The organism is Zhongshania sp., from assembly GCF_041584495.1.
In the GTDB taxonomy this organism is placed as follows: domain Bacteria; phylum Pseudomonadota; class Gammaproteobacteria; order Pseudomonadales; family Spongiibacteraceae; genus Spongiibacter.
Genome location: NZ_JBFHDY010000013.1, coordinates 1 through 51,793, shown reverse-complemented (window position 1 = coordinate 51,793; position 51,793 = coordinate 1). Strand labels below are relative to the sequence as shown.

Below are 51,793 nucleotides of genomic sequence, written 5' to 3'. Positions count from 1 at the left end.
ATTGAATCTTGAGGATGAGCAAAAACGTCTAGCCATGTATGAGAAATGGCGCAAGGCGCAACGCATAAACTATCCAGAGTTGTTGCAGCAGCGCAAACTCGTCACCGCCCTAGAGCAGCTAGAGCAGGCGCGGGAGGCTTTGCGCAAAACGCACAACCAGTATGCAGCGCTTACCGACTATATACGCAAGCGGCAAGGCGCACACCTTGGCAACAAGCAGGGTGATGTTTACCACGAAATGCAGGCAGCGGCATCGCGGTTTGGGTTGAAGTCAAAACATACTAGCGAGGTTCTTGTGGCGTTAGGTGAGCAAGCCCTCAAACAGCAGAAGGTGGGGTGATGAGTGATATTGAACAACAGCTTAAGTGGCTTGACGACATACGCGATAGTGATGAATACAAAGAGGCCGCCTTAGAGAATCGGGTAGAACTTTTGGAAGAACAAATCACCCGCCTGCGCGCTGAGCTGGCGGAGGCTGAGGGGCAGGATGTGCTATACGTAGTTCTCGACACAAACACAGGAAGGCCTGAATCGGAGTTCGTCGAGATTGAAAACGCAGAAGGTTTTTCTGTGGAAGTTTTCAGCGTAATAGACAGCGGCGGATTTAGAAGAATTGGGCCACTCTACACCCACCCAGCACCCGCCAAGGTGCCGGAAGTTAACTTTGATGATGTGCCGGTGAGCGTTAAAGAGCTTACACCTGAAGCGGCTTGGATTTGTGGCTACTACGCCTGCCGCGAAGCCGGGCTCGAAGCACAGGGCGGGGAGTGAGGTATGCTACCACAAGAAGAGGAGATTAAGTTATCCGCGCTATCTCTACCCGAGGGTGTGTGGCATAACGTATTCTGCCCGTTCTGCCGAGCTTCTCACGAAGATAAGCTATCCATCCTGAAGGATGGGACTACCATAGTCTATCGTTGCTTACGGGCCTCCTGCGGAGCTTCTGGTAAGATTGGTTCTGGTGGGGTTTCGAGTACTCCGAAGAAGAAACCGGAGTTCATTCCCAAACGATACACCAAAGCCCTCACATCCCTCCCAGACGCAGTAGCTGAAGAGGTGTATGAGAAGTACGGACTCACCCTGGACGACATGGTAGCCCAAGGCTTCAAGTGGGCAGTAGAGGACGGTGCGTTGTATATGCCTGTGTACAATGCTGCTGGCATCCACGTAGCTGATTGTGTCAAGAAGTTGAAGCTGTCGTATCCCAAGGAACGTAAGGTCATAACCTTGTACCACAAGCAGGATATGAACCTACATTTCCCTATAGGCAGCAGTCGGGATTCTACGTGTGTGTTGGTGGAGGGTGTTCTAGATGCGGTGAAGGTGAATAAGCTCCTATCATCAGTTGCACTACTAGGTACGCACCTCAGTAACGAACAGGCTGTTGCCTTACGTAAGAAATACTCCAAGCTGATCTTTGCACTCGACCCCGATGCTCAGGATAAGGCAGTGAAGTTGGCTAAACAGTGGAGGTGTTTGTTTAGTACGTCTGTAGTTATGCTACGAGATGATCCTAAGGATTTACCACTAGAAGAATTGAAGGAGGTGTTTCTATGAGGAATGTATTATTTCTACTGGCTGCGGCAGTGATCGGCTATTACATGGGACTGGCTGAACATGAATTCGACAAGCGGATGCTTAAGCAGCAGTATGAGGTTTCTCTGGGCAAGTTAGCTGTTGAATGTGGGTTTCTCGGAGAGAATATTTGATAATTCGGAGGAGGTGTGGAGAGTAAAATACTAAATGCAGCGTGTTGTGATCGAGCTGCTTACGAGAAGGTAGTCGCCTTCCGATCAAAAGACTCCCTTTCCGATAAGGGAAATATCGTCCTCAAGGAGATTGGTAAATTCTATGAAGCAGACCCTACCGCAACCTCCGTAGACCGCGAGGTACTACGTGACCGCCTAGCTAGAGAGTTCCCAAAACATGCTGAAGTCTTTCAGGTCATGGTCGATGCCTTCGAGGATGTGTCCGTTCCCAATATCATTGCGGAAGTGCTGGCACTCAAGAAGCAAGCCCTGAAGGAGAAGTTAGCCGCAGCCTGCGGAGCTACTAACAACGACGATGAGATCGAGAAGATTTATCGTGAGTTGGAAAGCATCCGAGTCAAGGAGAATCATTCAGGTGCTGCAGACTTGTATCAAGGTATATCCGCCGCTGAGGTTGTTGAGAAGACCACAGGCGGGAACCTCATCAAGTTGTGGCCCAAGGAAGTCAATGATGCAATCGGTGGCGGAGTTCTACGAAAGCACCATATCGTGCTATTCGCCCGACCCGATATAGGCAAGACTACGTTCTGCTTGAATCTGGCTTACGGCTTTCTGAAGCAGGGACTCAAGGTTCTGTATCTCGGTAACGAAGACCCGGCCCACCACATTATCAAACGCATGATGTGCTTGCTGGCTGGTGTGCCAACCAAGATACTAGATGCTCAACCAGAGAAGGTTGATGCTATCCTAGCTAAGCGCAATTGGGACAAGTTCTACTTTGCTGAGCTGATGCCTGGAACTCCGGGTCAAATCAGAGAGCTTGTGGAAGAGATAGCTCCCGATGTTTTGATCGTTGACCAAGCCCGCAACTTGGATATGAAGGAATCCAACAAAGTGTTGCAGATGGAGAAGGGTTGTAAGTTTGTTCGTGACATCTCCAAACAGCACGATATGGTTGGTGTGTCTGTGGTGCAGGCTGGCGATAGTGCCGAAGGTAAGTTGGTATTAGGTATGGGTGATGTAGACTTCTCCAATACTGGGGTTGCTGCTACAGCCGATTTGATGTTGGGATTTGGAGCTAACGACGAGTACGAACGCCAAGGGCAACGTATGATCTCGTACCCCAAGAACAAAATCAACGGTAATAAGGAACCTACCCGAGTACCGATTGAATTCAACACATTTAGGATGGGGTGAGGTTATGGTATTACCGAGCTTTGAGGGGGTAGGAGCCGTAGCTCCCACCTACAGAACCTTTGAGGAGTGGTCTTCCGCAGGATTTCGTATTTACAAAGGTGCTCTTTCACATAAACGAGATGCTGAGGGTACTCCCTTGTTTCACGAAACTCAGGTATATAGTCCAGATGATTTAGACCCCGACTATTTCGATGAGGCTACGTATGGTGACACATTTTAAGGAGAAAAATTATGGCTAAGAAAGTAACTAAGAAAGAACGTAAGCGCATTCGACGTAATGCCTTTACCCAACGTATGTTGGATACAGGAACGACGACTGTATTTGCAGATCGCAGGTACGTTGTGGCCTTGCCGGTTCCTGGGTATGCCACCAGGATCGTAGTACGGGAGAGTTTCTAATGAGATTCTGCATCGGACAGGAATGTTACAATGAGGCAATCTTAGAGGAACCACTACTTTATGTGGGAACTTTTCTCGTATTTTGCGGTCTAAGCCTGTTCTTCAGGAGACATAAAAATGTCTGATTCGGAAGTTACTGGTCGTATCGAGAACTGGTGGATTGGGTGGTCTTATAAGAAAGAGTACCAGATCGCAGGTAATTTGTATGACGACGTGCATGGACGTTGGGAGGATGGGGTGCTTTTCCACACTTCAGGGATTCAATCAAAAGATTTCCCCATACACAAACTACAGCCCGGAGATGTTGTACAAACTCGTAACTCCCGCTACTTGTTAGGGGAGAAGTTGGTGATGCCATGAGTAAGGTTTGGTTTTGCTCCGATTTGCACCTTGGGCACGGTAACGCAATAAAATGGAGAACCCAGTTCGAGACTCCAGAAGACCACGACTCCTATATGTTTGGCAACATAGCCACCATGTTAGGTAAGCGGGACTCTTTGTATGTTCTTGGAGACGCAGCAATTAACGATGTCGGCCTAGCCTTATTAGCACAACTGCCACCCTGTGCGAAGAAAGTTCTGGTTATTGGAAATCACGATACGGAGAGAGGTCTAAAGATTAGGGACTTCCTAGAAGTATTTGATGATGTGCAGGGCTTTATGAAGTACAAGAAGTGTTGGTTGAGTCATGCGCCGATACATCCAGCAGAGTTGCGAGATAAGCCTAACATACATGGACACGTCCATGATGGAACTTTGCCGGATAAGCGTTATTTTAATGTCTGCCCAGAAAACCTAGACAAATTGGTTGGTCGCCCACTAATCACATTTCAAGAGATTCAACATTTCATGGGGAGGTGACTGTGTGGATTTGTAAAAACTGTGGAGATATAGAAGTATGCGAAGTAGTTACTGTTGACGGGAGGGATCGGTGTGACAACTGCGGAAGCATCGTCAAGTGGGAAGATGTCCCAACTGGTGGCGAAGTTACCAAGTTTTCTTACAGACCCCCAGCCAAAGCTATACTACGAAGACAACTATGTAGTACTTGACTTTGAGACCACCAACTTAGATCACGGCTCGCCATACAATGAAGACAACAAACTCGTACTAGCTTGTTGGTCGGTCATTAAAGATGGTAAGTTGCAACGTAAGCGGCAGTTCGGAACAGAGTTTGACATGGCTGAGCTTGTCCAAGACTGCGAAGCTGCTGAGTTCTTAGTTGCACATAACGCTAAGTTTGAGTTGGGTTGGTTACATCGCTGTGGTTACGATGTAGGCTCACGTCCTGTATGGTGTACACAGGTTGTCGAGCACGTAATCAGTGGCAATCGCCAATGGCGTACTGCACTAGACGAGTGTTGTATTCGTCGGGGGTGGAGTAAGAAAGACGATTTAGTATCACGACTAATCAAAGGAGGTGTATGTTGTTCTGAGATACCACGCAAGTGGCTGTCTCGATACTGTGACATAGATGTTGATTTGTGTCACAAGTTGTTTCTAGACCAACGAAAGTACGTATTCAAGTATGGTTTGGAAAACGTAGCGTACTGCAGACTGTTGGTTACGCCAGTATTGGCGGACATAGAACGTCACGGTATGCAAATGGATCACGAACGAGTTAACTTTCTGTACGAGCGGACATCGGAAAAGCTCCGGGAGTTGGATAACCGTTTCGCTGAGCTAACTGGGGGTATCAACCCCAACTCAGGGCCACAGATGGCAGAGTACCTGTATGAGACATTGAGGTTCCCGATACCGAAAGACTATCGTGGTGAGCCTATGATGACTGCAACAGGCCGTCCCAAGACCAATGCGGACGCCATAAATTCCCTGAAACCAAAGAGTAAGAAGCAATTGCAATTCCTGGAGTTGTATAAGGAGATTGCCAAAACCTCTGACCTACTCAGTAAGTATCTGCGTAAGATGCACGACTGCTGTGAGGAGAAGGGTGGGCTACTTCGAGCTTCTTTGAATCAAACTAGAACCCAAACCCACCGCCTAAGTTCAACTGGACAGAACTACAAAATCCAGTTCCAGAACGTACAGCGGGAGTTAAAGGGTGTGTTCAAGTCCCGCCATGAGGGTTGGGACATTGGTGAGGTAGACTACTCCCAGCTAGAGTATCGTACTGCGGTAGACATGGCTGGTGATGTAGCTGGATTGGAGGACATTAAAAATGGTGTCGATGCACACGCATTCACCGCCAGCATCATGTTCGACGAGTGGGCTAATCAAAGCCTTGATAAGCGCGAACGCAAAAATCTCCGCACAGCCGCGAAGTCGGATACTTTCAAACCGCTTTATGGCGGCTCGTCCGGCACTCCGAGGCAGCAGAAATACTACCGGGCCTTTAAAGATAAACACCGGGAGATTACGAACTGGCAGCAACGCAACTTGCAAACAGTTCTTTCTACCAAAAGGTTACGCATACCTAGCGGACTAACATTCTATTGGCCAGATACAAAGATCACTCAATCGGGATACATCGTTAACACGGCTCCCATATGTAACTACCCAGTGCAATCCTTTGCTACTGCGGACATAGTTCCTTTGGGGCTGGTGTGGTTTTGGCACCTGCTACGTGCAGCGGAAGCTAAGACCTACATAGTTAACACTGTTCACGACTCCATCATCACGGAGACTCATCCAGATGAGCGTGAGTTGTACGAACAGCTAGCATCCTACGCAATGATTGATGGTGTGTTGAAATCTCTAGTTGATCTATACGACTACAGATTTACTACACCACTTGACGTAGAATTTGAAGTCTACAAGCATTGGGTGGATTCAGGAGACTGGTATGACAATTTTAAGTGAGGACACAGTGGCACAAACAGTTGCTAAGGAAGTGGCTAAATATACGAAGAAGAAAGAACGCTTGCGTAAGCAGTTCATGCTAAATCTAGCGAAGCTACGCAATCGCTGTCGTATCCAACTGAAGGATACACAGAATGCAATTCTTGACCTCCAGGGTGAGGCTAAAGAGTTGGAACAAACTATTTCAGCAGTTAACGAAGCGGAGAAATTAGCTTAATGGCACAGCAAGCACAGGGCGTTGTCGAGAAGATTAACAGCAAACCAGTGGGTAAGAAAGGTAGTCTTATCTATAGCTTTGTTATCCAAGGTACTTGGTATCGGACGGGCTTCGATGCTCCCCCATTCTCCGAAGGGGATGAGGTACGCTTCCAGTATGAGGAGACTCAATACGGTAAGGAAGTTGTTATGACTACCATCCAATCCCGTAAGGGTAGTGGTAAACCTCCTGCACAGTCCGGAGGGTCTGCTAAGTCTTACGGAGGTGGTAAGAAATCCTACGGTGGTGGTGGCGGCGGTTCCAAGGACGCCTATTGGGAAGAGAAGGATCGTTACGATAAGGAAGTTCGGCAGCCAATCATAATGTATCAAGCAGCTACACAGGTTGCTAAAGATTTGGTGATTGCAGCGTTGAACAACAACATCCTACCAACAGCAGGTTCCAAGAAGGATGACAAGTACGCCTCCTTCATGGGTATTGTGGGCGAAGTACGGGACGAACTATTCCTTGACTACCTCGGAGCACTCAAACGAGCAGAAGCAGGCGAAGCCATTGTGGTTTCAGATGTCCCACAAGAGACGGAAGCGCCGATTGAGAAAGCTGAGACGCCGCCAGTAGAGGAGTCTGCACCAGAACCCTCAACTGACGATTGGGGTGGCATGGAAGATGGAGATGACTGGAATTAATATGACTGACGTAACTAATAATAATATCGAAGTAAGCGGAGAGCCTCTTTACGAGGCTTCCCCATACCAAGTCTTTACCAAAGCAGACCTCTCAGGATATGTCGTGCTAAATAAGGATACCGGCGTTTACGAGGTCGAAGACAAAGTGTTGGGCAAGTGTATAACTTTTGCGGAGCACAGTGCAGCCTTCCTAGAAGATGCGCTAGCTGCCCCAGAGGAGGATAATAAGCCTGACATCTCAATCTACCCGGCATCCGCTATGCCGAAAGGTAAACTAAACTGAGGTAGTTGTATGCTAGCACTAGTAGACGGTGACGTTTACAAGTGGCGGTACGCAGCAGCAGGTGAGTATGACTCTTACTTGGTTGTCAAAGACGATGAAGAATTCTACGTCCGAGGAATCAAGAAAGCTAAGGAGGCCACTAAGGAAGGTGGCTCCTACGAGCTTGTTGAGCATGTCATTGATCCTGTTGAGAACGTACTCCATTCGGTGAAAATATCCCTTGAGCAGATCAAGAAGGTTTGTGGTTGCAAGACACCTAGAATCTTCTATGGCAGCAAGGATAACTTTCGTGAGAAAATTTACCCACAGTATAAAGCTAGTCGGGCTGATCGACCAAAACCTCACCACTACGAGGCCGTAATTGATTACCTCGTAAGTACTTGGGGCGCAGAGGAGGTGGTTGGTTATGAAGCTGACGACGCGATGGCTATACACCAAACTAAGGATACAGTTATATGTTCTCCAGATAAAGATTTACTACAGGTGCCAGGTCGCCACTATAACTTCGTATCTGACGAACGAATTACAGTCAGTCTTCGACAAGCTGACTTTAACCTATACGAGCAAATCATCACAGGAGACTCCACAGACGACATTCCCGGAATCAAAGGACTGGGGCCAGTCAAAGCACGCAGAATTCTGGAAGGTTCCGCCAACAGCAGAGAACTGCTTGCGCGAACAGTTAAAGCGTGGGAAGACAAAGTAGATGATATGTTATTGACCGCCAAACTCATATACCTCAAGCGAAGTGAGGACGATTGCTTCACACACCGACCGGAGGTTAAAGAGCGCCTATACGAGCTGTATGGGTGGACAGAATGAATGTTCTGGTGGCATGTGAGTTCAGTGGCACAGTTAGGGATGCTTTTCGAGCCAAAGGACATGACGCCTGGAGTTGTGATCTGCGGGACGATCCCTCTGACAGCTACTACCACATACAGGACGATGTGTTCAGGCTTCTAGAGGAGGGTATGGATGGAACTCCATCACATTGGGACTTAATCATAGCCCACCCACCATGCACACACCTTTGCGTCACAGGTAATCGCCACTACGCTGGAACCCAGCTTCGAATAGATGCTGCAGAGTTCGTGCGTAAGATTTGGGAGTATCCCTGTGAGAAGCTGTGTATCGAGAATCCTGTAGGGGTAATTAACAGCCTCCTACCAGAGATGCCGAAACCACAGTACGTACAACCTTGGATGTTTGGACATCCCACCACAAAGAAGACTGGGTTATGGAAACGAGGATTACCTGACCTAGTGCCGACTGATGAAGTTTACGATCAGATAGAGTGGGTAGAATTCCCTAACGGGAAACGACAAACGAAGTGGTACTATGAGACAAGCTGCCTCCCACATGCGGAGCGCGAGTATGTACGTAGCATCACATTTCAGGGGTTAGCGAACGCAATGGCAGAGCAGTGGGGATAACATGGCTAGAGGCCGACTATATAAGTTTGAAAAGTGGACTCTTCATTCCAAATATGAAGTAGGTATCGCGGAGGATTTGCGTGAGAAAGGGATTGAGTTTGATTACGAGGCTAAGACGTTCAAGTACACGGTTCAAGTTCCTCACACTCATTGTACTGAGTGCGGCGCTAAGCCTGCCTCCAAAACCGCCAAATACACACCCGATTTCTTTTTGCCCAATGGAATCATCGTTGAGGCTAAGGGTCGTTGGACATCCAGCGACAGGAAGAAAATGGCGGCGATGGCAGAACAGTATCCGGAGCTAGATATCAGGATGTTGTTCAAATCAGATAACTGGTTAACAAAGGCTCACCGCGATAGCTACAGTACATGGTGTGAGAAGAGAGGTATACCTTATCATGTTGGTGATGTTATTCCTGAGGAGTGGCTAAATGGCTAATATAATCGTAGTAGATTTGGATGGCACATTATGTGACCACCCCAAGGCAAGGGAGTTTACTGACGAGACTTGGAGTTGGGCTGAGTTCTCTAAGCTCATTCCGGAAATGGTTATAAATGATACTCTCGATGATTTAATCGCGGGCTATACTCACCTGGGTAACGTTGTTAATTTCGTAACTGCCCGTCCGTGGTTCTTAGCAGACGCCACCATTGATTGGTTGTGGAAAGTGAGGATGTGGGAGGGTGATGGTGTGGATAAGTTGTACTGTGCCCAACCAACGGACGATGCCCACTTCGAGATTGCTCGTAAACGTGGTGGCTACGCTGCCTTAAAGAAAGCCCATGCCCGATACAAGCTGGAGACTATTCGACGTATCGAGGGCGAAGGCAATAAGGTGCGGGCTGTGTTTGAGGATAACCCTGAAGCAATTAAACTCCTCCGCGAAGAGGGGTATCAAGTATTTGGAGTAGACTTTAAATGTTAAATCAGATTCTAACTATCGCTGCACTGGCATTTGTGCAGAATGTAGCATTCAGCTTGGTGTCTCGTGCTCGGAATAGAGATAACCACTATTACCACGCCACAGCCGCCGTTCTAAGTAACGGTTTATGGTTTGCCACTATGCACCATTTGGTTGCTACAGAGTTATCCGCAATCATGGCTATACCTTATATCCTTGGTACGGTCGCAGGATCGTTGTTCGGTGCGGGATTGTCAATGAAAATAGAGAAAGCTATAGGAGCAAATACATGACACTTAACAAGCTAGCTAAAGAGATTCACAAAGATAACGTAGATGCAGGTTGGTGGCAGGGTGATGTAACCTTGGAGAAGTTAGCTACTAAGTTGTGTCTGATTCATTCTGAGATCAGCGAGTGTATGGAGGGTCTGCGTAAAGGTATTCCTGACGACAAACTACCACACCGTTCTATGGAGGAGGTTGAGATGGCTGACACAGTGATTCGTATTATGGACTACTGTGGTGCCCGCAACATTGACCTAGATGGAGCTATTGCTGAGAAGCGAGCCTTTAATGCTCAACGGGCTGACCACAAGGTTGAGAATCGTAAACAAGCTGGAGGTAAAGCATTTTGAATATCGGCGAGTGGTGTTTAATCGCAGCCTTTTATTCCATATGCCTTATCGCAGGTAATGCTTTGGGATTAGGCATAGCTTATTTGTTGGGGTGGTTATGAGCAAGCTAATACTTCTAAATGGCCCTATAGGGTGCGGCAAGACAGCCGCTGTACAGACGTTAGTAGACCGCTTTAGTAACACAGCGTCTGCTGAGTGCAAGGAGCACCTACATCTACTGACACAAATATTCTTTAACGTGGAGCCGAGCGTCTACTGGACGATTTATGAGGATCGTTCTCAGAAGGAGTTGCCCCAAGCAGAGTTCCAGATACAACTAGAGGAGTACAATAAGTTAGCTAAGTTGCTTGGTAAACCTCACCGAGTTTCACCTGATAAGGTTCCAATCTCCATCCGGGAGGCTATGATCTATGTGTCGGAACTCGTGTGTAAGCCAGCATTCGGAGAGGACTACTTTGGACGAGTTCGTGCTAGTAAGCTTAATCTTTCTGGTGACGATACCCTCTACATCGACGATTCTGCAGGCTTTGAAGACGAAGTTCCTCCAGCTATACAAGCGTTGGGACAAGAAAACATCCTCCTAATCCGAGTGCGTGGTAGGGGTACATTCGACGGAGATAGCCGAAACTATCTACCAGATGGTTTGTGTGACCACACGGTTGATGTGTACAACACCGCCTCGCTGCAGGAGTTCGTGAATCGAGTGTGTTCTTATGTGCAGGGTTTTATTAATCGTCCACCACGATTGAATCCTTGTAATGCTCATGCGGTCGAGGACTTCAAGCATCACATTCAATAAGGAGAACTGCGTGAAGAAACGTGGCAAATCAATACTGGTTATTCCAGATAGCCATGCTCGACCCAATAACGATATGCGCCGCTTTGCGGCGTTGGGTAACTTCATTACTGAGAAGAAGCCCGATGTTGTTATCAGTATTGGGGATTGGGCAGACGTAGGTTCCTTGTGTTCCTACGATAAGGGAACGCTACATGCCGAAGGTCGTAGATATGCTGACGATGTAGCCGCTTCGAGAGAGGCGCTTGCACTGACGATGGGGCCGGTTCAGCAGGAAGTGGATCGCATCATCCGAAACAAGAAACGACGGTGGCATCCTGAGTTCCATATCACCATAGGCAATCACGAGCAGCGTATCATTCGTGCTCAAACTGAAGCTCCTGAGTACTATGGTGCCTTCTCCATTGATGATCTTGGATTCAAGGACTACGGCTGGAATGTCGTAGATTACATGAAGCCCTTGGTTATCGACGGCATTGCCTTCCAGCACTACTTCACTAGCGGTGTTATGGGAAGACCTATCGGAGGTGTTAACCATGCTCGAACTCTTGTACTCAAGAACTATATGTCCTCCGTCTGTGGACACTCCCACATGCGAGACTATTGGGAAGACACGAGAACGGACGGCCAACGAATCTTCGGATTGGTGGTGGGATGCTATGACGAAGGAGACCACCATTACACTGAAGAACAAAAACGATGGTGGAGTGGGCTCGTTATGCTTCATGAAGTCGAGGATGGATCAGCGGAGCCGGCATTCTTTTCCACAGACTATGTGCTGAGACGATATCTATGAACATCTGTCCCCTAAATCTAGACGGTAAACCGATTTGGGAGTACATCAGGACATACTGCAATCTGCGACAACGATCCCCAGAAGCAGCATATGCTTGGATCAACAGCTCCCAAAACGTACCAGACCAACTAAAAAAACAAATATACGAAACAGGAGAATCCTTAATCAATGCCAATATTACACCCTGAATACGAGTTTCGAACCGATCTTGGGAAGAATGTGTTCTATGCTCGTTACGCTTTAACTCAGGCTGAGACGTGGCGGCAGCGGGCCAAGACCATAGTGGATGAGGTATGTGGTACGGTGGGTGGTACTAAACACCCCCTACTATCTCAGGAGGAGTTGGATTTGTTGGTGGAAGCAATCTCCACTTTCAAGTTCCTCCCCGGAGGGCGGTACATCTACTACGCAGGACGGACTGCTAACTTCTACAACAACTGCTACCTCTTCAAGAGCGAGGAGGATACCCGCGAAGCGTGGGCTGAGCTGTGTGAGAAGGCTGCATCTGCCCTGATGACTGGTGGTGGCATAGGAAATGACTACTCAGTCTTCCGTCCACGAGGAAGCCTCCTAAACCGCACAGGGGGACAAGCCAGTGGCCCTATACCCTTGATGCAGATGATTAACGAAATCGGTAGGAACGTCATGCAGGGCGGTTCTCGTAGGTCTGCGATCTATGCCTCCCTAAACTGGGCACATGAGGACTCTGCTGAGTTCCTCCAGATCAAGGATTGGGACTCCCAGAAGATTCCAGGCACCGACCTTACCTACGGCGATGCTAAGAAGGCTGACTTCAACTTCCCCTGCCCTCTGGATATGACCAACATCTCGTTGAACTATGACGACGCTTGGTTGAATCTTGATGATCGAGCAACACATTCGACATTCCTAACGAATGTTCGATTTGCTATGATGAACGGGGAACCTGGCTTCAGCTTCAACTTTGGAGACAAGGAAGATGAAACTGCACGTAACGCCTGCACTGAGGTTACTTCTAGAGATGACAGCGATGTGTGCAATCTTGGCTCTCTTAACATGGGGGCTATTGAGTCTTTAGAAGAGTTTGAGGCAATCGTAGCTGTAGCCTCTAAGTTCCTAGTGTGTGGTACTTTGCGAGGTGATCTGCCCAACGACAAGATTCGAGAGGTTCGAGAGAAGAATCGACGCTTAGGTCTGGGTCTGATGGGGGTTCACGAGTGGTTGTTGAAACGAGGATACCGCTATGAAGCAAACCCAGAACTTACCAAGTGGTTGGAAGCTTATGAAAGGCTATCTGAAAGCGCTGCGAACGAGCAGTGCGACCGCTTTTATATCAGCCGTCCAGTCGCCTATCGTGCTATCGCTCCTACTGGCACTATTGGTATTCTTGCCGGGACTACTGGTGGGATTGAGCCTCTGTATGCTGTGGCTTATAAGCGCCGATACTTGATTGGCGGCACTAAGTATAAGTACGAGTACGTGGTTGACCATACAGCTCAAACCTTGATTGACCAGCATGGAGTCGATCCTAACAGCATCGAGACTGCTGCTGATCTGGCTAAAGACCCGGAACGTCGAATTGCTTTCCAAGCTTATGTGCAGGACTACGTAGACATGGCAATCTCATCTACGCTGAATCTGCCGGAGTGGGGAAGTAAGTGGAATAACGAGAAGAAGGTCGAGGAGATGGCACACATCATTTCCAAGTACGCCCCGCGACTGCGAGGTTTGACTTTCTATCCTGATGGTGCTCGTGGAGGCCAACCCATTACGCAGATTCCTTACGAGGAAGCAATTAAGCATAAGGGTTTGGTGTTCGAAGAGAACGTCGATTGTGGAGGTAGTGGTGTCTGTGGAATCTAATAAGATGTGGGAAACATTCCAGCAAAGCCTTCCAGCATTTCTTCGGGGGGAGGACGTAGCAGTCCTCTCTCAGGAGGATGTTAAGGGATGGTTGGTGCGGTGGTTACAGATACACCGGTCAGCGGCTAAACCCTCTGAGGAGGCAAAGGTGTGTTTACTCAAGGTAGCCGACGAGGTTATCAATGTAATATCACCAAACGAGCGGGATGCTTTAGATAAGTTTATGAAGATACCGGCCAAGGACAAACTGCACAGCTTGTGTCGTGAGCTTCTTCTGGTATTGGACGACTTCCAAATCTATCGCAAGTTCAAGTTCTCTGCCAAGGAGTTCTGATGCGTAAGCCGATTCACTTCAGAGTAGAGGAGTTTGTACCTCCCGAGGCATTCAAAAAGAGAGGTCAGAAGGCCATCGAGTTGATGGACGACCGAATAATTATAACAGCAGATCAACTAAAGAAGGCGTTTCCTGATGGAACAATCACCATCAACAACTGGGTATGGGGTGGCAGTCGAGTTTCTTCTGGACTGCGTATCCCAAGCTCCCCTCATTATAGCAGTACTAGCCAACATAGCTTTGGGCGTGCTATAGATGCGGTGTTTAGCTCCTATCATATCGACGAGGTGCGAGGCCACATCTTAGCCAACCCCGACAAGTTCCCGCACATAAACTTCATGGAAGTAGACATCTCGTGGTTACACGTTGACTGTCGCAACTGTGAACGTATCACACAATGGAGTCCCACTAGGGGTTTCATCCGCGCATAAAAAAGCCCCCGTTAGGGGGCTATTCTTACCAATCTCCATTCTGGAGAGCTTCCCACTCTTCCCGCTCAATCCTTTCCTGATACTCCTCATTACCACCAAGAGCACGGTTATAGACGAGCTTACCGAGAATAGGTACATGCTTGACAACCTTTGGATCAAAGCCTGCATCACCGAAGGCAGCATCTTCATCTGGCAGTACCGACAGGGCTGATTGTGCCAAATCCGTTAGCGCACCAAGAGGTGGCATTATGGTGTCGGTTACAGCTTCTTCGATCTGTCCCTTCTTGATCTTGTCGGCCACGTAGGAACTAGTTCCCAACAGTGCCCAAAAAGACTGAATGGAGGCATCGGAAGGGTCTGCTTCCCTACCAAGCATAATAGACTTAACCTGATCTGTGGTCATGCCTGCAAGCTGCATGGCGGTGGCATAGGTCATAGCATTACGAAACGCTCGTTTCTTACTACCTCGCTTGAACTCCTGCACTACTGAACGCCGCATCAAGTCCATCTGCTTCAGTGTAAATGTTCGTAGCATGTACAACAGTCTGCCATTGGGATGTCTCAGATACTTTTCAGGCATTTCCGAGAGAGCAATTGGCTGCACATCTGCTAACTCATTCCACAATAACAGCTTAACCTGCTCCGACATCCTACCTTCCCTAAGATCATTAACAAGCTTAGGATAATCCTTACCAAAAACGTCACGCCATTTGCGACCCAACTCCTGTAGTTGTTTAGGATCACCCTTAGCCAACTTAGCATTCTTCCTCAGTGCGCCGTTGAGTAGGGTGTTCTTACCAAAGCGGTCAACCGCCTTGAATGCAGACGCCTTCATTAGGCCGTCGAGAGCACGAGCAGTTGCACGTAGGTCAGAGGTAAGCTCCTGTGCTACATCATCCAGACCCAAATCCCTCATATCAATGCGCTTCTGGCCGAACAGTGCCTCGAATGTATTTCGGAGGCCATTGGCTTGTGCTGCTATGAATACATCCCCCAACTGCGTAGCTGCCGATATAGGGTTAGCTAGGGTGGTGGAGTATAGGATGTTCTTGGTGTTCTGAATAAAACCGGATGGGCTGCGCTCTGCCATAACCAGACGGTCATGTAAAAGCTGCCGCAAGATTCTATCTTGGTCTGTGTCGAGCTTTTTAGCATCAACAAGGGAACCGATGCTGTTGTTTATAATGTCTTCAACATCTCCAGCAGCTGCGCCTCCAGCCTTGTGAGTAACTCCCATCTTACCAAAGAATGCCCGCTTCTCTAAATCATTGGTCATCTGACGAATGTAGGAGTGCATGGCCTTGGTAGGGTCTTCATAATACTTAACAAACTTTTCAGGAATTTTGGAGATTTTACGACCCTTAACAAATCCAGGCTTGGCACCCTCCTTGGGCAAATAACCTCGCATGAACTTATTGATTATCATACTCTCTTCGTGCTGAGTAAGGCGTTTGTTTGGCTTTTTGGCCGCTGCCTTCTTCAACTCAGCTTGCAAATCCTTTCCAGCTTCCCTCCCCAACTCTTTAAATAAACCATCCTTATCCTTAATTAGTCGTGGGAAGTAATTCTCTATATCCCCAACGTCGTACCCAGACTTGACTAGTTTATCCCGGTAGTCGTTTAGAGTTTTAACTGTACTATCAAACTCATCCAGTGCTGCCTTACCATAGGTGGTCTCCATCACGTCACGAACAAGATCAAACTCCCCATTCATAAGAGCTTTAGCTACTATGGGTCTGTACTGTTGGGGAAGTTTCTCAACTCGTCGTAAGAAGGGTGCAGTCCGTTCTAGAGCTTCATGTGTTTGTCGAGACACGTTGTAGTCCAGCTCCCGCAGGCGATGGGCTACTTCGGGTGCAATGTTCTTAATTCGTGTATACACGCCACCCATGATGCTGTCTACGGCTTCGCCACCATGTGTGTACAGCCATGAACCGATAGCACTCTTATTGCCCTGAGCAAGCTCCGCACGCTCCAATGCCTGTGCTCGGCTATGTATGCGTGGCTTGTTTTCCTTACCAACAACCTTCAATAGATTGCCGTACTGGTCGGGGGTAACATCGACCTGCTCCAGAGCACGCTCAAATGCTGTGGGTATATCCAAGCCTTTAGCTATACCAATATCCAACTCATCCTGAATAGCCGCCACCTTGTTTACAGCATTCTTGCGGACGATGGGCGCAGCAACCTTCTTTGCGGCCTTAGCACCGTACTCAGCACCAGTACTTAGGGCAGGCGGGGCGATGGCTCCAATAGTAATACCCAAGCCTACGTTTTTGGCAGTGAGTTCACCATTCTGAGCTAGGTCGTGGAGTCCCGCATCCACACCACCAATAATCGAACCTGCAGCAGCCTGGCCCAATTTGGTTTGGCCACCAAAGGGTAGTAGGACTGTTGGCGTTGCTAGAGTTCCTAACACAGTTCCCAGAGTACGATCCACGTCACCACTAGCCAGCACATCTTGATATTCCTGATCTATGACATCCTGCTTGGCTTTTAGGATCATTTTGCGGCGCTCCTCTGGGGTAGCCGCCATGAAACCCTCCCCGTAAAGATCATCCCCTGATCGGAAATCCAACCCCCAATCATCGCCCTCCTCGTTAGTAAACCCCCAAGCAAACGCACGTGGGAATCTAGATTGCAAGAAAGTCTCTAGGTTTTCCACATCTGTAGGAGCAGATTCGAAGGCGTACATCTGCTTACGCCACTCGGATGCTTCGGGAGACCCCGGCCCAGCCACCTCGGCATCAAGGCGCATAAGCTCCCCTTCGAAGGAAAGCGGCTCCGGTTCAACATCTTCAACCCCAGCATCAATGGCATCCAACTCCGCGAGGAAGCTATTCTCTTGGTCTATTTCATCCAAGGCTGCTTCGAAGTCTACGATGTCACCAACGTCCTCGGACTCTGCGCGACTGGTGGTTTCCTTAACTGTGTCAAATTCAGCACCGACAGGTACGTTAAAAGGAACAGTCTCGGGTTCGCGAATATCGAACTGGCCTTTAGTTACAGCATCAACATCTTCTAGAGATGCTCCCGCCTCCACAGCTTCAGACACCTTTTGTAAAACTTTATCAGCCACGCGCTAATCCTCTATTAATCCCAGCCTTCTTTCTTGGCTATCTTGAGCAGAGTTTCCCGGTCTACCTTCTTAGCTTTGTAGGCTGCCAGAGCTTCCTGCTTACTAGTATATGGGTGATTATCTACCGTTATTTGTTGCTGAGTTTCGGTTGCTGCAGAACCGAATGGAACATACTCATACTTAGCACCCCACCACGAGGCATCCTTCTTGGGAACAATTCCAGCCAACAGTTGTTGTGTTGCCATTGCTGCAGCCTGAGTAAAGGAGAGACCCCCCTCATACGCCTTATCCTCTTGGATTTTCTTAGCTAACGAGATGGCATTAGTTCTAAACGCCTTCTTGTCGTCAGTGCTCAATCCCTCAAGTTCGGGCGTTTGTTCTGCAACCTTCCGTAGAACTGAGTCCATATCCTGCTGCTCAATCTTGGTGGCAGATGAGGGTTTAACCTTGGTTGGAGAACTCGAACCCTTGTTATACATCTCATCAATTCGGGCATTTATGTAATCCTGAACCACCTTACGTTGGGCGGCAACGTCATCAGGGAAAGCAAATGCGGCCTCTTGGGCTATCTTTGGCAGCTTGGTTCGCATTGCTTCAAGCTCAAGTTGGACATTTTGAATATCCATCTTCCTACGATGTTCGAGGTTTGACATCCCAGTTTCGATTAGCCGCTCTCGTATGGGGGCATCTTTCTCGAAGTCACCCGTGAAGCCGTACCCTCCACGATCATTGAGTTTTTTGGCAGTCTCTGCCCAAGTTTCGGGGGTACTGCCTACAGCAGCTAGTTCCGCATCCGCTACACGAGCATCAGTTTCAGCACCAATCTCAGCAGCCGCAGCTTCACGCTCATTAGTGGCTTTGGTCTTTGCGGTCTCAGACGGGAGTAACTCCTTACCTGCCTCTGCAGTAGCACCCTCAAGCTCCATAGTAGATTTGCGAGTCTTCTGACCTAGAGCACTAGTGAACTCACGAGACTTCATTAAAGCTTCTTCCAGGGCAGCTAGTTTGGAATCACGGTACTGTGGCGAGGTGCTGATGTCAGTCTCTACTTGCTCACGAGGCATGGTTATGTCGTGCAGTTCCTGTGCCCGAGAGTCCTGCCTACGGGCTAAGGTCATGGCTTGTAGCTGCCGCTGTACCCGAGTAGCGGGATTATCTTGAATAATTGGTATAGCCATGTATCACCTTTATGAGAAAAATCCACTTATATCCGTACCGCCGGTGATGGCTTGGGATGCGGAGTCTCCAACCGACCCAATACCAGACCACAAGGCTCCGGACTTCATACCACTAGCTACGCTACGACCAATAGCTGCCTGAGCTTGTCCACCTATACGCTGGGATTCCAGATTACCGTAGAGCTGAGCTCCTTGTGCAGCATTTCCAGGGGTAGCTGCTGACAGATTCATCAAGCGATCAATGATTGTGCCATACTGTTGTGCAGCAAGGCCACTAGCACGCTGTTGGAGGGCCGCTAAGACGTTTCCTGACTCACCCATACCCTGAGCTGACATTTGCCGCCTAGTGGCTCTCATGGACTCATCCTGAGCGAATTGGTAGCCGGGGTCTGCACTGATGTCTGCTCGCCCCATAACCAAATCGGAGAGGTATTGTGCTATCTCCGGACGATAGGTTCGAAAAGGATCAGCGGACGCCTGTGCGTGTTCTGCAGTATCTCGCAGTTGTTGTAATATGTTGTGGGCACGCTTGTACCCCTTTTTGAGGCTCTTGGCTCCTTGATAGGCACCAATAGACTCAGTTACGTCCGATATAGAAGCCATCTTAGTATCCTATTGCAATCCAACGAGCTGTGCCTGAGATGTCCTGTCCGTTGTCTATGTTAACCGTAGATGTAGTCAGGGCACTGTACGACACACCACCAGAACTTGTTGAGAACAGGCCCGCTGCATCTATACAATAGTTGAAATAGAAGACAGCGCTGGGGAATGTTTGGGGAAACGTTATGCCAGTAGTGGTGTCGCCGGTAACTGAGGCAGAACCCCACTGAATCATAACACCATTCTGTAGCTTGATATAACCATTAGCACTGAGGCTAAAGTCCGCTAGGTTAAGTACACTAGCCAAGGCTGCTGGAGTTACTGCTAGGTTGGTAGCTGCACCCGCTTGTGCCTCAGCGTTAGTAGTTGCACGAATATTACCCTGCTGAGTAGTTGATGCGTCTCGGGCAAGGTTGGTAAGGTTGGTATCCATTTCGGATTGGGTTAGGGCGGAACCTTTACCGCCCCGAGTAGTTACTGGTATTGACATTTACAGACCTCTTTTAATCCGCAACCAAAACGGTTTCTATGTTTTCTTGTTTAGGTGCTTCTCCACTACCTACACAAGTATATGAGCTAGATGCTCCTGAAACAGTATGCGTGACCCACAAATCCGCTTGGTCTAATGGTATGCTACTACCACATCCCGGACAGGGAGCTACCTTAACTGGTTTATTCACTGTGGAACCTCCGCCCACGTCACATTTATATCCACCTCTTCAGAACCCGTTAGTGCTGTTGGACGTAAAACCTCCAGTGCTGCAGACGTGCCGGGCCGAAGTACGAACACTAAACCATTTGGAGATTTCATAGGAGAGCGAGAAGTTGCCCCGGCTCTGGCAGACAACTCTGTACCACCTACTAAAACTCCGCCGCTACCTCCCTTAGTGACCCCAATCGGCGTGTTACCACTACCAAAATCGTGATTGAAGGGTGTTTGGGAAGCTCCTGTACTTGTGGCGTTTTTAAAATAACTGATCTTTACCCGATCAAACTCCTCAGTATAAACTGCAAAGTGGAGTATGTAGAGATCAATGCCACTTCCAGATGGATTGTCGAGGTGTAGGGAGCATCTGCCCCCCGACCCTATAGACTCACGCACGCCTGAGGTGTATACGATTCCTTTTTCTACCGCGTTAGATATTGCTGTCATAAAGTAGTGGGCTCCAAATACCCAATCAAAACGATAGCGCCGTCAAAAGACCCCTGCTGCACATGCCAGTATACTCTGTCTGTGAACACTGCTGGTTCCGAATGACTTGCCGTGATATTCGCTGCCTTAAGAACGCCGCCGAGACCTGCAGAACTTTCCTCTATCGCCAAACCTCCCTTTACAGGCCCACTTGAGCCATCACGTATAAATGCTAGCAGTGGACTGTTGGTGTTTGTGTTAAAGCCCCATGTCCTAGCACTCGTTACGTGAAACCTAAATCCTGAGGGCACGGTGTACAGCGTAGTGTTCGGTGCAGGGTTTATTGAGTTAACTTCTTGGTGTGACCGTCCCCTAGTTTGACTAATTCTATCCCCTAAAGCCACAAGCAGGTTATCATTACCACTTAGTTGTAGCCGATTGATTTGGCCAGTGACTTCGTTAGGGCCACGAATAACTGAGGTGGTCAGTATTCCCGGAAACGAATCGAATATATCCGCATCTAGGGAGATGGTTAGGGGTACTTGTTGAGCAACTCCACCCTTACTACTAAGATTGAGCTGCGTCAGGGTAGTGCCGCTGGTGTTAACAACTACAATGCGATAATATGCACCAAAGAACTCCGCGCCAATTACGCGAGTCTCGTTAGCTGCTGGGGTTAGAAAGGGCACACCGTCGTTGCGTATACCAGAACCTTGATCGTCGTTGGCATTCATAACATACACCTCTAAATTGGTGTCGCCGCCAACGGTTAGTGATTGGTTTGTGTACTCAGTACCTGCTGCATCATCCCCATTCCTGATCCAACCAGAATCTATAACATTAGGCTCAGTATTAAGTACGGGGTCGATGGTGATAGCCCCACCGCTCGGAAGCGATGGGTTATCTGGTATGTTGTGTAAAAACAGGGTACGCCAAGATGTACCCGCTGATACGATAAGAGGGTTGGATATAACCCCCACCCGATTACCCGCCTCGTCGTAGAGTGCTACGTTCGTGGCGTTCTGAGTAGATACATCTGCCATAGGTTACTTATTACGCAAGTTCGTTGTATTCAAATGTAGCATACATGTCGGCTGCGAAGAAGTCATCCATATTGGTTACGGATACTCTAAATACAGCAGTACCTCCGGTGTTACCGGTAATCTGCATAGCCTCCGGAGTAGCCACTGTGAAAGTTTTAGTGTCGTTGGCGTTACCAAACAAGGCCGCTACGGGAGTGGCGGTAGTACCATCGAACAACTCAACTATGGCCTTGAAGCGCACAGAAGAACTAACAGTCACTTGAGTCAGTTCAGCAACTACAGTGTCTGCAGGAGCAGTGCTACTAATGGTATCTGAACCACCAGCAGCTACTGAGGTCGCAGTACCGTAGGTGTATTTGCTATCCGCAGCAGGTGTGGCGTCTGTACTAACCACAAGCGGGTTGGAAGTAGTACCAACCTCTGTACCGCTAGCATTCTGAAGACGTACTCGCTGTGCGCCGTTGAGATCGACAGACTGCTTAACGTCATTACCTTCTGTCCAAGTGGGGTTAGAGGCATTTGCTACAGCAGGCAGAGTTGATACGAGATCAGTTCCAGGAGCGGCACTGTTGTTGGTTTTTAAACCTTTTACAGGTACGGGAGTGAATTGGTCAGCCATTATTTACTGTCCTTTGTTGAAATTAGTTTTTCGAGGTTTTCTTCAAGCTTTTTTATTTGCTTGTCCGAGGCCTCGACGTTGGTTAAAATTTTGCTTTTTTCTGATTCTATCTGCATCAGTCTGACGCGGGCACTCTTCTTGTTTAGCTCCTGCTGAGCTATTTGCTGCTCTATCTCTGCTCTACGAAGTTCGTAGTCCGGGCCACCTAAATCAGCCATTTGGATACCTGTATGCTAATGTTGTATGAAAATCCGCAGTAGCCGTAGCTTCGCATGTTATGTCAACACTGACGGTTACGCCTGCGGCCTGTGTAGTGTTCAGTATGAACTCGGCTGTGGGCTGTCCTCGAAAGATGAAACCAAAGCCCACGGGAGCGCCATCAAATTTTATGATTACTTTGCCATCACCCGTTCCACCAAACTGTACGCTATGCACTACTGCATCACTAGTTAATACATGAGTAAGTATGGTGGAGGTCGTTGAGGGGGCAATACTACCTGTGGCATAAAGCAGCTCATTCTGGTCACTGGGAAATACGTTTTCACTCATATTATCACCCACTCTGTATCAGTAGCGAGTACATCCATGCCCCACCACCGAACATTCAGAACCTTCTGTGCCTCCCCTTGAATAGTCTCACTAGCATTAGTGGCGACAATCACATTATTATCCCCACCCAAACGCTTTATAGTGAAAAACTTTCCATCCGCATCTGCAATCGGGGGTAAGGTAATAGTAACCTCACCTCCCGAAGTATCCACCAAGATCACATCATCCGTAAGAGCTGCTGTGTAGTCCGTGGACTTACTGACATACCTAACTAATCCGTAACCGGTAAATAGGTTGTCCGACTCACGTTGGTGTTGCTCGAACTGATTTGAGGTATCTAAGACTAGTGGTATTCTCGTAGCCATTATGCTGTACTCAAGTTGTATATGTCACTTATGTTGGTGGGGGTCATCTCGTATCCGGAAAAGATGAACATATGCGTGGCTTCACCTCCAGTAAATACTGGCGGTGTTCCAGAGATGGCATCATTCCTAAAAATAGCTAACTCTCCAAAATTATAGTTCACAGACCCACCAGAACCACTACTCCCCGTAGGGTGTTTTGAATTATTGACATACAGATCGACATCTGTAGCAGACCGCAGTATAGCAACTATGAAGTATGTCACTCCTCCGGATAAAACTATCCCTGAACGAGTAGTGCGCCTGTCTGACGATGTAAAGCCGCCACCATCCCCCACAGTAGTACCCAACTGCCCACTGACGTTGACGTCTAGTGATATTCCGTAGTATGCGGTATCGTGGTCATTTGTGGACATCACTACTTGAGTTGATGCTCCTACAGGATCATCGAATTTGACGAAACCTCCCATACTTATAGGGTAGGATAGTGCCCCCAAAGAACTTCCAGCAACAGCATCATCCACGCCATCGAAGGATACAGAGGTTCCTTCCGAAATTAATGCGGCTGCACCTAGGGTGGGTGATCCCACATAACTTAAGTCATTACCGTTGCCTGAAGAGTCGGCTGCTGTGGTTCCTGAGGTCTCGTTTAGTAGGTATAGCGCTGTGGGTGATAGATTTAGCAGATAATCACGGACTGCCTGAGATACCTCTGGGACGTACAACTTGATGCTAGGTTCCCAGTGCATACCAACCACGTTAGATCGTAAAGCTGTGCCTACAATCTTAGTGTATCCTGTTGTGGGTGGGGTCGTAGTTAGGTATCCATCAGAGCCAACGTACAACACAGTTCCAGGAGTGTATGATGCAAAGGGGATGGTGGCATCACCACAAGTGGCTACCTCAACCTCCTCACCAGCAGTAGCATTTTCCAGGGCTATGCCGAAAACGTCTCTGGTCGCAAGATCACCACTACTGCACCTAGATACGTAGTTATCCCCAGTTACGTACACACACTGTCCAGCATTAATTTGGGTTTGTGCCCTAACAGTGGTTATGGTGTGATCTACGTCAGGGGTAGTACTTCCACCCCCTCCTCCAGAACCTCCACCAGTAGTTACTCGCTCAACCCCGTTAACCTGATCTCGTAGCTGAGAAAACCAGTTGCGCCACGTTTGACTATTTACATCAGGATCGTGATACGGAGGTGGGCTAATTTGTATATTATCTGGCATACCTAGAAGCCCTCACATCAATCTCAATCCCCTCTATTCGGAGTGGATCAAGACCCTCATAATCCAATTGAAATGATCTTCGTTTAAAGTTACCCAACCTAGACAGCTTTCGCCGGAACTCCGTATCCAGATTTCGAGGAGTGCTGAATGTTCGGAAGTGGTCGTCTGACCAAGACACTTGAATGTCCTGCTCCCCAGCAGCTTCTGCTAAGGTTGTTCCCACCACCTCTAAGCGATGGCAGTATTTGTTAGTCATCGTCCCACCATCCCACTCGCCTATACGAACAGACATTGGAATCGCGGTGTACGTATCTTCGCCTTGATCGGTTATGTAATCGGACTGATTTTCAATGTAGTCATCCGTGTCGAAGTAGGTGTATATGATCGTCTGATCTACTGGCGCATAATCCGCTGTAACCTCAGCAATCTCACCGTTTAAAAACAGTACCGAAGCAACTGTGTTCCTAGATCGTAGTTTGGAGGTTCCAACCAAGACTGGGAAACCACCATTCTCCAAGATCGAACTATCCCATGTAGACCAAGTACCTATGGTTTGGTCATACACCAAAGTAAACTGGGTGTCATAAAGGTCAGTACCTTCTATAACGACATAGGAACCTTGATCTTCAATATAGTCTGCGGAGAAGTACTCACCGCCACCTCCAGGACTAGCTACACTCTGAACACCTGATATGAAGCATACCTGATGTCCTCGAATCAGCATTGACGACACAAAGAAACTTAACTGTTTGGTGTGTCTAGCCTCTGCGATAAAGTCGTCTATGGATTTGGTGGACAGCTTAGCTAGTTGGTAGTTATCCAGCAGGTATACACCCAAGGTTCCAGTTCCCTCAGAACCCACGAAGTAAACTTTGTTGCCCTGTACCGTCACAGCATTCTCATTCAAAGCGCCGAGATGGATCATAGTGTCCTGTCGTCGGGCTAGTGGAGAGCCTGTGGCGTTACCAGCGTTGTAGAAGAACTCTATTGTGCGAGTACCTACGACTGCGAGACCCGGCCCATGTTGGGCTAGATAAACACCACCATCTTCCTGACGTCCTGCTTCGATGAAACCCAAGGCGTCGAATGTTGTGGGGTCATTATCGTTGCTGTTCCAGATAACACCCAGGGTGTCCAGTACGTAGAGGTTCCCATCCAACCACACACCACCACCAGCAAGTTCCCTAGCGGGGGTTTGGTTTGGGGGGAAGTTGGAGTCAGTGATCTGAGTCAGTCCATTAGCATTGTCGATAATCCAACCTTCGTTGTTCTCCGGATCGAGTAGGGCTAGTGCATCATCGCACTCTACGAAGTACACTCTGGAAAGCCCCGCAGATATTGTACCGATAGAACCAGAGTAATCCAAGTACACCGTATCGTTGATGACTTGGTACGTCCTGTCGTACTTCTCCCAGTTGTATGCGCCCCGACCACGCTTCTCACGACCAGTAAACTCTGGTGTGTTGTTTACGGTGATGCCGGGACGTTGTGTTGCGTATACACGCCCATCAGGGTACTTATCATACATGATGTTGCGTGCGTACTCGCTGCCTTCTGTAAGGGTAGAGCTAGCATCCTCAACGTCAGTGCTTGCAAGTATTGGTAGGCGTTGTATAGTCATTAAAAGGATTCCAACGTATTAGGCTGAAGGATTATAGAAGTTCCAGCTTCGTTGTCGAAGAAGTAGGCCATGTCGTAATACTTCTTGGCCAGACGTTCGACTTTAGCAGCATCCTGGGTCGGTGTGCCATAATCCGGTACTAAGGCTTCAGCTAGGTTATAGGCTAGTGCTAAATACCACTCTTGAGGAACCTCAGGGTTGTCGGTTGCAGCATCCAAGTCAGCTAACGTCTTCTGTACGAACAGGGTGACGAAGTTCAACTCACTACTAGCTTCGGGATAGACAAACAACTTACCAGTACCGATCTGAGGATCGTAGTACATCTGAGTGATGATGCCATCAGTGGTCTTAACACCCAACGTGTTGTAGTCTGTGCGAGAGATCACACCCACAGGTATCTCTGTGTTACCCACCGTAGTGTAGCCTTCCAACACCTTCATGGGTCGGTTAGCTTTGGTGGTGTATACAAAGACAGTGTTGCCTTCTGCGGCAGTAGAGCTTAGCGAATCAGCTAGTTCCACTTCGGTAGAGTTTGTAACCGAGTCTACGGTAGTCCACTGGACTGTAGTTCCATCTAGCTGAACCCCAACATAATCCCCTGCTACGAAAGATACGTCATCGTCAACAGTTAGGGTGGTTCCAGAGGCATCTGCAGCAACAGTTGTTGAGCGATACGCCGCTGTTATATTGGTACTGGCCGAGGGGCCGATTGAGTACTCGTGCTGACCTTTCTCTGGGAATAGATACAGGCGTTGGACAGCGAATAGGTTTAGCCCATCCGCTTGCCATGCTTTGATGATCCCGTTTAGAACGAAAGCGGCGTCGTCGATCTGCTCGGAGTTGGGGTCTTCCCCCTCCCCTAGAACACCCAACGACTGTAGCGCCTTCTTGATTATTTGGTCACGAGTGACCGTAAAGTTTATTGATGTTGATATGGCCATAGCTTAATCCTATAAAGAAACCTCAGCGGGACTGCCTGTAGTACTGTACGAGGAGGTCTCAAGGAAGATAAGCACCGTTCCAGCTCCACCGGCGGTGCCTGAGTGGCCTGCGGAATTCCAACGACCGCCGCCCCCACCGCCTAGACCATCCTGGCCTGCAGTTGGGGTGCTTGTAGAACCACTACCGCCACCACCTGAGCCACCACTGCCACCTCCGCTACTAGTGCTACCACCACCCCCGCCGCCATAGTGGTCGGCAAAGGCAGGCAACGACGTTAAATCCACCCCGTCACCACCAATTACACTATAGCCTCCGAGGAAACCCTCACCGGCCCCCGCACCGGCACCGGCAGCGGAGCCTGCACCAATATTAGAGCCTTGGCGTACTGGTGCCAGAGCATAGCCTCGTACGTCTGGGGAAGGTGTGTCTCCCCCTCCTAGGCCGCCTGTGCCCTGAGCACCGCCTAACCCCCCTGGGGCAGTTATTAGAGATGTGCCAAATGTGCTAGTTCCTCCACTAGCGCCGGGACTAGAAGAACCCGTAGACGGGGCCCCTGCCCCTACAACTACATCATACTCTCCCGCTTCAGCGAAGAAGGTCACGTCGGCAACACTACCACCAGCACCGCCACCTCCGCCAAAAGTACCACCGGCACCTCCACCGCCAACCGCAACAACCCTAACATAGCTAGACTCGGTCAGAGTTAGCGTGCCTGAGGAGGTGTATTTAAGTGCTGCTACGGGTTCTAGAGTCTCCTTAGTGGGGTTTATAGTACAGCCTGCTAAGAAGTGTTGCAGCATGTCCGAATCAGTCAGCGCAGACCCATACACGGAGGCGTAGTCCAAGTGTACCGACAATAGGCTACCTAGATACAGTTGGGATAAACTGCCCCCCTCGGTCTCGTTGGTGTAAGTGAACTGTCCCGCAGTAAGTCCATTTATATATAGGGTCACAGTCTTAGCTGCAGTGTCTTTGGAAAAACCAAGGCAGTAGGTCTCTCCCAGAGCTAATGGCTCCCAAGTAGTCTCCACCACCTCGTCCGCGTTTGTTCCATACTCATGCTTATACTCTAGTCTATTTGAGGTATCTAAAAACAGGCCCCATTGGGTGTTGTGTGCTGAACCTGATCCGTCTGAGTCATACGCTAGAATCCGCCCAACTACTCCACTGTTACTTTGTAGGGTTACCCACAACACCACCGACACGTCAGAGTCTGTCGGTAAGCCAGAAACGTCGGAGAGCTGAACATACCTTGATCCTGCGTAATCTGTTAGTATAGAAGTTCCCTCTACACCGTATATTAGACTGGGATTGCCTTGTGTCGGAGAATTTATATACTCCGCATCGTACCCGTTACCCGAACTATCTACTGCAGTGGTGCCGGAAGTCTCATCCAACTTATATTCGACTATCGGAGAAAAGGATGCCACAACCTCTTCGTAAGTGAGTCGGACAAAGGGGTCGGGGGCCACCGGTAAGGGGATTGTTAGCTGGTAGAACGCCTGCTCACCATCTGTTCGGGTTAGCGTAAGCGGAAACAGACCATCGCGTGTAAATGCCGGGCTGGTGAATGTTATAGTTGAAGAGTCTACAAAGGTGTAAGACACCTCGGGAAGGGTGCCTATAGTAAGGGTCATGTCCTCGGTAAAGCCCACCCCAGTAATTGTCGCAGACTCTCCTCCGGCTAGTGCAAAAACACCAACTAGATTCGAGGTAGTATTCAACACCTGGGCTATAGTTATAGGAGAGTATGTGTAGGGGGCTACTGGATTACGTTCCGCCGGAGCTACGAACTCATTTCCGGGCCTAGTCAAGCCCTTGGGAGACTGATCATCCTTACGGCCTCGTACAAAGTCCTGAGGATGTCTGTAATCCCAATCGTCAGGACATACAACTTTACCATCCCAAGTCAAACGAGAGTCTTTGTTACGGACAGCAGAGCCACACAGGTCGCAGATGTTCCAGTGGTTGTTGACTTCAAATCCGGGTGATTTTGTTTTCTGGCCCCTAGCATTTTTTCTAGAAACACGAGGCTCTTTGAAATGTTTCTTCATAGGGGAGACTCACTCATAAATAAATCTACATCTCGCCGTATAGGCGAAGGGTTCCAGTAAGACCGTCCGTAGGGTGCGTGTTGGCTCGTACGCGAATTCGTGTCACCGGACTAGTTACCGAGGAGGTCGTTACCGTGCGCCAGCCGACCATAACATCTCCCGCAACTTCTTCATATGAGGTAGTGGAGTCCCAGGTCTTAGTTAGGTCGTCAGTATAACTCTCTAACACCGCCCGAAAAGAGGCGCGGCCAGCGGGGGCGGTATTCCCCGGAACGCCCCCACTATTGGGTGCCGCAGCCTCGGGTGTGGCGAGCGTACCGTTAACTAGGCGCAGCCCTTGGTAAAAATAAGAAGACGTAGTGGTGTCTTCATTCAACAAAAGCTGCACTGTCGCGGTTGTGGCGGATACACTACCTCTTAGAGTCCCTTCTAATATAAGTCTAGAGTAGGTTTGTGGGATGTTCGTAAAGTCAAACTCACCAGCAGACTCTTGAGTTATAGTGCTGATCAGAACCTTGGTGCCACCGACTCCGCCGCCATATGTAGTGGTAGTTCCCATATCAACAGTGCTCCTTCGCTTCGTATAGCGTGGTAACCGTTGGTGAGGTGCCTCCCGTCAGAGTATCTAGATCAACTCGCACGTACCGTACCGGTTTATCTACGACATGGAACATAGCACTCTGATTCGAAATCTCTTCGGCAGTTGCAGAATGCTCCGCCAAGTCTTCCCACTCACCTTCTTCTGGATTAAGCAAGGAGCCCTGCAGCTTAATAGTCACTGCTGTGGGAGCCCCTGTCCACGTGGCATGGACTGTGTGCTCGTCTGGGATCATACGCAATGTTACAGGCTCTGATGCACCAGTAGCAGATACGGCATCTAACATTTTCCAAGCCATGTTTAAAATTCCTCGATTAAAAAGGGGCCGTAGCCCCTAGTATTACTCACCGTCGTGAATAACCTTGATCTTCCAAGTGCCGGAAGCAAGGTCAACTGTTGCGGTCGATTCATTCTGGATGCGAACCTCTACTGTGTCAGCAGCGGATACGTAACCAGTTACCGTAAGGTCTTGCAGATCGTACGGAGCAGCAACCATAACAAAGTCGCCCAGTGCAGCACCGGTTACGGTGAAGCTCAGAGTCTCACCAGCACCATCGACTAGCGATACGGGGTCTTTTGTTGCGGAGGCGTTCAGTACCTTCAGGGCAAAGATATTCTCTGCACCGAAGCCGCCACGATCCGTAGGATCAGTAGACTTACGAAAGTTTGTAAATGTTTCTACGGCCATTTAAGTCTCCTCATTGGATACGGGGGCCGAAGCCCCCAATATCATTAAGCACCTGCGGAGCCGTAAATTGCACGCCAGTCAGTCCAGCCGAAGCTGTAACGCTCAGACGCCTTGAACTTAGCGTTCTCAGTGTCGAAGTCGTTGTCAATGGCGAATTCCATCTTCCGACGTTGGAAGTGTTTCAGACCATCAGACTTCAGGTTAGTGCGGATGAACCACGCATCGGTGTCGGTCAGGTAGTGGTTAACTACGATGCCGCCGGGGAATTTACCCATGTGGTACAGAGCGTTCACATCGTTGTTAGCAGTACCAACACGTTGTGGAGTCTTCAGAATACGCTCTGCCTCGAAAGCGAGGTCTACGGGGATAATCAGTTTATCCGGGCGCAGGGCGATCTTCAAACCACGGTCGTTAGTCCACTTAGCGATGTCGATGCAAGCCTGCTCCAAGGAAGCCTCAGACAGATCAGCAGCTACAGCCAGAGTGTTTGACTGAGTACCACCAGCAAAGTTCGGGTGAGCTGAGTTAATCAGCGATACACCGTCACCACCAGTGTAAGATGCGTTGAATGCACGGTTGTACACGTTAGCACCCACGATCTCTTTGGTTTGACGCATAGAGAAGGCGAGGCCTTGTGCTCGACGCTGACCAACTACATCGTAGAGGTCGTCTTCGAAAGCTTCACGAGTAACGATGAAGCCTAGAGCATATACAACGTGCGAGTAGCGCGTCAGGAATGCTTGGCTTTCATCATCATACGAAATGGCTTGACCTTCCGGCTTGGACTGTGCCAGACCGAAAGAGGTAACGCCCATATCTTCTTCATACGCACGGCTAGAGCTGTGTGTCTCGAAGAGATGAACCCACTCCGGGGAGTACTCGTTGTAAGCCTTACCGTACCAAGAGTTGACGCCGGGGTACAGCGCCTTGGCAAAGCTATTACTAGAAATAGTCATCTAGTTACTCCTTAGATGGTGTTAGTAGTAGTGTTGAACTTCACCAAGTAGCGAGCATTCGCCAGAGTGGTGTCGTTATCCGGGGTAGTTACGAACTCAACAACTTTAACGTCGTTGTTAACGGCAGTTGTGATTTCGCAGGTAGACTTACCAGTGGTTTGGCTACCATGAGCTTCAGCAGCGTCAGTGGTGATGTCTGCGTTAGCACCAATTGCGAGGTCGAGGTCTGAGTCAGACTGGACTTCGAAGATGGCAGCTTCAGCAGGGATTACACCAACAACTACGCCGGTAGCGTCAGTCAGGGCACCATACCGTTGGGTCAAGTCATCCGGGTTGTAATAGCCTGTAGGGGTGTCGGTTACAAAAGAACCGTCCTTACCAACTGCTACAGCTACACCCAGGATGGTATCACCGGAATTAGCCGGTACTACTTTACCAGATGAAAGGGCTACGGGATCACCGATATAGATGTCGCCGTGGTTGTTAGTTGTGTCTGCACTTCGATCTGCAGCTTCGTAGAAACGAATAAGGCTCGTCCACGGAGCGCCGATCAGAGACTTCGCAACTCGAAAACCATTAGGGCGGTCAACGTTCGCCATAGGTTTTTTCTCCTAATTTAATCGCGAGATAATTTAATGGAACCATAAACAGCCTCCATATCCTCCTTCAGGGAATCGGGTTTACGGAGAGCTTCCTCAGTAGAATCAACTACCTGAGCCTTGGCTTCTTGATCTTCCAGATGGTACTCCATCGGAAGTCGCATAAGGTACAAGTAATTTCCTTCCTTGTCGGCAGGCTGTCGAACGATAGTACCTACGTTCTCACTCTTGAAGACGTGAGTTTGGCCAACGGTTACTTCGTCAGACGGGATGAATTCATACCCACCTTGAATGAATCGAATGATATTACCCCCGTTTTCGTGGTCGTCTTTAACCCACCGGGCGTAAAACTTTTCTCTATGCTCCGGGTCTTTAAAATGAACCGTAAGCTTGTCTCTAAAACCCCCTACTGGGATGCGTTGGGGCCGTTCAGGCCGTTTTGCTCTAGTCGAACGCTCTGTGCGCGCTTGTGTTGCCATTAGGCTATTCTCCAATTAGTATTCTAGTTCACCAAGTTCATCCAACTGCTTAGCGTATTCTTCTTCGCTAGCAATTGCGCCTGATCGTACAAAGGTCTGTGCAACCTTTTTCTGCATCGGGCTAAGATACTTGGCCAGTGATTTTTTATTACCTTGTCCAGCTCTGGAACGAGTTTGGGGTTCTGCTACTGAGCCACGAGGGGATTGTTGCTCCTCCTCGAACTTGTGCGGCATTTCCTTCATTACGATACGCTTAGCCTTTTCAAGTAGGGCTGAAGGATCGTTTTCCAGATCGGGGTCTTTTTGTACCAGTTGCTGAATTGCGCCGTTGGTCATACCCTGCAACAGAGGGTCTTTGGTGTACCAATCGTTCTTGGTCAACCAAACTTCAACCTCAGGATCAACTGAGTTTTGGGTAGCGTCTTCCTTAGGAGGGGCTTCTTTGTTGTCACCCTTGGAGAGATCGACGGACTTGAGTTCGTCCATACGCTCATCAATCTCTTCCAGAGCTTCGAAGTCGTTATCCTCAAAGGCTTCCTTCTTGGCCTTGCGGAGTTCTGCAAGTGCCTTCTTGCGCTCGTTTTCAGCAATCTTACGGTTATGTTCCCCGAGTTCCCGGAGAGCAGTCTTCATTTCGTCAATTTCACTTTTAAAGTTGTTTATGACTTTTGACTGCTTCTTGATGCGGCCCATCAATTCGCCGCGAAACACAAACTCTTTAGCTTCTACCCAATCTTTAGGGTCACCGTTCCACTCTTCCAGAGGAACCCAACCTTCCTCCCGAGCTGCAGCTTCGACCTCATCAGGTTCATCCTGAATAGGCTTCTGTTCTACAACGGGTTCGAGTTCCAGTTTGTCTGGATCAATCACCGCATGTTGTTCTTCGGTGCGGTCTTTTAATTCTTGGAGTTGTTTTGCATCTAATGACATGTTAGCTCTCTTTGATCGTAGCTATGATGTCCTCATCGTTGAGGATAACATACTCTTCCTCGGTGATGGGGTCTTCTATGAACTTACCAGCGTATTGAGAATACAACACACGATCACCTACTTCACACCAAGGTGTCGGGTCTTCTGCAAAGCCTTTATAGGCAAGACTGCCCATAGCTACTACAGTACCCCTCACATTAGATGCTTTGGCGATACGTTTGTCTTCGATAATCTCAAAGCCGGGTATTTCTTTAACCTCCGTGCTCACGGGGTCGGGCTTTACCAATATTCGGTAGCCCTTTGGGAAGATGTTTACCATCTTACTCCTCTTCTTGTGGTTTCATATCATGAATGAGTTCTATAACATCATTAATGGCTTGCGCCATACCCCGAGCTTTAGCTTGGGCTTGGGCTGTTCCATCTACTGAATCGGATTCGCTGTACGCACCAGCTATCCAAAAACTCAGTATCCCTGAAATGTCAGCATCCAAGCTGTAGAGCAATGCTTTAGTGCATGGGTGCTCACGCCAAGCTCGGTATTCATCGGGCGCTATGCCTGATCGAATTTGTTCAGATTTCTCTGCATACCTGATGGGATCAATCTTATCCCGCAGATGGCCCCACAGGGGTAGCCGATCCGCCTTCTCCGGTTTGGCCACTCTGGCCTCCTTGTTCTGCTTGCATTACTGCTATCGTGTCTTTCACGAAGCTACTGTATGTTTGTAGCTGTGTACCTTCTTCTAGAGACTCTGCCTTGGCTACCTTCTCCAATGCTGTGAAGAATGAGTCGTAGGTGGCTCGAATCTCTTTGACTTTCTCAAGTTCAAACTCAAGTTGTTCTGGTGATGGGCCTTGTGGCGGCAAGGTCATAAGGGCATCAATGTCCTCATGCTGCTCAGCCTCAAGTGCTCGGCGCAATGCTTCCTCACGGTTAATGGGGAATCCTGCAGCAACCTTCTCCAGAAGGGCTTGAGATTTAACGATTCGTTGTGCTTCCGAAACCATATGTGGATCGGACTCAGGAACAATGTCGAGGCTATCGGATTCGAAATCATCTCGTCCTGCCATCGCATTTTCCAGTCTAAGTTGTTGCTCAACAGCCTCCAATTCTTCGGGGCTGGCTTCCATCTCAATAGCTTGCATTTCCTGAGGTATCGTATTATCCAAGAATGCTTGATACTCTTCTTCGTCCAAATGCAGGTGATTGAGTTTGTACAGTTTCTTGTATTCCTTAGCCAGCGCCCTGTGCAGGCGACGGTGGATGCTAGAGAATACTTTCAGACCTTGTTCCAGCACAGCCATAGTAGTTGTGGCTGCTTGGTTCTGACCTGGGTTCTCGCCCATCATCATATCGGAGACAGAGCTGATACGCTCGCCGCTATTGATGAGCAGGCTGAGTAGATTGAATAGTGCGGATGATGGTTCCTTAACTGGTAAGGGAACAATCGAGTTTTTCATTTCCCCAGCAGGTGCGTTAGCTATCTTCCACTCACCGGGTTTAAATCTAGTAGCACCACCCTTGATCTTCAACCCCCGTGCCAAGAAACCACCCTGCATATTAGAGAGTGTGCCGGCATCAATAAGTTGGTTGATTAGGGTGTTGATTGCTTCGTTAGTTGGGCCAAGTAGTGTACCGAAACCAAGACCGTATACGGCACTGTTTGGGTCAGGTAGGAGGATGAACGGAGTAAAAAAGTCCATTGGGGTGATCTTGCTGACCTTACCCTTGGCGTTATACCGAACATCACCAGCCGACCAACGGGCCACTATGCGAAGTACTTTTTCGGAATCAGAGTCGATAGTTACAATATACGGCTCTTTGTAGCCATCCTCATCGAGATCAAGCCAACAGTGGCTCTCATATACTCGACGTAGCTCACCGTCGTCAGTGGGTGGGTGAGACAAACCTACGATCTCGTCCCGTAACTCATCGGGCACTTTGTAGGTGGCTTCAGTCAGGTCTATGTCAAGAAACAGACCCTCCCGTTGCATCTCTACGACTTCGTTATCGTCCATGTAGAGAATGTGTGTCAATCGTGCCCGGTCGTAGGACTGTGCGTTATAGTTAACCACTAAGTCCTTGGGCAGAACCAACACGGATCGTGCTCGTCCCAGATTATCTGAGAAGTAGGTCTTCTTATAACAAAGACCAATCATGGGGAGTACGAACAACAGACGATCCATCTCGTCCATCCATTCGTCCATCTCCTCCATGACTTGGTAGCTCATGTATCGTCGAACCCTGGAAGCTCGCGCCAGCTTCTCTCCTGTAGGGTCGGAGCCATGAACCTTGGCAAGTACCGGCTGACTTGAGTTAATCAGTCCGGGCAGTGCTCGGGCATGAAACTGCATACAAGCAGTTGTCATTAGGGGATACTTGACGTTGGACGCATTCTGCCAAGGGTAGGATTTAGTCTCCCTTACCTGCGCTGCCAACTTCATCCACTCGCCTTGGGAGTCCATCCAACTGGCTCGGGATTCTTCGTCACCCTCTATCAAATTCAACAAGTCTTGAGCGATCTCGTCGAGGGTGCTGTCGTCAAGCTCTTCCGCAATATTATCTGTTTGATGAGCTTTCTTTATATCGTATGCCATGTATTAGTATCCGGTCACTGAGGAAGCACCCATTTCAAGGAATGAGTAGCTCTCTTCGAATTCGTCTTCATACTCCTCGTCAGCAAGTTCTTCAGCAGTCGGAGCGTCGGTTATTTTGTCAAGGCCCAATGCTATCCAGGCGAACGCATCGACCTGATCCATGTAGGCTCCACGAGGAAACTGTAGCAGCTCCTGTTGGAAGTCAGGGAACCAGTCCGCCGATACATCGAACTCTACACCACCTGCTCTCATCCGAGCCTGCATACCCCGAGCACGTTTGATTTTATCCTGCTGCGGAGGCATCTGTTCGACGGTGAAGTACTGGTTACGCATCTCCATCTCCCGATACAAGACTGGCCCCAAGGTTCGGGCTATGTTCTCTTGTTCGAGAAAGAATATCTCAGGTTTCCACCGAGAGTTGAGATCAAACATGTGATTTAGGATTTCAAGGGAGTCTCCACGGAAACGTACAACGTCCCGTACTCTGAGCTTGCCTGTAGAGGTAACACCTACTACCACAAACACAGAGAATGCCCTTTGGCGCCTCTGCGAGATAGCCAAGTCACCAGCTATGTAGTATTGCTCGGGTACACCGTCCTCGTCAATGTGCAAGAAGTCCTGCTTACGGAAGTAAGCGTTCTCTTCATCGAGTGGATAGTTCAAGTATTCCTGGGCATAACCTTCAGGAAACCCCTGAGCGACATAAGACTGGCGAATAGATTGAAGCTTTTCTTTAGGGTGTTGTTCCGGCCACAGTATCTCGGAGAAGTCCTCGTTGTGTGCTCGGTAACGAACCGATAACCACGCCGGGTCGTTTTGACCCCAACCAAACTGCTTCAGTGGCTCCCTAATAACGTCTTCCCTAGTAAGGTGGGGCATTACCCGCTCTAGAAGGGAATCGAGATGAAGAATTGTACCGACAACCCTAACACGGCAGTTTTTTGAACCACAAGGTAACAAAGCATTGTAGAACCACCTCCGGAATTTGTCTCGACGCTCCTCGTTCATTACGATTTCGTCGTTTTCAAGATCGTCCCCAATTATTAGATCGGGGCGGCGGTTGCGCCATTTCAGACCCCGAAGCTTCTGCTCGGAACCCTTGGCGATAATTCGGAACTCATGTCCGTCTGAGCATCGGACGACTACCTCGGTCTCACGATCCCTTACGAACCGCTCAATATCAAAGGCTTGGCGAAGCATCTCATTTTCGAGTAGCTCCGTCTTAATGTCTCGTAGGAAGTCTGCTGCCTGCCCTTCAGTGTCAGACACAATCAGAACGTGCTGTGCTCGCCGGAAACATACGTTGGCGAGGGTGAAGGCATGTGTTACTGCAGTAGACTTTGCGTGACCCCGTGGGGCTGCTGCCGCTACGTGGGGGTGGTCAAGACACATTAGACCCCACAACTCTACGTGGAGGTCGGGTGTTTCAACTGGGTTGTCGAAGTTGCTCATTAGGAAGGCTGTTGTAAACCCGTGTATTAGGTCAGCCGTCAGAGTTACCTGTTCGCTCATCTGCTAGAATCTTCTTTAAGGGTTCTCTAAAGCGAGTCAAATCAATTCGAGATTCGTAGGACTTCTTCCCGATCTTTATGGAGAAGATGTAGTCTGTTCCTTCTACCCGGTCTTCGAACTGGATCGTACTCAGTAGTTTCTCAATCATGGCTTATTCTTCTTTCCGTTACGGACGTATGTAGCCACACACACTCCGGTAGTAATCAAGCAGCAGGCTGTGGCTACGGATGAATGATTAGCTCCCAACCACCCCCATATACCACCCAACCATGTCAGGGCGGCCATAGCTGCTATTACGAGGGGACTAGCTGTGTTTGGGTCTGCAGGGGTCATTTGTTGCTCCACATCCTCAGCCCTCCGAATGCTTCCGGGCGTCTTTAAGTAGACCACAACCCATGATGAAAGCCATAGCCAAGTAATAGACCAAACCAGCGGTAGTGTTGGGATCAATTTGGAACACTTCACTGCCGACCACCGTACCTGCTGTTGCCGCCGTAGTTCCTGCAACGGACGACGTGGATTTCAAGTTTTTGATGGAGGCTACGGCCCCAATCAGCGAAGGTAGGGCTTTAAGTAAATTCCCCATATCAGTAACCTCTTGTTTTGACACTTTTCTTCGGCTTACTGCCTTGTCCTTTGTTTTTCTTATTCTGCGGTAGAGACCCATTTGATTTCATCGCTTTATCCTGTATGAGTTGGCATGTGGGGTGGGAATCGAACCCCCTCGGCAAGGTTTTGGAGACCAGCCCGATACCATATCTGCCCCAGCATATAAGTAGCCCTCCGGGGTGCGCTCGCCGACAAGGTTAAGTCGTGGGCCAAGCCGACGTGAAGCGTGGAGGGCATTGTTTAAATGTTTTTAAGCATCTCTCGACGCTTTTGGATAGCTGATTTGGTCTTCTTTACGCCCTTGTAATCAACCTTCTTCTTAGCTCGTTTATCAGCTTTAGCTTTTTTATTTGGCATTGTTAACTCCGTTTTGATCTACGCCCGCCTTTGGCTCGGGCTGCTTTTGACACAAGACTTGCTCCATGAGAGCGATTAGCATGGCGTGATTGGACTTTAGTGTTCGAAACAGATTTAGAACCCCCATTCTTGAGGGCTTTCTTATGCCCAACGTCCTTTCCATCGCCCTTTGAGACCTTCCCAGCCCGTTCTGCAGTTCGTCGAGCTTTGTTACGCGCAGCGCGGTTTTTCTTTTGTTCGGGCTTGGCGTGGAAGTCACGATACTCCTTCTTATAGTTCCGTTTACGAGCCGTCGGCATCTTCAAACTCCGGTTTTTGCGTGGAGACTACGTTTTGCTCCTTCGCTTTGTTAATTGTTTCCAGAAGACGCTTCTCAACGTTCTTCAGGTTATCCTCTGGGGAGGCTTGCTTCTTGATGGAGGTTGGATCACCACGTAGGAGGGATCGCTTATCGAATAGCATGGAGGCTGCTACAACCAACTCCTTACCACTCATGGGAACCCGGTGGAGGTTACCCTTGTTATCCATCTTGTAGTCCCCTTTCTCCACTCTATCCCGAATCTCGTCTACGACATCGTGGATAATGGTGGTGAACTGGGCATCTAGCTCGTCTTGTTTGATGGCTCTGGCCTTTGCCATTACCATATCCCACCAAGGAGCTGAAGCTTTCCATTTACGGATGGTGGACGCCTTTAACCCCGTCTTACGCTCTACTTTCTTAGCGTTGCCCCCAAGGGCTAGGTAGTACATAACCGCTTGGATCTTTTGCTCTGGAGTGTATTTGTCCGTACCTCGACCATAAACCAAGTCTTTGGGGTCTATGTCAAGGGATTCGATGGTGTATTCGATGTCTGTGTTTTCAGAGGAGATTGTGATCTTACCATCATCATCACGATCTACCTTAATGGATTCTTTACCCTTCATTCTAATCTTTCTCTTTTAAAAGATGTCCATATACCGAAGCTAACCTTGTCTTCAGGTTGTCGTTCTTCACTTCCAACCCTCACCTTCGTAGTCCTCTCGCCCCCAAGGCAGAGAGGCCTTACCTTCGGATACTTACCGCTATTCACATCCTCGTTCTTCTCTTCGGATGTTCATACCTTAATTCTTATCCTTCGTATAAGAATAATAAGTATACTCTATTAGACAACAAAAAAGGGAAAAAGTTCCCTAAATAGAAGATTAAATTTCGTTAATGTTAGTAATCTCCAGAATTCCATAGAAAATATGGTGTAAAACACCCCCCTCCCTTCCGTTTGGGGACTCCAGTACGGGGTATATCCCCTCCACATTCGATAGAAATAGTCAACACACGTTGGTTGCCTCACCTAATTGCCTCGTGCCTCGCCTAAAAATCGTGTGGGAGGGATTCACTCTCGGCCAATAGTTGGAATTCCTGACCCCCAAAGGAGGGAATAGTCTTGGATTGGACGAAGTGAGGGTGGGTAAAATTAAATATAGTTGTAATGGTGCCCCATATTCCTCCAAATCTCGACATCCCCAACCTTCGGACATCCCAAAAAATGAAAATTTGTGCAATCGTTTCATTGACAGTACCCTCCGCGTGTGGGCCTGCCACCATTTTTGCCCCCCACCCCCCTCCATTGAATGCAAATGATAATGATTCGCATTTCCACTACCATTTCCAGGCTGTCCAGGATGCAAGGATTGTGCCAGTTAACTATTCAGCCAGGTTATGGTGGGTATTCACCCAATGAACCACTCCCCCCAAACACTGTACACACGTCCAGGCTGTACACATATCCAGTAACCACGCGGCCTGTAGCAACATCCATGCCAACTATACCCTACATTACATTATTGTCACACTTATAGTCACGCCCTGGAGTTGGCACACCTATTGCCGAAGGGTAGCCAGGTGACAGGATTTGTCACAAAAACGACCAACATTGTCACTCATGCAAGGAGTAGGCCAATAGTGCAAGGGATTTCAGAGTGCGTGTAAGTCATTGATTTCAAAGGGAAATAAAAATATTCGTTCACCTGGTCAAAGGTTGGCACGCCGACTGCATTACTAGGGGCAAGTGAACCGAAAGGGAGGCAGTAGCCACCTATGAACAGGACAGTATTACCGCCGGGTATGGCCAAGGGCATTGATCGCCCTCGGTCAGCACACGGCAAGGCGCGAAGCCCAAAGGGGCGATACCAAGCGCCAATCAAGCGGAAGCATACCTATGAAGGATGGCTTGCAAGTCTGACTAAATAGGTGTAAAGTACGCACCGTATTCCGTAGTAGCCTCTAGGATGGTGGCGAAACGGCGGGTTGCCCGATACCCGATAAAGCGCAAGCCGGTGGCATGGCAAGGCGTACCAGCAATGGTAATGGGGGACTAGGTAAGGGGCGGTTAGTCACACCGCGTCGAATCCTACCGAACGGGGAGTACTGTGTATTTATACAGTATAGCCAGTTAGGCGACATTCCCAAGTAGGCGAACAGGGGCGAAAGTGTGCCCTTGTTGCGTGAACCTTGACTATTACCCGTATAAGACCGGCATACAGCGTGCTATTAGCTTAACGGCCACGGTCACATAATCTTGACTTAACGCAACACTTCCCGCACATAAGCCCCTGATAAAATTACAGTATGCAAATAATAGCCCGTTTCGACGGGCTTTTGTGTGCATATTGCACAACGTAGGCGGCAAGTGTGCCGATAACCTAAACTATTGAAATTAAAGGTGATTATTATGGCTAAGAAAGTGGAACAAAAGCAGGAAATTAAAGTGAACGTCTCGCTGGATAAAATCCGCGAAGCGGTCAAGGATGTTGCAGGCGTGAACAAGCTGGTAGACACTGCAATTACTGATCAGAAAAAGGCTTATGGTAGTATTGCACGTGCTATGATTGCCACGGTATGCCATGCCCACATCCACGGTGACGTACGTCCGATGACACGACTCATTACAGACACGGCAAATTATGCAGGACGCCGTAACGCGATGATCGGCTTCTGTGAAAAGCATGGCCCCATTTCTTGGGATTCAGCGAACAAGAAAGTACGCTACCGCAAGGCGCGTGCCTTGGCTGACTTTATGGATAATGTTGGTGAAGATAGCCCATTGTTGGCAATGCTGGAAGATGCGCCAAACTGGAAAGCATATTCCCCTGAGCCAGAATACAAGCCATTCAATGCCCTTGAGCAATTCGAGAAATTTGCCAAGCGAGTAGTCAACAAGGCAGAAAACGCGACCAAAAAGGATAACATCCCCGAAAGTCTGCTGAATGACCTTGTGATACTGGCAAAACGCCACGGCCTTGAGCTGGAATTGCCCACCGACGACTCTAAAGAGCTGGCGACTAAGCAAGTGAGTGCGGCTAAGCAGGATGCGGCTGTAGCGGTAGCTAAGGCGTCCAAGAAAGCCCCTGCCACGGCTAAGACTAAGGCAGCATAAATAACAAAGTAGTGTGCATAACCCTAGCGCCTTCGTTAGCAATAGCGAGGGCGTTTTATTATGTCCACCAACCACAACGAAGGAAAAGCAAGATGGATATTGTAAAGAAGCAAAACCAAGACCTGTGGGTAACTCTATCCGACCGATTCAAGGCCAATGAGTTGAATCCCGGTGATGTGTTGGAATGTCGCAACCTCGGGATTGATTGTAAGCGCGAGGAGTTTTATGTAATGGTAGTGGATGGTGCCACTATGTATTCTGTTGTCGTGCTCCATAATGGCTTTGTGCGGGATGTTGAAGGGCTGCTGTGGTACTCGCGACCAGTAAAATCAGCGCAGCTTGTTATTGAGAGTGAGTAAGTAATAGCCCCTTGCGAGGGGCTTTTGCGTACCCATTCAGGTCTCGAATGTGGTTATGGTGCCCCGCCTGGAATTCCAGGTTCGGGGCTTTTTTTCGTCCAGAGGAAATGAGTTATGAAACAATTGAGTACACAAACACTGCTTATGATGCAGTCTGATTTGCGCGCTATTCGTATGTGTGATGTAGAAGAATTGCGCCAGTTGAGTGATGCTTTCCAATTGTTGCGGCGTGTTGAGAGCGAGCTGCGCCGTCGAGACGTAATTAAATAACTCCTATCATCATTCGGTGGGGTGGGTATGCAGGAAATCACTTACAAATACTTCTGCATTCTAGGCGGGTCTGGTAATCCTAGATGCATGAAGCGGCTTTTAATCAACGGCAATTATGCCTATTACTTGAGGGTAGTGTGATGTACAACTTAGGTCATCATGGCGCTAGTATCGCCAAACAAGAGCAACATGAAATCATCGCGGATGAGGTAGAGAAGTTTCTATCTCGTGGCGGTCGTGTTGATGTGTGCGAGCCTATGCGTGTGCAACAACGTACACGACGACGAAAGTCTAAGAGTGTTGATGTGGGCAAGCGAGCACACAAGAACTGGCAACGTGAAGTAAAACGTATGTTCGCCGAAGGTTTTTAACTGTACTTTGTAAAGGAGAAGTACCTATGCGTATCGAAAAGAAAAGCACCACCCGGGAAAACAACGAGGCTCTGGAGCTGTTGATGTCTGCCGGGCGTTTTGCCTTGTCTGATGTTGTCGCCAAAATGGAACGCGACGGCGTAGGTCGTAAGGTTCGTGCTGAAAAGCTACCTCGTGTTCCCAACAAGCGCACAAAGCCTACCAAGGCTGAGCGCATCCTAGCTGCGCGGCAAGCTAAGTATCATGCTGATGTGGCTGCATCCAAAACGGGTGGGCGTGAGTTCACCAAGCCCGGCTCACTCAACTACCACTGAGGTGTTGTGTAGTTCTATGAAGTAATCAAATAATAGCCCCTTGCGGGGGGCTTTTATGTGGTTACTGTGAGGAGAAAACCGTGTGCATACATCGAGAGTATTGGGAGCAGGAGCGGTTACACTGTCTCGATAGATTGGAGCGAGAGCGCGGCACATCTCTGCGCTCACTGCGGCTGCAAGAGCAAATCCGAGATAGGCTCGTACTGGCGGAATCTATGCTGGAGCTGTATGAGTCTCTTAAATCCAAACCTTTACAGAAGGAGTTAAACCTATGACCAAGAAAGAAATGAAGCTCCTATCATCATTTGCGCGGCGAATCTACGGCCCAATTGAAACCACGAGTGATATAGTGGGTTTGGTTTTTGCTGTAGGCGTTGCATTACTTCCATTCATCACAGTAGTTCTAATACTATACTGAGGTTATTATGTCTACACATCTAGTTTTCAGAGACTTCATCCAACATGGTACGAGGCTATCGGCATCCTTCGGATGCTTCGCTGACCCATCAATTCGAAGTATTTATAAAAGTCTATTATCAGTTACATCCTCGGCTCCGTTCGTTACGCCGTACATCGGCCTAGACTTGTGGGCTGGGTTTGATGGTTGCAAGAAGCCTCGGCGCATACGTACCTATGTAAAGGAAGTCTCCACTATACTCGGTGATGTGGGGTACTGGGTGGAGGATGACCGTTATGTGTGGGTGCGTACAGATGTCGCTGCATGTTGGGCATTGTGGATTCTTCGTACATTCCGAACTGGCATTGAAAATGAAGAGACTTACGAAAACTACTTGAGTTTACGAAAGGCGGAGCTAACTCCCGTACATGCACTACTGCTGTGCCAAGAACTGGCCTACTCTGAGAAGAGGGACAGATTCGAGTGTAACTGGTCGGCGGCGGAACACGCCCCCCATTTGGGCATGGATTGGGGAACTGAGTACCCAAGCCCCGTGGACTTGAAGCAAAGCCTAGTAGAGCTGTCTGCCCCACACACCATAGGCACTGCCCTACAGAGTACTGACTGGTATACTATTATGAGACGCTGTGAGCAATTGGAATTTCGGTACGGTAGCACTGATGTAGATGAAGATGGTTGGGATTTTTACGAGTGCGGGATTACTCCGCATTATCTTTCCTCTCTCAGTAAAAAATCAGCTCACAAACTTCTTCAATACACAAAATAACGGAGGTATTTGGTGTTAGTACTCACAATAGAATACGGCAACGAGCATGGTGTATTGTTCTCCCGTAATGGACATACAGTACACAACCTCAACCACATTAACCAACACAAACCACGGGTAGATCACTACGATCTTATCTTGTTGGTGGGTGGTACTGATGTAGACCCTGCACTGTATGGTGAGGAGCCACACCCCAAAACATATGCTACACCAGATCAAGATGCTCTTGTGTGGCGTGTGTTAGATGCCAGTACTGCTGCCGGCATTCCGGTGGTTGGTATCTGTAAGGGTGCCCAACAGCTCTGTGTTTACGATGGTGGTAAGCTACGTCAGCATGTGGTGGGGCACGAAGGTTCACATGCAATCATAGATGAGGAAACGGGTGTCATTATGCACACTCGTGGTAATCATCACCAAATGATGCACGTAACTGGCTGTGCTTCTGCAAAGGTGCTTGCTTTTGCTGATGGGGTGAAGTCAGGTTATATACTAGACCCCGAAGTCGTATACTTCGAGAAGCTAAATGCTCTCGGGTTTCAATACCATCCGGAATGGATGGATGAGCAATCGGAAGGTGTTAAGTATTTCTACAACACCATCAAAAAATATCTAAACCTGGAGGTTTAAATGAAGCGGTTCATTCTTCCCTACAAACAACTGAGTAAGTCAGCCAAAGATTTAGCTGTCGCAGTTGGGGGTAAGGTCATTAGACTTGACCCAACGCGCTCAAAGTTTAAGGCAGCAACCAACAAACTTGTCGTCAATTGGGGCAGCTCTACACTGTCGGAGCATGTGGTAGGAACTCCTATCATCAATGCGCCGGAACATGTAGACCTTGCTGCTGACAAGTACACAGCACTTGAAGCTATGGGCTGTGCTGGTGTTCGCATTCCTGATTACACAATTAGTAAGGAGACTGCGCATGAATGGATTAAGGATGGCAGTGTTGTACTTTGTCGCACTGTTCTTAGGGGCAACTCTGGTGCTGGTATTGTCATTGCCACTTGTCCCGAGGAGCTGGTTACTGCCCCCCTGTACACCCGATACATCAAAAAGAAAGATGAGTTTCGAGTGCATGTGTTCAACGGAAACGTCATCCACATTCAACAAAAGAAACGAAAGCTGGATGTGCCCGACGACCAAGTTGACTGGAAAATCCGGAACCACAAGAATGGATTTGTATTTGCACAGGAGGACGTCACCGCCCCCGATGATGTGGTAGCCCAAGCCGTCAAAGCTGTAGATAGTCTACATCTCCACTTTGGTGCTGTGGATGTCATCTGGAATGAGCATTTGGGTGAGGCTTACGTGTTGGAGGTGAACACAGCGCCGGGCCTTGAGGGCACCACCCTGGAAAAGTACAAACAAGCTATATTGGAGATTTGCCATGTTTGACATAGGTGATGAAATCGTACTTTGTAACTGTGATGACGACGACCTTAGAAACTTCGGATGTCACGAGAACATCATGGTTGGGGGTATTTATGAAATAACCTCGATTAATGAGGAGGAAGGAACCTGCCATCTAAATGTGGAGCATAGTGGTAATGTTATGATGGATTGGTGTGGGTTGTTGGGTGGTGTAAAACCAGCAAAAGTTAAATCAATTATTGATGATGACTCGATATACGAGTAGAGGAGAAATGGTATGGTAACAATCGGACACGATGGCGAGTTCTTTCTCGTCCGCGATGGTGTTGTTATTCCATCACAAGATATTATTCCGGGCACCAAGTCGATGCCTTATCAGATGAGTAAGGGGATGTTGCATCGGGATAACGCAATGGGTGAGTTTGGTACACCCCCAACCTCAAATGAGGATGAGTTCGTACAGCAAATCATCGACGCTAAGGATGAAATCCAGAAAGTGTTGGACACTATCGGTGTCGAGATGTTGTTTAAACCTCACCACATCTTTGAGCCACACCAGTTGATGCACCCGGAGGTTCTCACCTTTGGTTGTGAGCCTGACTTTGACTGTTATACTCGCACCATTGGTAAGGCACCAGATGCTACTACTGTGGGTGGATTGCGTAGTGCTGGTGGCCACATTCACTTCGGATTCAAGGTTGAGCGCAGCGATGATCTTGAAAATACTATACTGGCCTTTGAGCAGTTGGTCGGATTGTATTCTGTAATTCACGACGACGACACAAAGCGTCGGGAGTTGTATGGTCAGGCGGGCCGCCACCGACCCAAGCCCTACGGCGGTGAGTATCGCGTGTCCAGTAACTTCTGGTACAACTCAGAAGATCATATGCGCCAGATGTTTCGCCGAGGCACTGCGGCTGTGAACCATCGTCGTGAGTTGGCTGAGAATATGGAAGTGGAGTCAGTACGCAACGCTGTAATGACGGCAATCAATACCAGTGATGCCCCACTTGCACAACAACTTGTTGAAGATTTGCACTTAGAGGAGTATGTAAATGCCGCTTAGTTACAATGATCTCTCACTAAAGGATGCTAGGCAGTGGTTCAATGACTGTGTAGTTATTAAAGGCTCCGAGCTTTTTTATGTGGCAGGGATTGGAGAGTCGGCTGATGTTGGGCTTGAGGAGAATCCCAAAGGGGATAAGTATGCAGCCCACCTGACACAAGGCTCTGCCGAAGGCGCGTGGTTCCCACTTTCAGATATAGCACCATACTGGCCACAGGAGCGGCTGATTAACGTGGGCCGGGAAGCCTTATTCCTAAAACGCACTGCCGACCGGCAATGGTCGCGCTCTTTGCGTAGGACTAATGCAAGCCTGCAAACCCTTCACTCCGCTGCCGAGCGTAAGGTGTTGGCTTTGTCTCATATGAATTTTGGAGAAGAACGGGTTCTAAAAGGATTGTCTAGGTTGGACTATCCGAGCTACTCGGAAGCTTTGGAGAAAGTTATGAGTGGTGAGGTTTGGGGTGTGGCCTTCTCTCCCAACTACGCCATAGTTTCTCACGCAGGGTGTGCTGAGCCAACACTGCATTACAAAGAGTGGGCGGTAGGTACTGCATCTCCTCGTGGAGTTTTACTGGAGTCCGTTGCGTATTTCCTTGCGGACGAGCTATCTCAATTTGTTCCCACATTGGAGGTGAAGTGATGAATGAACCCATCAAATTTGGGGCGGTGGTAGGAAAATTACCAGACCGGCGGGCTATAGTCGAAACTCCCTCACTAGTTCTATCTAACTGCTACGTAGGGATTGAGTTGGAGTTTGAGGATGTACCCCAACCGGAAAACTTTGAGGACATTCTTTACTTCTGGAAGTACGATGTTGATGACTCATTGCGTGGAGACTACCCAACAGAGCTTATCCTGCGCCACCCATTAGCTGGGGTGGATGTCATTACAGCACTGGAGCAGATTAGTAGTGCTGTGTCCAGCGGGGAAATGGAAACGCCGACCATCAATGAGCGCACCTCAACTCATGTACACATTGATGTGCGAGACTTGTCAGGCAAACAGCTCCTCAGGTTTTTGCTCCTATCATTCATGTGCGAAGAGTTCCTTCAGAACTTCTGTGCCGACTACCGCAGAAACAACTTGTACTGCATACCTGCATACAATTGTGGTGATCTGCGTGACCGAGCTAGCTGCTCTATACCAGTCACCGGGGATTTATCTGACGACTTCTTACCACACGCACTTCATAGTGTAGCTTCTCGGTATCGTAAATACTCCGGTATAAACTTTAGGACTGCGGCCAGCTACGGCAGCCTAGAGTTCCGGCACCTAGAGGCAACCTACGACAAGGACAGGTTGTTGTTGTGGATTAACCTACTCCAAAGCCTGAAGAAGTTTGCAATGCTCAACGAAATTCCTCTGGAGCGATTCCCTGAAACTATATCCAACTCCGGCCCTATGGGCTTTATTCGTGAGATATTTGGTGAGCTATATGAGCCACTGATGTCAGCAACACCAGAAGATGTGCGGATAGCAACTCTGTACCGTGGTCTGAGGACTGCTCAGGAAGTTGTGTACGGACATGCCTTGGACATCGCCCACCACCGAGTAGTTTCCGGCGAGGTGTTAAATCCACAATGGGTTGAGGATTTTGGTGAGACTAAAACTCGTCGAGCTAGCCAATCTATGGTGGCTAGCATTGGTGGAGTACAGCGAAGCTATATTAAAAACTTCTTAGGATTAGAAGTTGATGATGTGGAGGAGGAGCCTTCACCATTCATGAACCCGAAGGCTACCGTCCCTTCCAGCCTCCACTTCGACTTAGAAGTGCCGTCTGAATTATCTTACGAACAAGGAGAGTAAATTATATGTGTGGACATATCGGTACAGCAAATCTGGCACTCACTAGCCCAGTGGGTAGAAAGAAATTCTTTATGCAGGGGCTTTATGTAGATGCTCTCCGTGGATTTGATTCCACTGGAGTAGCTTTGGTGGACAACACCAAGCCCTCAGACGTAGTGACTTACAAACGAGCCATTCCCGCATCGGATTTTGTATATGCTCGTCAAACAGTGAAGCTTATGGATTGCTTCTACAAGTGGGATGTTGCAATAGGCCACAACCGGGCAGCAACTATAGGGCGAGTCATGGACGACTTCGCACACCCGTTTACTCACGGCGATATAACGCTGGCGCACAACGGAACATTAGCCACCAACACCAACTTGGATGGTAGCTTCGAGGTGGACTCCGAGGAGATTGTGTACACCATGAGTCAGACCTCGGAGAAGGAAACTCTGGAGCGCATCAATGGTGCATACGCTCTGGTGTGGTATGATGCTGGTAAACATACCGTAAACTTTGCTCGAAACGCTGAGCGGGATTTTGCTTACACTGTTTCCACGGATGGTAAGCAACTCTATTGGGCATCAGAGTCTGGTATGCTTGAGTGGTTGCTGCATCGGAATCATATCAAGCACGGGGATATTTACGAGACTACTCCGGGCATGTGGTTGTCGTTTGATATGACTGCTGCCACGTTCCCCGAAAAACCAGAGGATTGTACCTATACCGAGTTTGAGGTATACGAACCAAAAAAGCGATGGGGCAGTCCTGCGGCTGGTGCCGGACTGTCGGGGGGTGCCAATACCCAACATACTGCCACTGGTAAACCTAGTACAGACTCCCCAGCAGTCATTGAGTCTCGTAAGGTTGTTGGAGCTGAGCGTGGTGATTATGTTGCTATCTTAGTGAGTCATAACGACATCACCAAGAATACAGCAGGCAGCTACAACATCATCGGCGCTCCCACCATGTTGAGCTTCACGAAGAACGGCGAGGAACGGAAGCCTACGGCCAACGTCTACAGCATAGATGAGAAGCTGGTGTCTCAGTGGATTGATGAGTACACTGATCCCGAGACTGCCTCAGTCAGCAACTTCATTCTGTATGGCCTGATTCAAGGCATCGGGTACAACAACTCCCGTAAACCCGGCAACCTTCGGTACTACCTTGACCCATCATCACTATTTGATGTAGTATCTTGTAAGGAATACCTAGAGCAACCAGAGAGGTACTCATGGGTAACTCCTATCATGGGCAACAACCTAGCTCCCGGAGAGGAGGACGATCTTAATGATGACATCCCGTTTGAGAAAGATGACGACGAAGGTAACATAAGTTACTACCCCGGCCCAGATAAATCTGTCCTGCGAGCTGAGGAGATGAAGGAACTACTCAAGGATGGGTGTGCTGGCTGTGGCCTAGACCTTGAGCCGGAGGACTTTAACGAGGGAAAGTTCCTGTGGCAGTCTGGGTATCCAATCTGCTACAACTGTTTCGACGACAAAAGTAACAACATCATCTACCTTCCACACAACGAGAGGTAACTACTCATGTATAAGCTGGACGACACACAAGACAACACAAACAAACAGCACCTAACCGAGGTTAGTCAATTATCCCCCCTTCGGTGGTTTGCCGTTTCCCCAACAGCTAGAAACGAATTCAAGCGCCGATCACCCTCCTTCAAGTGCCGTGATTACTTGAATGATGTAGTGACTGCGAACAACACAGGACAGACGATCTCGGAGTACGGTTATATCGCTGAACCTGGAACATGTATAGCTAGGAACGGTGATTTTGTCGTGGGCATTACGTTCTCAGTAGACCAAGAACACTACGTCGAGCTTCTACGTAAACGCATCAAGGACTTCTTCAACCCTATGGAGTCGCGGTTTGGTCTTAAACAAACCAAAATCCACAACACTGACGTGGCTGGACACTACATATTGAGGACTGATAAGTTCTGGCGAAGTGCTGGGTACGTAGTCAGCACATATACTGCGTATATTCGCATGTTGACGTATATTCCCGAAGATATTCCAAAAGTCACTAGTCTACAACATCTGCATAAAATAGTTCTGGCGAAGGCCTCAGGAACAACAGAGTGCTCCTTGGTGGGGGAGTACTTAGTGGATCAGGGACTATTCCAAGAAGGCACATTGTTGGCCCTAATGTTGACTGCTAAGTCATTTACTCCACCCAAACTTCCGTGGAATACCAAAACCTTCGAGGTCGTCAATGGTAAGCTTAGGAGTAAACACGAAGTGCCCGGAACTGGTTTCTATAACGGAACGCAGGTTCCCCTATTCTCCGTAGACCTATCGCAGGTACATAATTGGGGAATTAAGTCTGTTTTTGCAGGCACCTTTACCGTCCAAGCGTGGGTCGAGGATTTAAAACTTCGTGCCTACGTCCTACAAAGGACGTCACATAGCAAGTTTATGGAATTCTATTCCCATGATAATCACGACAACGCTTTCGCTATGGCAGCATAAGGAGATTTAACATGAGTACATTAGTAGGTGTTTACGGCACCCTCCGTAAGGGTTTTGGGTTACACAGTATCCTAGAGGAGTCAGAGTTCATCGGAGAATATTCTCCACAGGTTCCATACCGGATGGTGAATGTGGGCTACTACCCAGCCCTACTACCAACCGAGGAGAACAACCCCATCACCTTCGAGGTGTATGAGGTGGATGATTCTACCCTCCACCGCCTGGATTTGGCAGAAGGTGTACCCACTCTATACCACCGCCAAGTGGTTGATATTGAAGGACTTTCTGTTAACATCTACATCTTCACAGATGTTGAGTGGGGAGAGGGACTCGAACCGATCCCTAGTGGGAATTTCAAATCCTTTCTGGAAGCTGTCTAAACCATTAATTTATTGTAATGGAACTATTTGATGATTTTGTTGTCAAATACAGTCTTTAATACTTATTGAACAAACAAGACAAAACATAGTTGTTAAGAATGTTTTGGATTGGTTGTGAGATTAGTATTACCCGACAGTGTAACTAAGGTGCTGACTATACCTCAGCGCCTTGGTTGCGCTTCGGTATTATAAAGGAGTATTTATATAATGAGTAAATATATTGATGTGATGGATTGTGAAACCGAATCCCTCGATGTCCTAGAGCACACTGAAACATGTCCAGATTGCGGAGCATTAGTAACTGACGGCGGTGTTGAGTTCTGTCTTGGAGATTCCACCAACTGCTCCAACGATCAAACCGATGAGTACTCCATGTACTCCCACAACCCGCTAAATTTCAACGATTGAAGGAGTTGGGAGGATGAAATTGAATCTTGAGGATGAGCAAAAACGTCTAGCCATGTATGAGAAATGGCGCAAGGCGCAACGCATAAACTATCCAGAGTTGTTGCAGCAGCGCAAACTCGTCACCGCCCTAGAGCAGCTAGAGCAGGCGCGGGAGGCTTT

Annotated in this window: 61 protein-coding genes; 35 read left to right on the top strand and 26 right to left on the bottom strand. The window is 48.6% G+C overall.

From position 1 onward, the window contains the following. The 20 genes from ABYP33_RS04320 to ABYP33_RS04225 form a co-directional block, all read left to right on the top strand. Positions 1-340, top strand: a 340-nt coding sequence (locus ABYP33_RS04320) for a hypothetical protein (protein ID WP_373088772.1), incomplete at its 5' end; no start/stop codon positions are given. Continuing rightward, positions 340-771, top strand: a complete 432-nt coding sequence (locus ABYP33_RS04315) for a hypothetical protein (RefSeq protein ID WP_373088770.1) — start codon at positions 340-342, stop codon at positions 769-771. The genes ABYP33_RS04320 and ABYP33_RS04315, both read left to right, overlap by 1 nt. A 3-nt stretch (positions 772-774) precedes the next feature. Beyond that, a complete protein-coding gene (locus tag ABYP33_RS04310) occupies positions 775-1,557 on the top strand; it encodes a hypothetical protein (protein WP_373088768.1) in 783 nt (260 codons plus the stop codon). Then, positions 1,554-1,709 carry a hypothetical protein gene (locus tag ABYP33_RS04305; protein ID WP_373088766.1) on the top strand — a complete coding sequence of 52 codons (156 nt, stop codon included), beginning with the start codon at positions 1,554-1,556 and terminating at the stop codon, positions 1,707-1,709. Before ABYP33_RS04310 ends, ABYP33_RS04305 begins: the two co-directional genes overlap by 4 nt. 15 nt (positions 1,710-1,724) lie before the next feature. Next, positions 1,725-2,906, top strand: coding sequence for an AAA family ATPase (locus tag ABYP33_RS04300; RefSeq protein WP_373088763.1), 1,182 nt, complete (start codon positions 1,725-1,727; stop codon positions 2,904-2,906). 516 nt (positions 2,907-3,422) lie between these two features. Beyond that, on the top strand, positions 3,423-3,665 hold the full coding sequence (locus ABYP33_RS04295; RefSeq protein WP_373088760.1) for a hypothetical protein: 243 nt from the start codon (positions 3,423-3,425) through the stop codon (positions 3,663-3,665). After that, on the top strand, positions 3,662-4,165 hold the full coding sequence (locus tag ABYP33_RS04290) for a metallophosphoesterase (protein WP_373088757.1): 504 nt from the start codon (positions 3,662-3,664) through the stop codon (positions 4,163-4,165). The genes ABYP33_RS04295 and ABYP33_RS04290 overlap by 4 nt, the downstream gene beginning before the upstream one ends. 744 nt (positions 4,166-4,909) lie before the next feature. Beyond that, positions 4,910-6,124, top strand: coding sequence for a DNA polymerase (locus ABYP33_RS04285; RefSeq protein ID WP_373088754.1), 1,215 nt, complete (start codon positions 4,910-4,912; stop codon positions 6,122-6,124). Then, positions 6,108-6,341 (top strand): hypothetical protein, encoded by a 234-nt coding sequence (locus tag ABYP33_RS04280; RefSeq protein WP_373088751.1) that lies wholly within the window; start codon positions 6,108-6,110, stop codon positions 6,339-6,341. The genes ABYP33_RS04285 and ABYP33_RS04280 overlap by 17 nt, the downstream gene beginning before the upstream one ends. Next, a complete protein-coding gene (locus ABYP33_RS04275; RefSeq protein ID WP_373088748.1) occupies positions 6,341-7,027 on the top strand; it encodes a hypothetical protein in 687 nt (228 codons plus the stop codon). The genes ABYP33_RS04280 and ABYP33_RS04275 overlap by 1 nt, the downstream gene beginning before the upstream one ends. 1 nt (position 7,028) lies before the next feature. Next, positions 7,029-7,310: a hypothetical protein gene (locus ABYP33_RS04270; RefSeq protein WP_373088745.1), complete on the top strand. Its 282-nt coding sequence runs from the start codon at positions 7,029-7,031 to the stop codon at positions 7,308-7,310. A 9-nt stretch (positions 7,311-7,319) separates the two neighbouring features. Further along, positions 7,320-8,132, top strand: a complete 813-nt coding sequence (locus tag ABYP33_RS04265) for a hypothetical protein (protein ID WP_373088742.1) — start codon at positions 7,320-7,322, stop codon at positions 8,130-8,132. A gap of 612 nt (positions 8,133-8,744) precedes the next feature. Then, positions 8,745-9,182 (top strand): hypothetical protein, encoded by a 438-nt coding sequence (locus tag ABYP33_RS04260; RefSeq protein ID WP_373088740.1) that lies wholly within the window; start codon positions 8,745-8,747, stop codon positions 9,180-9,182. Then, positions 9,175-9,669: a hypothetical protein gene (locus ABYP33_RS04255; RefSeq protein ID WP_373088738.1), complete on the top strand. Its 495-nt coding sequence runs from the start codon at positions 9,175-9,177 to the stop codon at positions 9,667-9,669. Before ABYP33_RS04260 ends, ABYP33_RS04255 begins: the two co-directional genes overlap by 8 nt. Further along, positions 9,663-9,938 (top strand): hypothetical protein, encoded by a 276-nt coding sequence (locus ABYP33_RS04250; protein ID WP_373088736.1) that lies wholly within the window; start codon positions 9,663-9,665, stop codon positions 9,936-9,938. Before ABYP33_RS04255 ends, ABYP33_RS04250 begins: the two co-directional genes overlap by 7 nt. After that, a complete protein-coding gene (locus tag ABYP33_RS04245) occupies positions 9,935-10,279 on the top strand; it encodes a hypothetical protein (protein WP_373088734.1) in 345 nt (114 codons plus the stop codon). Before ABYP33_RS04250 ends, ABYP33_RS04245 begins: the two co-directional genes overlap by 4 nt. A 97-nt stretch (positions 10,280-10,376) precedes the next feature. After that, on the top strand, positions 10,377-11,078 hold the full coding sequence (locus tag ABYP33_RS04240; RefSeq protein ID WP_373088731.1) for a hypothetical protein: 702 nt from the start codon (positions 10,377-10,379) through the stop codon (positions 11,076-11,078). Positions 11,079-11,088: 10 nt separating this feature from the next. After that, the gene (locus ABYP33_RS04235; protein ID WP_373088729.1) at positions 11,089-11,871 is read left to right on the top strand and encodes a metallophosphoesterase; all 783 of its coding nucleotides are present in this window, start codon (positions 11,089-11,091) and stop codon (positions 11,869-11,871) included. 168 nt (positions 11,872-12,039) lie between these two features. Then, a complete protein-coding gene (locus ABYP33_RS04230; protein ID WP_373088727.1) occupies positions 12,040-13,713 on the top strand; it encodes a hypothetical protein in 1,674 nt (557 codons plus the stop codon). A gap of 148 nt (positions 13,714-13,861) precedes the next feature. After that, the gene (locus ABYP33_RS04225; protein WP_373088724.1) at positions 13,862-14,047 is read left to right on the top strand and encodes a hypothetical protein; all 186 of its coding nucleotides are present in this window, start codon (positions 13,862-13,864) and stop codon (positions 14,045-14,047) included. Between the two features lie 456 nt (positions 14,048-14,503). On the opposite strand, the gene ABYP33_RS04220 is transcribed toward ABYP33_RS04225, so the two are convergent. From ABYP33_RS04220 to ABYP33_RS04095, 26 genes are all read right to left on the bottom strand, one after another. Further along, positions 14,504-17,557: a hypothetical protein gene (locus tag ABYP33_RS04220; protein ID WP_373088721.1), complete on the bottom strand. Its 3,054-nt coding sequence runs from the start codon at positions 17,555-17,557 to the stop codon at positions 14,504-14,506. Between the two features lie 14 nt (positions 17,558-17,571). Beyond that, positions 17,572-18,735 carry a hypothetical protein gene (locus ABYP33_RS04215; protein WP_373088719.1) on the bottom strand — a complete coding sequence of 388 codons (1,164 nt, stop codon included), beginning with the start codon at positions 18,733-18,735 and terminating at the stop codon, positions 17,572-17,574. Positions 18,736-18,744: 9 nt separating this feature from the next. Continuing rightward, entirely contained in the window at positions 18,745-19,338 is a 594-nt protein-coding gene (locus tag ABYP33_RS04210; protein ID WP_373088716.1) for a hypothetical protein, read from the bottom strand. Between the two features lies 1 nt (position 19,339). Then, entirely contained in the window at positions 19,340-19,825 is a 486-nt protein-coding gene (locus ABYP33_RS04205) for a hypothetical protein (protein ID WP_373088713.1), read from the bottom strand. 186 nt (positions 19,826-20,011) lie between these two features. Further along, positions 20,012-20,488: a hypothetical protein gene (locus ABYP33_RS04200; RefSeq protein WP_373088710.1), complete on the bottom strand. Its 477-nt coding sequence runs from the start codon at positions 20,486-20,488 to the stop codon at positions 20,012-20,014. Then, complete coding sequence (locus ABYP33_RS04195) at positions 20,485-21,510, bottom strand: hypothetical protein (RefSeq protein ID WP_373088707.1); 1,026 nt, start codon at positions 21,508-21,510, stop codon at positions 20,485-20,487. The genes ABYP33_RS04200 and ABYP33_RS04195 overlap by 4 nt, the downstream gene beginning before the upstream one ends. Before the next feature lie 10 nt (positions 21,511-21,520). Next, positions 21,521-22,129, bottom strand: coding sequence for a hypothetical protein (locus ABYP33_RS04190; RefSeq protein WP_373088704.1), 609 nt, complete (start codon positions 22,127-22,129; stop codon positions 21,521-21,523). Continuing rightward, positions 22,129-22,347, bottom strand: a complete 219-nt coding sequence (locus tag ABYP33_RS04185) for a hypothetical protein (protein ID WP_373088702.1) — start codon at positions 22,345-22,347, stop codon at positions 22,129-22,131. The genes ABYP33_RS04190 and ABYP33_RS04185 overlap by 1 nt, the downstream gene beginning before the upstream one ends. Next, on the bottom strand, positions 22,340-22,678 hold the full coding sequence (locus ABYP33_RS04180) for a hypothetical protein (protein WP_373088700.1): 339 nt from the start codon (positions 22,676-22,678) through the stop codon (positions 22,340-22,342). Before ABYP33_RS04180 ends, ABYP33_RS04185 begins: the two co-directional genes overlap by 8 nt. 364 nt (positions 22,679-23,042) lie before the next feature. Beyond that, complete coding sequence (locus ABYP33_RS04175) at positions 23,043-24,275, bottom strand: capsid cement protein (RefSeq protein ID WP_373088697.1); 1,233 nt, start codon at positions 24,273-24,275, stop codon at positions 23,043-23,045. Further along, positions 24,265-25,896: a hypothetical protein gene (locus ABYP33_RS04170; protein WP_373088695.1), complete on the bottom strand. Its 1,632-nt coding sequence runs from the start codon at positions 25,894-25,896 to the stop codon at positions 24,265-24,267. Before ABYP33_RS04170 ends, ABYP33_RS04175 begins: the two co-directional genes overlap by 11 nt. Next, on the bottom strand, positions 25,896-26,837 hold the full coding sequence (locus tag ABYP33_RS04165) for a hypothetical protein (protein ID WP_373088692.1): 942 nt from the start codon (positions 26,835-26,837) through the stop codon (positions 25,896-25,898). Before ABYP33_RS04165 ends, ABYP33_RS04170 begins: the two co-directional genes overlap by 1 nt. A gap of 9 nt (positions 26,838-26,846) precedes the next feature. After that, a complete protein-coding gene (locus tag ABYP33_RS04160) occupies positions 26,847-28,562 on the bottom strand; it encodes a glycine-rich domain-containing protein (protein WP_373088689.1) in 1,716 nt (571 codons plus the stop codon). Between the two features lie 355 nt (positions 28,563-28,917). Beyond that, entirely contained in the window at positions 28,918-29,451 is a 534-nt protein-coding gene (locus ABYP33_RS04155; protein WP_373088687.1) for a hypothetical protein, read from the bottom strand. Position 29,452: 1 nt separating this feature from the next. Further along, on the bottom strand, positions 29,453-29,788 hold the full coding sequence (locus ABYP33_RS04150) for a hypothetical protein (RefSeq protein ID WP_373088685.1): 336 nt from the start codon (positions 29,786-29,788) through the stop codon (positions 29,453-29,455). 42 nt (positions 29,789-29,830) lie between these two features. After that, a complete protein-coding gene (locus ABYP33_RS04145) occupies positions 29,831-30,178 on the bottom strand; it encodes a hypothetical protein (protein WP_373088683.1) in 348 nt (115 codons plus the stop codon). 44 nt (positions 30,179-30,222) lie between these two features. After that, positions 30,223-31,134 carry a Mu-like prophage major head subunit gpT family protein gene (locus ABYP33_RS04140; protein ID WP_373088681.1) on the bottom strand — a complete coding sequence of 304 codons (912 nt, stop codon included), beginning with the start codon at positions 31,132-31,134 and terminating at the stop codon, positions 30,223-30,225. A gap of 11 nt (positions 31,135-31,145) precedes the next feature. Next, a complete protein-coding gene (locus tag ABYP33_RS04135; protein WP_373088678.1) occupies positions 31,146-31,733 on the bottom strand; it encodes a hypothetical protein in 588 nt (195 codons plus the stop codon). A 17-nt stretch (positions 31,734-31,750) separates the two neighbouring features. Further along, positions 31,751-32,212 carry a hypothetical protein gene (locus tag ABYP33_RS04130; RefSeq protein ID WP_373088676.1) on the bottom strand — a complete coding sequence of 154 codons (462 nt, stop codon included), beginning with the start codon at positions 32,210-32,212 and terminating at the stop codon, positions 31,751-31,753. A gap of 15 nt (positions 32,213-32,227) precedes the next feature. Further along, positions 32,228-33,142, bottom strand: a complete 915-nt coding sequence (locus tag ABYP33_RS04125; protein ID WP_373088674.1) for a hypothetical protein — start codon at positions 33,140-33,142, stop codon at positions 32,228-32,230. A 1-nt stretch (position 33,143) separates the two neighbouring features. Next, a complete protein-coding gene (locus tag ABYP33_RS04120) occupies positions 33,144-33,461 on the bottom strand; it encodes a co-chaperone GroES family protein (RefSeq protein ID WP_373088672.1) in 318 nt (105 codons plus the stop codon). Position 33,462: 1 nt separating this feature from the next. After that, entirely contained in the window at positions 33,463-33,801 is a 339-nt protein-coding gene (locus ABYP33_RS04115; protein ID WP_373088670.1) for a hypothetical protein, read from the bottom strand. Continuing rightward, positions 33,746-35,737, bottom strand: coding sequence for a hypothetical protein (locus tag ABYP33_RS04110; RefSeq protein ID WP_373088668.1), 1,992 nt, complete (start codon positions 35,735-35,737; stop codon positions 33,746-33,748). Before ABYP33_RS04110 ends, ABYP33_RS04115 begins: the two co-directional genes overlap by 56 nt. A gap of 3 nt (positions 35,738-35,740) precedes the next feature. Continuing rightward, positions 35,741-37,249, bottom strand: a complete 1,509-nt coding sequence (terL, locus tag ABYP33_RS04105; protein ID WP_373088665.1) for a phage terminase large subunit — start codon at positions 37,247-37,249, stop codon at positions 35,741-35,743. Between the two features lie 349 nt (positions 37,250-37,598). Then, the gene (locus tag ABYP33_RS04100; RefSeq protein ID WP_373088663.1) at positions 37,599-37,916 is read right to left on the bottom strand and encodes a hypothetical protein; all 318 of its coding nucleotides are present in this window, start codon (positions 37,914-37,916) and stop codon (positions 37,599-37,601) included. Between the two features lie 581 nt (positions 37,917-38,497). After that, a complete protein-coding gene (locus ABYP33_RS04095; protein ID WP_373088660.1) occupies positions 38,498-39,139 on the bottom strand; it encodes a transposase in 642 nt (213 codons plus the stop codon). A gap of 1,784 nt (positions 39,140-40,923) precedes the next feature. Here ABYP33_RS04095 and ABYP33_RS04090 point away from each other — a divergent pair. The 15 genes from ABYP33_RS04090 to ABYP33_RS04020 all read left to right on the top strand — a co-directional run bounded on the left by ABYP33_RS04090 (position 40,924) and on the right by ABYP33_RS04020 (position 51,634). Continuing rightward, positions 40,924-41,628 carry a hypothetical protein gene (locus ABYP33_RS04090; RefSeq protein WP_373088658.1) on the top strand — a complete coding sequence of 235 codons (705 nt, stop codon included), beginning with the start codon at positions 40,924-40,926 and terminating at the stop codon, positions 41,626-41,628. A 92-nt stretch (positions 41,629-41,720) separates the two neighbouring features. Beyond that, entirely contained in the window at positions 41,721-41,987 is a 267-nt protein-coding gene (locus ABYP33_RS04085; RefSeq protein WP_373088655.1) for a hypothetical protein, read from the top strand. 114 nt (positions 41,988-42,101) lie between these two features. Further along, a complete protein-coding gene (locus ABYP33_RS04080) occupies positions 42,102-42,257 on the top strand; it encodes a hypothetical protein (RefSeq protein ID WP_373088653.1) in 156 nt (51 codons plus the stop codon). An 83-nt stretch (positions 42,258-42,340) separates the two neighbouring features. Further along, complete coding sequence (locus tag ABYP33_RS04075) at positions 42,341-42,628, top strand: hypothetical protein (protein ID WP_373088651.1); 288 nt, start codon at positions 42,341-42,343, stop codon at positions 42,626-42,628. A 26-nt stretch (positions 42,629-42,654) separates the two neighbouring features. Then, positions 42,655-42,942 (top strand): hypothetical protein, encoded by a 288-nt coding sequence (locus ABYP33_RS04070; protein WP_373088648.1) that lies wholly within the window; start codon positions 42,655-42,657, stop codon positions 42,940-42,942. Between the two features lie 1,196 nt (positions 42,943-44,138). Next, positions 44,139-44,753, top strand: coding sequence for a gamma-glutamyl-gamma-aminobutyrate hydrolase family protein (locus ABYP33_RS04065; RefSeq protein WP_373088645.1), 615 nt, complete (start codon positions 44,139-44,141; stop codon positions 44,751-44,753). After that, the gene (locus tag ABYP33_RS04060; protein ID WP_373088643.1) at positions 44,754-45,521 is read left to right on the top strand and encodes a RimK family alpha-L-glutamate ligase; all 768 of its coding nucleotides are present in this window, start codon (positions 44,754-44,756) and stop codon (positions 45,519-45,521) included. Beyond that, entirely contained in the window at positions 45,514-45,762 is a 249-nt protein-coding gene (locus ABYP33_RS04055) for a hypothetical protein (RefSeq protein ID WP_373088640.1), read from the top strand. The genes ABYP33_RS04060 and ABYP33_RS04055 overlap by 8 nt, the downstream gene beginning before the upstream one ends. 12 nt (positions 45,763-45,774) lie before the next feature. Then, positions 45,775-46,563 (top strand): hypothetical protein, encoded by a 789-nt coding sequence (locus ABYP33_RS04050; RefSeq protein ID WP_373088638.1) that lies wholly within the window; start codon positions 45,775-45,777, stop codon positions 46,561-46,563. Further along, the gene (locus tag ABYP33_RS04045) at positions 46,553-47,203 is read left to right on the top strand and encodes a hypothetical protein (RefSeq protein ID WP_373088636.1); all 651 of its coding nucleotides are present in this window, start codon (positions 46,553-46,555) and stop codon (positions 47,201-47,203) included. Before ABYP33_RS04050 ends, ABYP33_RS04045 begins: the two co-directional genes overlap by 11 nt. Further along, complete coding sequence (locus ABYP33_RS04040; protein WP_373088634.1) at positions 47,203-48,369, top strand: amidoligase family protein; 1,167 nt, start codon at positions 47,203-47,205, stop codon at positions 48,367-48,369. Before ABYP33_RS04045 ends, ABYP33_RS04040 begins: the two co-directional genes overlap by 1 nt. A 5-nt stretch (positions 48,370-48,374) precedes the next feature. Then, on the top strand, positions 48,375-49,895 hold the full coding sequence (locus tag ABYP33_RS04035) for a hypothetical protein (protein WP_373088631.1): 1,521 nt from the start codon (positions 48,375-48,377) through the stop codon (positions 49,893-49,895). A 6-nt stretch (positions 49,896-49,901) separates the two neighbouring features. After that, entirely contained in the window at positions 49,902-50,846 is a 945-nt protein-coding gene (locus ABYP33_RS04030) for a hypothetical protein (protein ID WP_373088628.1), read from the top strand. 11 nt (positions 50,847-50,857) lie between these two features. Beyond that, positions 50,858-51,226: a gamma-glutamylcyclotransferase gene (locus ABYP33_RS04025; RefSeq protein ID WP_373088626.1), complete on the top strand. Its 369-nt coding sequence runs from the start codon at positions 50,858-50,860 to the stop codon at positions 51,224-51,226. Between the two features lie 207 nt (positions 51,227-51,433). Continuing rightward, positions 51,434-51,634, top strand: coding sequence for a hypothetical protein (locus tag ABYP33_RS04020; protein ID WP_373088623.1), 201 nt, complete (start codon positions 51,434-51,436; stop codon positions 51,632-51,634). The last annotated feature ends 159 nt before the right edge of the window (positions 51,635-51,793 follow it).

Excerpts from the sequence above, each read along its gene's own strand:
- ABYP33_RS04315 (WP_373088770.1), top strand. The coding sequence starts at position 340 with ATGAGTGATATTGAACAACAGCTTAAGTGGCTTGACGACATACGCGAT.
- ABYP33_RS04310 (WP_373088768.1), top strand. The coding sequence starts at position 775 with ATGCTACCACAAGAAGAGGAGATTAAGTTATCCGCGCTATCTCTACCC.
- ABYP33_RS04305 (WP_373088766.1), top strand. The coding sequence starts at position 1,554 with ATGAGGAATGTATTATTTCTACTGGCTGCGGCAGTGATCGGCTATTAC.
- ABYP33_RS04295 (WP_373088760.1), top strand. The coding sequence starts at position 3,423 with ATGTCTGATTCGGAAGTTACTGGTCGTATCGAGAACTGGTGGATTGGG.
- ABYP33_RS04290 (WP_373088757.1), top strand. The coding sequence starts at position 3,662 with ATGAGTAAGGTTTGGTTTTGCTCCGATTTGCACCTTGGGCACGGTAAC.
- ABYP33_RS04285 (WP_373088754.1), top strand. The coding sequence starts at position 4,910 with ATGGATCACGAACGAGTTAACTTTCTGTACGAGCGGACATCGGAAAAG.
- ABYP33_RS04280 (WP_373088751.1), top strand. The coding sequence starts at position 6,108 with ATGACAATTTTAAGTGAGGACACAGTGGCACAAACAGTTGCTAAGGAA.
- ABYP33_RS04275 (WP_373088748.1), top strand. The coding sequence starts at position 6,341 with ATGGCACAGCAAGCACAGGGCGTTGTCGAGAAGATTAACAGCAAACCA.
- ABYP33_RS04270 (WP_373088745.1), top strand. The coding sequence starts at position 7,029 with ATGACTGACGTAACTAATAATAATATCGAAGTAAGCGGAGAGCCTCTT.
- ABYP33_RS04265 (WP_373088742.1), top strand. The coding sequence starts at position 7,320 with ATGCTAGCACTAGTAGACGGTGACGTTTACAAGTGGCGGTACGCAGCA.
- ABYP33_RS04260 (WP_373088740.1), top strand. The coding sequence starts at position 8,745 with ATGGCTAGAGGCCGACTATATAAGTTTGAAAAGTGGACTCTTCATTCC.
- ABYP33_RS04255 (WP_373088738.1), top strand. The coding sequence starts at position 9,175 with ATGGCTAATATAATCGTAGTAGATTTGGATGGCACATTATGTGACCAC.
- ABYP33_RS04250 (WP_373088736.1), top strand. The coding sequence starts at position 9,663 with ATGTTAAATCAGATTCTAACTATCGCTGCACTGGCATTTGTGCAGAAT.
- ABYP33_RS04245 (WP_373088734.1), top strand. The coding sequence starts at position 9,935 with ATGACACTTAACAAGCTAGCTAAAGAGATTCACAAAGATAACGTAGAT.
- ABYP33_RS04240 (WP_373088731.1), top strand. The coding sequence starts at position 10,377 with ATGAGCAAGCTAATACTTCTAAATGGCCCTATAGGGTGCGGCAAGACA.
- ABYP33_RS04230 (WP_373088727.1), top strand. The coding sequence starts at position 12,040 with ATGCCAATATTACACCCTGAATACGAGTTTCGAACCGATCTTGGGAAG.
- ABYP33_RS04215 (WP_373088719.1), bottom strand. The coding sequence starts at position 18,735 with ATGGCTATACCAATTATTCAAGATAATCCCGCTACTCGGGTACAGCGG.
- ABYP33_RS04210 (WP_373088716.1), bottom strand. The coding sequence starts at position 19,338 with ATGGCTTCTATATCGGACGTAACTGAGTCTATTGGTGCCTATCAAGGA.
- ABYP33_RS04205 (WP_373088713.1), bottom strand. The coding sequence starts at position 19,825 with ATGTCAATACCAGTAACTACTCGGGGCGGTAAAGGTTCCGCCCTAACC.
- ABYP33_RS04200 (WP_373088710.1), bottom strand. The coding sequence starts at position 20,488 with ATGACAGCAATATCTAACGCGGTAGAAAAAGGAATCGTATACACCTCA.
- ABYP33_RS04195 (WP_373088707.1), bottom strand. The coding sequence starts at position 21,510 with ATGGCAGATGTATCTACTCAGAACGCCACGAACGTAGCACTCTACGAC.
- ABYP33_RS04190 (WP_373088704.1), bottom strand. The coding sequence starts at position 22,129 with ATGGCTGACCAATTCACTCCCGTACCTGTAAAAGGTTTAAAAACCAAC.
- ABYP33_RS04185 (WP_373088702.1), bottom strand. The coding sequence starts at position 22,347 with ATGGCTGATTTAGGTGGCCCGGACTACGAACTTCGTAGAGCAGAGATA.
- ABYP33_RS04180 (WP_373088700.1), bottom strand. The coding sequence starts at position 22,678 with ATGAGTGAAAACGTATTTCCCAGTGACCAGAATGAGCTGCTTTATGCC.
- ABYP33_RS04175 (WP_373088697.1), bottom strand. The coding sequence starts at position 24,275 with ATGCCAGATAATATACAAATTAGCCCACCTCCGTATCACGATCCTGAT.
- ABYP33_RS04170 (WP_373088695.1), bottom strand. The coding sequence starts at position 25,896 with ATGACTATACAACGCCTACCAATACTTGCAAGCACTGACGTTGAGGAT.
- ABYP33_RS04165 (WP_373088692.1), bottom strand. The coding sequence starts at position 26,837 with ATGGCCATATCAACATCAATAAACTTTACGGTCACTCGTGACCAAATA.
- ABYP33_RS04155 (WP_373088687.1), bottom strand. The coding sequence starts at position 29,451 with ATGGGAACTACCACTACATATGGCGGCGGAGTCGGTGGCACCAAGGTT.
- ABYP33_RS04150 (WP_373088685.1), bottom strand. The coding sequence starts at position 29,788 with ATGGCTTGGAAAATGTTAGATGCCGTATCTGCTACTGGTGCATCAGAG.
- ABYP33_RS04145 (WP_373088683.1), bottom strand. The coding sequence starts at position 30,178 with ATGGCCGTAGAAACATTTACAAACTTTCGTAAGTCTACTGATCCTACG.
- ABYP33_RS04140 (WP_373088681.1), bottom strand. The coding sequence starts at position 31,134 with ATGACTATTTCTAGTAATAGCTTTGCCAAGGCGCTGTACCCCGGCGTC.
- ABYP33_RS04135 (WP_373088678.1), bottom strand. The coding sequence starts at position 31,733 with ATGGCGAACGTTGACCGCCCTAATGGTTTTCGAGTTGCGAAGTCTCTG.
- ABYP33_RS04130 (WP_373088676.1), bottom strand. The coding sequence starts at position 32,212 with ATGGCAACACAAGCGCGCACAGAGCGTTCGACTAGAGCAAAACGGCCT.
- ABYP33_RS04125 (WP_373088674.1), bottom strand. The coding sequence starts at position 33,142 with ATGTCATTAGATGCAAAACAACTCCAAGAATTAAAAGACCGCACCGAA.
- ABYP33_RS04120 (WP_373088672.1), bottom strand. The coding sequence starts at position 33,461 with ATGGTAAACATCTTCCCAAAGGGCTACCGAATATTGGTAAAGCCCGAC.
- ABYP33_RS04110 (WP_373088668.1), bottom strand. The coding sequence starts at position 35,737 with ATGGCATACGATATAAAGAAAGCTCATCAAACAGATAATATTGCGGAA.
- terL (WP_373088665.1), bottom strand. The coding sequence starts at position 37,249 with ATGAGCGAACAGGTAACTCTGACGGCTGACCTAATACACGGGTTTACA.
- ABYP33_RS04100 (WP_373088663.1), bottom strand. The coding sequence starts at position 37,916 with ATGGGTCTCTACCGCAGAATAAGAAAAACAAAGGACAAGGCAGTAAGC.
- ABYP33_RS04095 (WP_373088660.1), bottom strand. The coding sequence starts at position 39,139 with ATGAAGGGTAAAGAATCCATTAAGGTAGATCGTGATGATGATGGTAAG.
- ABYP33_RS04090 (WP_373088658.1), top strand. The coding sequence starts at position 40,924 with ATGGCTAAGAAAGTGGAACAAAAGCAGGAAATTAAAGTGAACGTCTCG.
- ABYP33_RS04085 (WP_373088655.1), top strand. The coding sequence starts at position 41,721 with ATGGATATTGTAAAGAAGCAAAACCAAGACCTGTGGGTAACTCTATCC.
- ABYP33_RS04080 (WP_373088653.1), top strand. The coding sequence starts at position 42,102 with ATGAAACAATTGAGTACACAAACACTGCTTATGATGCAGTCTGATTTG.
- ABYP33_RS04075 (WP_373088651.1), top strand. The coding sequence starts at position 42,341 with ATGCATGAAGCGGCTTTTAATCAACGGCAATTATGCCTATTACTTGAG.
- ABYP33_RS04070 (WP_373088648.1), top strand. The coding sequence starts at position 42,655 with ATGCGTATCGAAAAGAAAAGCACCACCCGGGAAAACAACGAGGCTCTG.
- ABYP33_RS04060 (WP_373088643.1), top strand. The coding sequence starts at position 44,754 with ATGAAGCGGTTCATTCTTCCCTACAAACAACTGAGTAAGTCAGCCAAA.
- ABYP33_RS04055 (WP_373088640.1), top strand. The coding sequence starts at position 45,514 with ATGTTTGACATAGGTGATGAAATCGTACTTTGTAACTGTGATGACGAC.
- ABYP33_RS04050 (WP_373088638.1), top strand. The coding sequence starts at position 45,775 with ATGGTAACAATCGGACACGATGGCGAGTTCTTTCTCGTCCGCGATGGT.
- ABYP33_RS04045 (WP_373088636.1), top strand. The coding sequence starts at position 46,553 with ATGCCGCTTAGTTACAATGATCTCTCACTAAAGGATGCTAGGCAGTGG.
- ABYP33_RS04040 (WP_373088634.1), top strand. The coding sequence starts at position 47,203 with ATGAATGAACCCATCAAATTTGGGGCGGTGGTAGGAAAATTACCAGAC.
- ABYP33_RS04035 (WP_373088631.1), top strand. The coding sequence starts at position 48,375 with ATGTGTGGACATATCGGTACAGCAAATCTGGCACTCACTAGCCCAGTG.
- ABYP33_RS04030 (WP_373088628.1), top strand. The coding sequence starts at position 49,902 with ATGTATAAGCTGGACGACACACAAGACAACACAAACAAACAGCACCTA.
- ABYP33_RS04025 (WP_373088626.1), top strand. The coding sequence starts at position 50,858 with ATGAGTACATTAGTAGGTGTTTACGGCACCCTCCGTAAGGGTTTTGGG.
- ABYP33_RS04020 (WP_373088623.1), top strand. The coding sequence starts at position 51,434 with ATGAGTAAATATATTGATGTGATGGATTGTGAAACCGAATCCCTCGAT.